53 protein-coding genes and 1 pseudogene (1 of these 54 only partly in view) are annotated in these 57,213 nt (G+C 67.5%); 25 read left to right on the plus strand and 29 right to left on the minus strand.

Going from position 1 to position 57,213, the window contains the following annotated elements:
- Window positions 1–203, plus strand: a pseudogene (locus IU452_RS38755) (acyl-CoA desaturase); the annotation flags it as partial.
- A 111-nt stretch (window positions 204–314) separates the two neighbouring features.
- Window positions 315–875 (plus strand): DUF5994 family protein, encoded by a 561-nt coding sequence (locus tag IU452_RS37025; protein ID WP_195113939.1) that lies wholly within the window; start codon window positions 315–317, stop codon window positions 873–875.
- A 201-nt stretch (window positions 876–1,076) separates the two neighbouring features.
- Here the strand turns inward: IU452_RS37025 and IU452_RS37030 are convergent, their stop codons facing one another.
- The 3 genes from IU452_RS37030 to IU452_RS38760 all read right to left on the minus strand — a co-directional run bounded on the left by IU452_RS37030 (window position 1,077) and on the right by IU452_RS38760 (window position 2,413).
- Entirely contained in the window at window positions 1,077–1,598 is a 522-nt protein-coding gene (locus tag IU452_RS37030) for a DUF5994 family protein (protein ID WP_195113940.1), read from the minus strand.
- A gap of 68 nt (window positions 1,599–1,666) precedes the next feature.
- On the minus strand, window positions 1,667–1,897 hold the full coding sequence (locus IU452_RS37035; protein ID WP_195113941.1) for a hypothetical protein: 231 nt from the start codon (window positions 1,895–1,897) through the stop codon (window positions 1,667–1,669).
- Between the two features lie 93 nt (window positions 1,898–1,990).
- The gene (locus IU452_RS38760) at window positions 1,991–2,413 is read right to left on the minus strand and encodes a hypothetical protein (protein WP_228819396.1); all 423 of its coding nucleotides are present in this window, start codon (window positions 2,411–2,413) and stop codon (window positions 1,991–1,993) included.
- Window positions 2,414–2,658: 245 nt separating this feature from the next.
- Here IU452_RS38760 and IU452_RS37045 point away from each other — a divergent pair, with 245 nt between their 5' ends.
- Both IU452_RS37045 and IU452_RS38765 read left to right on the plus strand, forming a co-directional pair.
- Window positions 2,659–2,850, plus strand: a complete 192-nt coding sequence (locus tag IU452_RS37045) for an RGCVC family protein (RefSeq protein WP_228819397.1) — start codon at window positions 2,659–2,661, stop codon at window positions 2,848–2,850.
- A gap of 17 nt (window positions 2,851–2,867) precedes the next feature.
- A complete protein-coding gene (locus tag IU452_RS38765) occupies window positions 2,868–3,008 on the plus strand; it encodes a DUF6307 family protein (protein WP_416382411.1) in 141 nt (46 codons plus the stop codon).
- Window positions 3,009–3,103: 95 nt separating this feature from the next.
- On the opposite strand, the gene IU452_RS37050 is transcribed toward IU452_RS38765, so the two are convergent.
- The 3 genes from IU452_RS37050 to IU452_RS37060 all read right to left on the minus strand — a co-directional run bounded on the left by IU452_RS37050 (window position 3,104) and on the right by IU452_RS37060 (window position 6,991).
- Window positions 3,104–3,304: a beta/gamma crystallin domain-containing protein gene (locus IU452_RS37050; protein WP_195113942.1), complete on the minus strand. Its 201-nt coding sequence runs from the start codon at window positions 3,302–3,304 to the stop codon at window positions 3,104–3,106.
- A gap of 239 nt (window positions 3,305–3,543) precedes the next feature.
- Window positions 3,544–4,866 carry a lipase family protein gene (locus tag IU452_RS37055; RefSeq protein ID WP_195113943.1) on the minus strand — a complete coding sequence of 441 codons (1,323 nt, stop codon included), beginning with the start codon at window positions 4,864–4,866 and terminating at the stop codon, window positions 3,544–3,546.
- 211 nt (window positions 4,867–5,077) lie between these two features.
- Window positions 5,078–6,991, minus strand: coding sequence for a CocE/NonD family hydrolase (locus IU452_RS37060; protein ID WP_195113944.1), 1,914 nt, complete (start codon window positions 6,989–6,991; stop codon window positions 5,078–5,080).
- A gap of 268 nt (window positions 6,992–7,259) precedes the next feature.
- On the opposite strand from IU452_RS37060, the gene IU452_RS37065 reads away from it, so the two are divergent.
- The 3 genes from IU452_RS37065 (at window position 7,260) to IU452_RS37075 (ending at window position 10,202) form a co-directional block, all read left to right on the plus strand.
- Window positions 7,260–7,823 carry a helix-turn-helix domain-containing protein gene (locus IU452_RS37065; RefSeq protein WP_324193032.1) on the plus strand — a complete coding sequence of 188 codons (564 nt, stop codon included), beginning with the start codon at window positions 7,260–7,262 and terminating at the stop codon, window positions 7,821–7,823.
- Between the two features lie 77 nt (window positions 7,824–7,900).
- Window positions 7,901–9,940, plus strand: a complete 2,040-nt coding sequence (locus tag IU452_RS37070) for a CocE/NonD family hydrolase (RefSeq protein ID WP_195113945.1) — start codon at window positions 7,901–7,903, stop codon at window positions 9,938–9,940.
- Between the two features lie 100 nt (window positions 9,941–10,040).
- On the plus strand, window positions 10,041–10,202 hold the full coding sequence (locus tag IU452_RS37075; protein WP_195113946.1) for a hypothetical protein: 162 nt from the start codon (window positions 10,041–10,043) through the stop codon (window positions 10,200–10,202).
- Window positions 10,203–10,273: 71 nt separating this feature from the next.
- Here IU452_RS37075 and IU452_RS37080 read toward each other — a convergent pair whose 3' ends face one another.
- Both IU452_RS37080 and IU452_RS37085 read right to left on the minus strand, forming a co-directional pair.
- Window positions 10,274–10,693, minus strand: a complete 420-nt coding sequence (locus IU452_RS37080; protein ID WP_228819404.1) for a winged helix-turn-helix transcriptional regulator — start codon at window positions 10,691–10,693, stop codon at window positions 10,274–10,276.
- 71 nt (window positions 10,694–10,764) lie between these two features.
- Window positions 10,765–11,145, minus strand: a complete 381-nt coding sequence (locus tag IU452_RS37085) for a nuclear transport factor 2 family protein (protein WP_195113947.1) — start codon at window positions 11,143–11,145, stop codon at window positions 10,765–10,767.
- Between the two features lie 244 nt (window positions 11,146–11,389).
- Between IU452_RS37085 and IU452_RS37090 the strand changes: the two genes are divergently transcribed.
- Complete coding sequence (locus tag IU452_RS37090; protein ID WP_195113948.1) at window positions 11,390–11,929, plus strand: PaaI family thioesterase; 540 nt, start codon at window positions 11,390–11,392, stop codon at window positions 11,927–11,929.
- 510 nt (window positions 11,930–12,439) lie between these two features.
- On the opposite strand, the gene IU452_RS37095 is transcribed toward IU452_RS37090, so the two are convergent.
- On the minus strand, window positions 12,440–13,024 hold the full coding sequence (locus IU452_RS37095; RefSeq protein ID WP_324193033.1) for a DUF4254 domain-containing protein: 585 nt from the start codon (window positions 13,022–13,024) through the stop codon (window positions 12,440–12,442).
- 56 nt (window positions 13,025–13,080) lie between these two features.
- Between IU452_RS37095 and IU452_RS37100 the strand changes: the two genes are divergently transcribed.
- The gene (locus IU452_RS37100) at window positions 13,081–13,965 is read left to right on the plus strand and encodes a helix-turn-helix domain-containing protein (RefSeq protein ID WP_195113949.1); all 885 of its coding nucleotides are present in this window, start codon (window positions 13,081–13,083) and stop codon (window positions 13,963–13,965) included.
- Window positions 13,962–14,168, plus strand: a complete 207-nt coding sequence (locus IU452_RS37105; RefSeq protein WP_195113950.1) for a DUF397 domain-containing protein — start codon at window positions 13,962–13,964, stop codon at window positions 14,166–14,168. The genes IU452_RS37100 and IU452_RS37105 overlap by 4 nt, the downstream gene beginning before the upstream one ends.
- A gap of 225 nt (window positions 14,169–14,393) precedes the next feature.
- On the opposite strand, the gene IU452_RS37110 is transcribed toward IU452_RS37105, so the two are convergent.
- Complete coding sequence (locus IU452_RS37110) at window positions 14,394–14,957, minus strand: hypothetical protein (protein ID WP_195113951.1); 564 nt, start codon at window positions 14,955–14,957, stop codon at window positions 14,394–14,396.
- A 514-nt stretch (window positions 14,958–15,471) separates the two neighbouring features.
- On the opposite strand from IU452_RS37110, the gene IU452_RS37115 reads away from it, so the two are divergent.
- From IU452_RS37115 to IU452_RS37135, 5 genes are all read left to right on the plus strand, one after another.
- Window positions 15,472–16,713, plus strand: a complete 1,242-nt coding sequence (locus IU452_RS37115) for an oxygenase MpaB family protein (RefSeq protein WP_195113952.1) — start codon at window positions 15,472–15,474, stop codon at window positions 16,711–16,713.
- Window positions 16,714–16,815: 102 nt separating this feature from the next.
- The gene (locus IU452_RS37120; protein WP_195113953.1) at window positions 16,816–19,293 is read left to right on the plus strand and encodes an excinuclease ABC subunit UvrA; all 2,478 of its coding nucleotides are present in this window, start codon (window positions 16,816–16,818) and stop codon (window positions 19,291–19,293) included.
- 103 nt (window positions 19,294–19,396) lie between these two features.
- A complete protein-coding gene (locus IU452_RS37125; protein WP_195113954.1) occupies window positions 19,397–19,972 on the plus strand; it encodes a carboxymuconolactone decarboxylase family protein in 576 nt (191 codons plus the stop codon).
- 121 nt (window positions 19,973–20,093) lie between these two features.
- Window positions 20,094–21,179, plus strand: a complete 1,086-nt coding sequence (locus tag IU452_RS37130; RefSeq protein ID WP_195113955.1) for an S-(hydroxymethyl)mycothiol dehydrogenase — start codon at window positions 20,094–20,096, stop codon at window positions 21,177–21,179.
- A complete protein-coding gene (locus tag IU452_RS37135; protein ID WP_195113956.1) occupies window positions 21,180–21,806 on the plus strand; it encodes an MBL fold metallo-hydrolase in 627 nt (208 codons plus the stop codon). It begins immediately after the preceding gene.
- A gap of 6 nt (window positions 21,807–21,812) precedes the next feature.
- On the opposite strand, the gene IU452_RS37140 is transcribed toward IU452_RS37135, so the two are convergent.
- The 3 genes from IU452_RS37140 to IU452_RS37150 form a co-directional block, all read right to left on the minus strand.
- On the minus strand, window positions 21,813–23,156 hold the full coding sequence (locus IU452_RS37140; protein WP_195114024.1) for an alkaline phosphatase family protein: 1,344 nt from the start codon (window positions 23,154–23,156) through the stop codon (window positions 21,813–21,815).
- Between the two features lie 160 nt (window positions 23,157–23,316).
- Window positions 23,317–23,919 (minus strand): metal-dependent phosphohydrolase, encoded by a 603-nt coding sequence (locus IU452_RS37145; RefSeq protein ID WP_195113957.1) that lies wholly within the window; start codon window positions 23,917–23,919, stop codon window positions 23,317–23,319.
- A gap of 92 nt (window positions 23,920–24,011) precedes the next feature.
- Entirely contained in the window at window positions 24,012–26,462 is a 2,451-nt protein-coding gene (locus tag IU452_RS37150) for a BTAD domain-containing putative transcriptional regulator (protein ID WP_195113958.1), read from the minus strand.
- A gap of 161 nt (window positions 26,463–26,623) precedes the next feature.
- Between IU452_RS37150 and IU452_RS37155 the strand changes: the two genes are divergently transcribed.
- From IU452_RS37155 to narI, 4 genes are read left to right on the plus strand one after another with little or no spacing between them, the layout of a single operon-like run.
- Window positions 26,624–30,316, plus strand: coding sequence for a nitrate reductase subunit alpha (locus IU452_RS37155; RefSeq protein ID WP_416382409.1), 3,693 nt, complete (start codon window positions 26,624–26,626; stop codon window positions 30,314–30,316).
- Window positions 30,313–31,869 (plus strand): nitrate reductase subunit beta, encoded by a 1,557-nt coding sequence (gene narH, locus IU452_RS37160; protein WP_195113959.1) that lies wholly within the window; start codon window positions 30,313–30,315, stop codon window positions 31,867–31,869. Before IU452_RS37155 ends, narH begins: the two co-directional genes overlap by 4 nt.
- On the plus strand, window positions 31,866–32,492 hold the full coding sequence (narJ, locus tag IU452_RS37165; RefSeq protein WP_195113960.1) for a nitrate reductase molybdenum cofactor assembly chaperone: 627 nt from the start codon (window positions 31,866–31,868) through the stop codon (window positions 32,490–32,492). Before narH ends, narJ begins: the two co-directional genes overlap by 4 nt.
- On the plus strand, window positions 32,489–33,232 hold the full coding sequence (narI, locus tag IU452_RS37170) for a respiratory nitrate reductase subunit gamma (protein ID WP_195113961.1): 744 nt from the start codon (window positions 32,489–32,491) through the stop codon (window positions 33,230–33,232). The genes narJ and narI overlap by 4 nt, the downstream gene beginning before the upstream one ends.
- A 249-nt stretch (window positions 33,233–33,481) precedes the next feature.
- On the opposite strand, the gene IU452_RS37175 is transcribed toward narI, so the two are convergent.
- Entirely contained in the window at window positions 33,482–33,826 is a 345-nt protein-coding gene (locus tag IU452_RS37175; RefSeq protein ID WP_195113962.1) for a hypothetical protein, read from the minus strand.
- A 658-nt stretch (window positions 33,827–34,484) separates the two neighbouring features.
- Between IU452_RS37175 and IU452_RS37180 the strand changes: the two genes are divergently transcribed.
- Entirely contained in the window at window positions 34,485–36,179 is a 1,695-nt protein-coding gene (locus IU452_RS37180; RefSeq protein ID WP_195113963.1) for a hydrogenase maturation protein, read from the plus strand.
- A 96-nt stretch (window positions 36,180–36,275) separates the two neighbouring features.
- Complete coding sequence (locus IU452_RS37185; RefSeq protein WP_324193034.1) at window positions 36,276–37,163, plus strand: MHYT domain-containing protein; 888 nt, start codon at window positions 36,276–36,278, stop codon at window positions 37,161–37,163.
- 5 nt (window positions 37,164–37,168) lie between these two features.
- On the opposite strand, the gene IU452_RS37190 is transcribed toward IU452_RS37185, so the two are convergent.
- The 7 genes from IU452_RS37190 to IU452_RS39375 form a co-directional block, all read right to left on the minus strand.
- A complete protein-coding gene (locus tag IU452_RS37190) occupies window positions 37,169–38,638 on the minus strand; it encodes an FAD-dependent monooxygenase (RefSeq protein WP_195113964.1) in 1,470 nt (489 codons plus the stop codon).
- Window positions 38,635–39,222, minus strand: coding sequence for a TetR/AcrR family transcriptional regulator (locus tag IU452_RS37195; RefSeq protein ID WP_195113965.1), 588 nt, complete (start codon window positions 39,220–39,222; stop codon window positions 38,635–38,637). Before IU452_RS37195 ends, IU452_RS37190 begins: the two co-directional genes overlap by 4 nt.
- Window positions 39,223–39,524: 302 nt before the next feature.
- Complete coding sequence (locus tag IU452_RS37200) at window positions 39,525–39,809, minus strand: hypothetical protein (protein WP_195113966.1); 285 nt, start codon at window positions 39,807–39,809, stop codon at window positions 39,525–39,527.
- Between the two features lie 271 nt (window positions 39,810–40,080).
- Window positions 40,081–40,518, minus strand: a complete 438-nt coding sequence (locus IU452_RS37205; protein WP_195114027.1) for a C40 family peptidase — start codon at window positions 40,516–40,518, stop codon at window positions 40,081–40,083.
- A 592-nt stretch (window positions 40,519–41,110) separates the two neighbouring features.
- Entirely contained in the window at window positions 41,111–41,914 is an 804-nt protein-coding gene (locus IU452_RS37210) for a hypothetical protein (RefSeq protein ID WP_195113967.1), read from the minus strand.
- 23 nt (window positions 41,915–41,937) lie between these two features.
- A complete protein-coding gene (locus IU452_RS37215; RefSeq protein WP_195113968.1) occupies window positions 41,938–42,669 on the minus strand; it encodes a ParA family protein in 732 nt (243 codons plus the stop codon).
- A 136-nt stretch (window positions 42,670–42,805) separates the two neighbouring features.
- Complete coding sequence (locus tag IU452_RS39375) at window positions 42,806–43,372, minus strand: TetR/AcrR family transcriptional regulator (RefSeq protein ID WP_195113969.1); 567 nt, start codon at window positions 43,370–43,372, stop codon at window positions 42,806–42,808.
- A gap of 108 nt (window positions 43,373–43,480) precedes the next feature.
- On the opposite strand from IU452_RS39375, the gene IU452_RS37225 reads away from it, so the two are divergent.
- On the plus strand, window positions 43,481–43,861 hold the full coding sequence (locus tag IU452_RS37225) for a nuclear transport factor 2 family protein (RefSeq protein ID WP_195113970.1): 381 nt from the start codon (window positions 43,481–43,483) through the stop codon (window positions 43,859–43,861).
- Window positions 43,862–44,061: 200 nt separating this feature from the next.
- Window positions 44,062–44,958, plus strand: coding sequence for a DMT family transporter (locus tag IU452_RS37230; protein WP_195113971.1), 897 nt, complete (start codon window positions 44,062–44,064; stop codon window positions 44,956–44,958).
- Window positions 44,959–45,397: 439 nt separating this feature from the next.
- Here IU452_RS37230 and IU452_RS37235 read toward each other — a convergent pair whose 3' ends face one another.
- Complete coding sequence (locus IU452_RS37235) at window positions 45,398–46,831, minus strand: amino acid permease (protein ID WP_195113972.1); 1,434 nt, start codon at window positions 46,829–46,831, stop codon at window positions 45,398–45,400.
- 190 nt (window positions 46,832–47,021) lie between these two features.
- On the opposite strand from IU452_RS37235, the gene IU452_RS37240 reads away from it, so the two are divergent.
- The gene (locus tag IU452_RS37240; protein WP_195113973.1) at window positions 47,022–47,660 is read left to right on the plus strand and encodes a DJ-1/PfpI family protein; all 639 of its coding nucleotides are present in this window, start codon (window positions 47,022–47,024) and stop codon (window positions 47,658–47,660) included.
- Between the two features lie 13 nt (window positions 47,661–47,673).
- Here IU452_RS37240 and IU452_RS37245 read toward each other — a convergent pair whose 3' ends face one another.
- From IU452_RS37245 to IU452_RS37275, 7 genes are read right to left on the minus strand one after another with little or no spacing between them, the layout of a single operon-like run.
- Window positions 47,674–48,333, minus strand: a complete 660-nt coding sequence (locus tag IU452_RS37245; RefSeq protein ID WP_195113974.1) for an FHA domain-containing protein — start codon at window positions 48,331–48,333, stop codon at window positions 47,674–47,676.
- Entirely contained in the window at window positions 48,330–49,619 is a 1,290-nt protein-coding gene (locus IU452_RS37250; RefSeq protein ID WP_324193035.1) for a VWA domain-containing protein, read from the minus strand. Before IU452_RS37250 ends, IU452_RS37245 begins: the two co-directional genes overlap by 4 nt.
- A 1-nt stretch (window position 49,620) precedes the next feature.
- A complete protein-coding gene (locus IU452_RS37255) occupies window positions 49,621–50,631 on the minus strand; it encodes a PP2C family serine/threonine-protein phosphatase (protein ID WP_324193036.1) in 1,011 nt (336 codons plus the stop codon).
- On the minus strand, window positions 50,628–52,862 hold the full coding sequence (locus tag IU452_RS37260) for a serine/threonine-protein kinase (protein ID WP_195113975.1): 2,235 nt from the start codon (window positions 52,860–52,862) through the stop codon (window positions 50,628–50,630). Before IU452_RS37260 ends, IU452_RS37255 begins: the two co-directional genes overlap by 4 nt.
- Window positions 52,859–54,106: a hypothetical protein gene (locus tag IU452_RS37265; RefSeq protein WP_195113976.1), complete on the minus strand. Its 1,248-nt coding sequence runs from the start codon at window positions 54,104–54,106 to the stop codon at window positions 52,859–52,861. Before IU452_RS37265 ends, IU452_RS37260 begins: the two co-directional genes overlap by 4 nt.
- A 7-nt stretch (window positions 54,107–54,113) precedes the next feature.
- Window positions 54,114–55,085 carry a glutamate ABC transporter substrate-binding protein gene (locus IU452_RS37270; RefSeq protein ID WP_324193037.1) on the minus strand — a complete coding sequence of 324 codons (972 nt, stop codon included), beginning with the start codon at window positions 55,083–55,085 and terminating at the stop codon, window positions 54,114–54,116.
- Window positions 55,082–56,353 carry a hypothetical protein gene (locus IU452_RS37275; RefSeq protein ID WP_324193038.1) on the minus strand — a complete coding sequence of 424 codons (1,272 nt, stop codon included), beginning with the start codon at window positions 56,351–56,353 and terminating at the stop codon, window positions 55,082–55,084. Before IU452_RS37275 ends, IU452_RS37270 begins: the two co-directional genes overlap by 4 nt.
- A 272-nt stretch (window positions 56,354–56,625) precedes the next feature.
- On the opposite strand from IU452_RS37275, the gene IU452_RS37280 reads away from it, so the two are divergent.
- On the plus strand, window positions 56,626–57,213 hold the 5' portion of the coding sequence (locus IU452_RS37280) for a phosphoribosyltransferase (protein ID WP_195113977.1). It continues 129 nt past the right edge of the window; only the first 588 of its 717 coding nucleotides appear in the window; its start codon is at window positions 56,626–56,628; the stop codon falls past the right edge of the window.

Below are 57,213 nucleotides of genomic sequence, written 5' to 3' on the forward strand. Positions count from 1 at the left end.
CGTTGCTGCACCAATACCTACTAACGATGCGCACCATCCACAAACTGGCCCTGCCGGACCGCTTCCTGACCGCCACCTCCGACGACGCCCCCGAAACCGCCTCGGAACGAAAATTCCACGACCGCAACACATTCGCCGCCGCAGATTCGAAACGGTCATCCGGACGTCACGGGCTGCGCTCAGCGCTCCGCGCAGCGGTGTGAGCAGCTATAATCAACATATCGGCGACATAACGCATACGACTACTCGGGGTTGTATCGTCGCTCGATTCGAATGAATCCGGCCGATTCGCGGTCGAGGCAGGAGCGTCGGCCATGACGCAACAGCGAAACCCAGCAGGAACCGGGCCGCACGGCCCACCCGGCGAACGCACACCGCGCTTGCTGTTGAAGACCAACGCGTCGAAGACCGGCTACGTCGACGGAGCATGGTGGCCCTACAGCGACAACCTGGCAACCGAACTCCCTGCCCTGCTCAGGGCCTCCGCGATCCGGCTCGACGGCATCCGTCGGGTGACATACCGTCTCGGCGAATGGGCAAGTATGCCTGGCGAACTCGTCGTCGACGGGCAGACGGTGCGGCTCGACGGATACCGGCACGGGACCGTGAACACGATCGAGGTGCTCGGCGCGAGAAACCACCGGCTGGTCCTCCTGGTCGTCCCGCCCTACACCGACGCGCATGATGCGTTCGCCGCGATGGCGTCGGCATCCGCCACCGACAACGCATCGACCGTGGACGAACTACTGATGATCGGTGCACGAGAACGCACCGACCGCACCGGCAGAGCCGCCGCCCTGCGACGATGGCGGCGCGGGCTCGAGATTCGCCACACCGGCTGGGTCGACGGCCGCCCGGGGGCCGCGCAGCGATGACCTCGCCGCCGAGTTCCCGGATCTGCCGGCGGCAGACCGACATGGACGAAGCCGTGCTGCCGTTCCCGCCCAGCGCCACGAACGCGGGCACCATGCTGCCGCCGCATCGATTCTTCGAGCCCGTCCCGGGGCTGCCATAGAACGCGGCGGCTTTCACCTACTCCAGTGACTGCTTGGTGCGGCACCTGTACGACGCGTGGCTCAGCTGAATGCGGCTCCGCCTTCGGAGTCCCAAGTGTGTTCCGCGGCCGTGCTTTCAGTGTGGTCGCGGTGTGCTCGGGCGGTGATGATGAGCAGTTCGTCGACTGTTGAAGGATTCGCGGAGTGGGTCGTGGCGTTCATGGTTGCGTCCGCGACATCCGGGGTGGTGTTCGGGGGGACGACGAGCAGCGCGATCCGGTCTCCGCTGACACCGAGGACATCGAGAGTGCGGGCCGGTTTGAGCCGGTATCCGTCGAGTCGGACTCGGCGCCCGGCGTCGGCGAATCGCCTTGGTGCCAGTGACCATTCGGTGAGGTGGTAGGTGACGCGATGGATGGGTCCGAGTCGCAGCCGCAGTAGTGCGAGCAGATCGGGCAGCCCTGCGGCGAGGTTGTCGCTGTGGGGCCACCATGCGCCGTCGATGTGGCCAGGGGTCGGGGTGTCGGCGCGCAGTCGTAACCGTGCACCGAATGCGGCAGGGGGATCTCGCCCAGTGTCGGGCAAGGTCGATTGAGTGGTCATGATGGGTAGGTCCTTCCAGGATCTCGGTGATTACCGGCTGAATCGATCATGTCGACGTGGCACTGCGGTTACTCGAGCCGGTCTCGCCAGCTCGGGTGAGTGCGGATATGTCGTGAGCCGCCGGCATGTTCGGCGCGGTCACGGCTCATCGCGGTTTCCTCGGAATGCGATCGGCGCAGCAGCCGCCGAGCTGCGCTGCCGGGGTTGAGTCGCTGAGTGTCGGCCGAGCGGCGGTTCAACACGACCATGACGAGGACACCGATCACGATGCCGGCGATCAGGACGGTGATGATGAGCATGACAACTCCTGAGTTGAGGGAACGCACGGCGGGTTGCGGCGTCGTCGATGTCGGGTGACCGACGACGATCGCCGCGTGGGAACCTCGGCCCGATCACCGACCGGCCGAGGTTTGACCGAACAGCTTGCCCAGGCCGCGTCCGCGGAATGCGCGCCGGCTGCCGGTCCCCTGCCCGACCACGTCGCCGGGCGCATCGGGTGCGACATCGGTGGTGCCGGTGTGGCTGTAATGGGTAGGGGCGCCTTGGTGGGTGGTGGTTTTGAGTTCCTTGCGGGCGGCGCGTCCGCGGCGGGCGGTGCGGCGGGCACCGGCCAGTAGCAGGCCCAGCCCGGCGATACCGATGCCGCCGACGACGATGCCGTAGAGGAACAGCACGCCGGTGGAGCCCGTGACGTGGTAGCCGAGCACCGCGAAGTTGTCGGTCAATGCGTGGTTCGCACCGCCGTTGGCGAACACTCCCGCGACGCCGACGAACACGGCGGCGATGAGGATGACGAGCCCGATGATGACGATCATGGCGATCCCTCGGATCTGTTGGTCCTTCCAGTACACGCCGACAATCGCCCAATGTCAACACTGTAGGTCTACAGCAAAGGAAGGCGATGGCCTTCCGGGGGTGCCGGCCAGCCGGGCCCGGGGCCGCCGCCGGTGCCGCGGAATCATCGCCGCATCAGGCCACACTCCTGTGGAGCGCAAAGGTGTAGCCTCAAAGGTGTCAGCATCGTAGGTCCACGATGTAGACGCACGAAAGGGTCGGGCAATTGTCTTCCAACAAATGCGTCACCCCCCTGCCTGCCGCACCGATCGAATTCTCTTGTGCGGCATGCCCTCACACCTGGGAAGCCCACGATCGGATAGGAATCAGGTATTGCACCGCGACGACGACGCGCGGGCTGGATCGAAAATGCGCCTGCGCCCGCCCGGTCGATCACGAGAAGACCTACTACCGATAGAAGGCAAGAGGATGGCAATGAAAACGCCCTACGAGCGTCGAGTGGCTCGTGTTCGAGATGTCGTGCGGAAGTACTCGGAGCTCGACGACAACGCCGCAACCGAGCTGGCAGTGCAGGTGCTGCACGCACTCGATACGATCCCCGAGAAAATACGCTGACGCCTGCTCTGCAGGACTCCATGGTTGCCCCCGCCGCCTCGGCGGTACGGCAGCGGAGGCAACGCGGCTGACGTCGGTAGATCTCAGCGATCGCGCTACCGGGTGGCTGTCAGATGGAAGGTGAACCGATTGTTTCCGGCCCGTTCGTGGGTCACCTTCACCAGCTCTCCTGTGCGAACGGACCGGAACTGGTCGTTGAGCTCACCGGGTAGTGACTCTTGCGTGCCGAGCTTGTAGGAATACGGCTCCCCTGCATAGTTGACGTTCCGGTAGAAGGTGGCTTCATCGACGCTCACGGTTTTCTCCCTGCAACTCAGTGGACAGCGCCGAACGAATCGGCCCAGGTTGCACCCATCGACGAGAAAGCCGACCGGCTGGATCGGAACTCGAAATCTCTTGGGCTCGTTGACATCTCGTCAGGCTACCCGTCCCAGTCTATGGGGATTCGGCGCATCCTACGGGCCGATTACTGCGACCCCCTAGTTCTGACAGCTTCCGCTCGTCGGCAATTCCGACCTGCGCTACCGCAGGTCGGTCACCCGATCGGCTGGCCGGTGAGCAGTCGGGCCGCGAGCCAGGCCTGGCGCAGGTGGCCGACCACGCCCTGTGGGGACAGGGCCATGGACCATACCGTTGTCGTAGTGTCGTTGTGGCACTGCGGTTTCGGTTCGGCGAGGTGCTCGGCCAACCAGTCACCGATCATCGGTGCCGCGATGAGCGCCAGCGACACGTGGCCGCTGAGTCGGTCACGGATGTATCGAACCTGTGTGCCTCCGGCTCGGTAGCGGGCAACGTGCTCATCGATGGCGTCGACGGGGACGATGAGGTCGTTGACCGGCTGCACGATGAGGATCGGGATATCGGGTGACCGGCTCCCGGGGCACACCTCGGCGAGGGCGGCGCGAACCGCCGGGTGCGTCATCAGGTCGGTCAGACCGGTACCGTTGTCGGCAACCTTGGTGCCGACACCGCGCAGCACGATCTGAATGGTGGCGCGCGATTCGGTGTAGGCGAGCAGGTCGAGGAATTCGGCGCTGAGCTGGGCGCGCACGCGGTCCAGATTCGGGTAGGCGCGGCGCAGCCCGGCCAGGCACAGGGCGACGAGACCGCTGGAGACCGTTCGGTTCAGTCGGGTCACGGCTTGGGTGGGATCGCCCACGGGCGATCCGGTGAATCCGGCGGTGATGTTGAGTTCTGGAGCGTATTCGGCGGCCGTCTCCGCGGCCCAGGCGGTGGCCAGCCCGCCCGCGGAGTAACCCCAGAGGCCGACCCGTGTGGTGGGGTCCAGACCCAGTTGGGGGAACGACAGTGCCGCACGGATTCCATCGAGGACGCGGTAGCCGGGTTCGCGCGGCACTGCGAAGCGTCCGGCGGTTCCGACGTGGTCGGGCACAGACACGGCCCAGCCGCGGGAGAGGGCGTTGGCGATGATGAGGATCTCGAACTGCGGAATGGAGCCGAAGGCACGGGCGCCGTGACGCAATGCGTAGGACGGCAGGCATTTGGTCGCGACGGCGTCGATGGCGCACTGGTAGGACACCAAGGGGCGGGTCATGGAGGAGTCGGCATCCCACGGCAGCATCACGGTCGTCACCGCGGCCTCGGGAGTGCCGTCGAGGTCGTTGGTGCGGTACAGAAGTTGCCACGCCCGCACCTTCTGCGGAATCCGCCCGAACAGTGCCAACCGAACCCGGCGCGATCGCAGGATGGTGCCGGGGCTGTAACTGTCGAGCGCCGCCGGCGGGAGGTAGAACGGGTCCACTTCGGGGCGTAGCGGGTGCGAGTCGGGTAGAGGGATCTGATCGGCGGCGGGCCGGAGCCCGTCGAAATCGGAGTCCGCGTCGGCGACAAGGCTCATGTGCGTATCCCTTCGAACGGAAGATCCCAACGGCATCGGCGACCGCCGATCCGACTTCGACGCCTGCCTCCAAGATAGAAGGTCCCGCCAACTAAATACATTGTGCTACAGCACAATTCAGAATAAGGGACAGACCCTACGGTCTTTCTGCAAACATGGACTACTTCGCCGAGTTCGGTGGCGCCAAATAAATTTGGGTGTCTCGCGAGATTCAGGACGGCGGATGGCCCGGCAGCCCCGTCGCCAGCAGGGTGAGATAGCTGGGGTGGGCGGGATCGAGGATGATGCTCTGCCCCTTGATCTTTCGTTTCAGTGCTGGTGTCAGGTAGTGCCGCGGGAAGCAGCTGGATGCGACGGTGAGCCGCAGGCGGTGGCCGGCACGCAGCAGCGCTTCGGTCGGATTGATCGCGATGTCGATGTCGAATGGTTCGCCCGGCACGACCGGCAGCACCATGTCGGCGCGCAAGGGATGCACGGGTGCCACCAGTTCGCCGTCGATTCGGGTGCTGCGCGAATCATCGATGGCGCGCAGCGACGACAGCAGCGCACCGCGGGTGAGCGGGACCGAAGCACCCGAGGGCTCGACGTCGGTGATCGTCACCGACCAGAAGGCCTCGGTGGCGTCGGCCTGGACGCGCAGGTGCAGGTTGAGCGGACCGGACAGGATCACGTCGGTGGGCAACGGTTCGGTGGTGAAGGTAACGGCGGTGGCTTCGGCCCGGCGATCGTCGGTGGCAAAGCTGCGTCCCAGCAGCGTTGTCACGCCGCAGGACATGATCGCGGTGTTGTTGGAGGCGAGGCTGCGCCGACCGGTCGGCAGTGGCAGCTGCCCACTATCGGCGCAGGGCGTGGTCCGCAGCGAGGCATCCACGGCGGCATGCGCGGCCGAACCGCTCGATTCGGCGGTGAGGTGCAGCCGGTGCACGGTGGCGGTGGGGCCGGGAAAATGCGGGCGCGCCACCCATGCGCCGTCGCCTTGGCGGCGGATGGTGATCGGTCCGTAGCGTTCGATGCCATTGTCGATGCCCTTGAGCCAGTGGTCGAACCACGCGCACTGCAGTTCGTCCACCGCCGGCGGATTACCCGGTTCACCGAAACCCGAACCGAGGCTCAGGTGATAGCCGTCGTCGACCAGGAGCTGCTTGACTCCCGCCTCGACGCCGAGGCGGTCGAACATCCGGAAATTGGAGCTGTTGTAGACGTCGTGCCAGGCCCCGAGGATCCAGGTGGCCGCGGTGATGTTCTCCAACTGCGACAGTCGCGCCGCCCACTGATCGTTGAGGAAGGCATCGGGGTGCCCTTCGGTGAACGCGATCTGCCCGGCAAGCCTCAGCCAGCTGATCGGTTCCCGCACGCGGTCGCGCAGATAGCGCCCGAGCACGCGATTCTCGACCAGGCCCCGCAGTGACGGCACCCATTTCCCGGCGTTGATCGCCGCCATCCACAGCACCATGCCCGGCGTGGGCACACCGCCGGTGAGACCGAGTTCGCGCACCGGGTCTTCGCCGGCCACGCCCACGAACACCGCGTCGAGTCCCTCGGGTCGCTGTCCCGCCGCGATCAGCGCCGCGATTCCCGCGTAGGACAGACCGCTCAGCGCCAGATGCCCATTGCACCAAGGCTGTTCACGGATCCATGCCAGTACCTCGACATAGTCCTGCTGGTCGCGGGGAGTGAAGAAATCCCAACTGCCGGTGGAGGATCCGGTGCCGCGCACATCCACCACCAGGGAGGCGTAGCCACGCGACACCAGCGTCCGATTGTCTGCCCAGATGTCCACGACACCACCCGCGGGGGTGTGTACCAGATCCCGGCCGCGGAAGCGCCGTCGATCCGACGGCTCCACCCGCCGACCCGCGCGCTGCGCCGATCTCGCGATCTTCGCGCCGTAGCGGTTGCCGATCCGGTTGTATGGCGTGAAGGTGACGACCACCGGCAGCGCTTCATCCACCGGCGTGGATCGGTGGTGCGCGGGACGGATCAGGTCGGCACACAGCACCGCGCCGTCGGACATCGGGATGGTGATCGTGGTGTCCACGCGGGCCGCCGGGTACATCGCCGGCCCGATGTCGAACCGAGCATCCGGCGGTAGCGGGCCACCAGCGGCGGAAAGCGGTGCGGCCATGGGAGATCCTTTCGAGGTCGTTGTGTCGAACCTGGTCAACGTCCGCGATTCGAGCAAGATGATGCGACAGGACGGGTCGATTCGCTTGACGCACTCGAGGATGCGCATCCGCACGGCCTCCCTGCCGCGCCACACGATGTTCACGGTAGCCCTAGATGAACACTGGTGTCTATATGTCCACGCATACGATCGGGGCGTGGATCAACGGGTATCGCCCAGGCCGCGTGCACCACTGCCGCGTGGAGTGCACGCACTGTCTCGTGCGGAGGTGGCCGCCTCGCAACAGGGCCGGTTGCTGCTCGCGATGGCGGAGGTGGTGGCCGAGAAGGGTTATGCCGCAACGACGGTCGCCGATGTGCTGAAACGGGCGCGGGTATCGCGGTTGACGTTCTACGAGCATTTCGCCAACAAACAGGCGTGTTTCGTCGCCGCCTACGACACCCTCGCCGAGGAAGTGGCCCGGCGGATCGGTGCGGCGTTGTCGGTGGGCGGGGAACCGATGGAGCGGGTTGAGCGGGCTCTCGGTGCCTACCTCGAAACATTGGCCGAGGAACCGGCGTTGGCCCGGATCTTTCTGGTCGATTCGCATGCGGCGGGCCCCGAACTGCTGGAGCGGCGTTTCACGATGCACCGCACGGTCGCGGACTCGATCGCGGCCCAGCTCGGCGCGTCGACCGACGGGCAGCGGATGGCGTGCGAGGCATTCGTCGGAGCGGTGCTGTCGATGGTGACCACTCGGATCGTGGCCGGGGAACTCGCCGCGGTCCGTGAACTACGCGGGCACATCATGAAGCTCGGACGAATCGTCTGGGACTCTTTTCCCGAACTGTAGACAGAGTTGTTTATTTGGCGTTAGGTTCTGGATACCTGGTCGCCCGCGACCGAATACGCTTGCAACCGATTGCTGAGATGACAACCAACACAACAGGTATCGGCCTGCTTACACGCTGTGTCCCATTACTCGCCGCCGCGCTGATCTCGGTGACCGTGATCGCTCCCGTCGCGTCGGCCCTCCCCGCCGACGGCGGCGGCCTGGGTGCGCAGTGGACCGCTACCCACGAGGCGCCGCCCGAATATCCGGCCGTGCACATCGACTGGGACGTACCGATCACCATGAGTGATGGAACAGTGTTGAAGGCCAACATCTATCGGCCGATGGATGCCGCCGGTCATGTCGTCACGGAGCCGACACCGACGATCCTCAACATGACCCCGTACACGAAGCTGATAACGATGATCATCGACTCGCTGCAGTCGATCCCCGGACTGTCGGAGCCGTTGATGAACGGGATCGGCAGTCTCAACGCCGACGGTACCGCGCTCGAGGGCATCACCGATATCACCCAGGCGCTGTCCGGAGGCGGCGCCCGTGCCTTCGGGGTCGACCGCGAACTCATCCGGAGCGGCTACACCCAGGTTGTCGTGGACGTGCGCGGAACCGGCTTCTCTCAAGGGATCTGGCAGGTATTCGGGGCGCGCGAACAGCAGGACAACGCGGAAGTGATCGACTGGATCAGTCGCCAACCGTGGAACGACGGCAAGGTCGGCATGAACGGAGTCTCCTACTCCGCCATCAACCAGTTCCACGCCGCCGAAGCCAACCCTCCGGCGTTGAAGGCGATCTTCCCGATCGAAGCCGGCACCGACCTGATGCGCGGCTACGCGGCCCAGGGTGGCGGTCTCGGTCCCGTGGTCTGGGGGCTCCCGCTGATCGTGAACGTGGCCAAGTTCATTCCCGATCTGCAGTCCATTCTGCAGGGCCGGTTCGACATGAAATGGCTGACCGACCGATTGGCGAGCCCGATGGCGTTCGAGGATTACGCGATCGCACTACTCACCACCCCATCCATGGACCAGCTGCCGCCGCGTGTGCGGCAGACATTCGAATCCGCCAGCCCGTTCCGCCAGGACTGGACCAACGATCTGAGCTCCATCCGGGTGCCGACCTTCGTCGTCGGCGGCTGGCACGACGTCTGGAACATGTCCGCGCCGCGTCAGTACAACGGCCTGCGACTACCGACAGCCCAGAAAAAGCTCCTGATGGGCGACACCTATCACCTCAACCCAGGATCGGGCTTCGGCCGCCCCGGCACCCCGCCGCGGCTGGACGTGCTGCAACGCGCCTGGTTCGACAAGTGGCTGAAGGGAATCGACAACGGCATCGACGAATACGGCCCGGTCGTCAGCCAGCGGCAGGGCGGTGGGTGGAGCATCGCCCCGGCCTTCCCCCACCCCGACACGACCCATGAACGGGTATATCTTTCCGCCGCACCCAGCGGCACCACCAGCAGCAGCATCCATGACGGCACTCTCACCTTCACCCCACCGGCGGACAACACCCGTCTCACCGTGGCCCCGGGCATCATGAGCATCTGTTCCCGCGATACCGCCGAAACATCCATGGGCATCACCTCGATCGTGGTGGGCTGCACCACCGACGCCCGCCCACAGGAACTCAACGGACTCACCTTCACCAGCGCCCCGGTGACCGAACCGACCCTCGTCTCCGGACCGATCAACCTGCACCTCAACACCGTTCTCGACGCCACCGACGGCTACTGGACCGCCACCGTCAACGACGTCGCCCCCGACGGCCGCTCCACCATGCTCACCACCGGCCAACTCGTCGCCTCGCTTCGAGCGATCGATGACAGCAGAACCGAGCGCTCCGCCGACGGCGACATCGTCGCCCCCTACTACACGCTCGACCTCGCCACCCGCCAACCGGTCGTCCCCGGCCAACCCACCACCGTCGACATCGGCTTCAACCCCACCGAAGCCGTCCTGCAACCGGGCCACCGCCTCCGCGTCGACATCTACGCCTCCAACTTCCCCAAAGGCGTGCCGGCCCTCCCCATGCTGATCGACAGCGGCCTCAAACCCCAGCACATCCAGCTCGATCCCACCGCGCCCAGCTACGTCACCATCCCCCTCAGCCGCACTTGGTAGGCCGCTGACCTGGATCCCTCGGGCGGGCCCCCAGCGCCCGACCTCCCCTCGCCGAGCCGCCGATTCGCCGTTTGCCATGCGATGAGTGGAGAATTCAAGAATGAATCGAGAACATCGGCCGTCACCAGGCCTGTTCAGCCACCGCACCGAACCCGAGGACTCCGCCGCACCCACCTCCGACCCGGTCCCCCCGCCCACCTTCAGCAGCGCCGATGCCGACCGTCCGGTGACGCCGCAGGACGCGCCGGGCCGCGACGGCTGATCCGACGACCACGCCGCTCGGCCGACACGGCCGGGATCGGCGTGTCGATCCGATTCCGGTGGGCGCGGGGATTACGAATCGGCGCGCGACAGCTTCATCCGCTCGAGGTGCTGAAGGCGCTCCTCGGAAGGTTGGATCCATGTCAGCGCCCAGCGGTTGATGTCCAACAGCACCTCGCTCAGGGACTCGCCCTTTTCGGTGAGGCGGTACTCGACGCGCACCGGAGTGGTGGGGTGCACGATCCGCTCGACCAGGCCGTCGGCCTCGAGATCCTTGAGCCGCTGCGACAGCAGTTTGTCGGTCATCTCCGGAACAGCCGAGGAGATGTCGCTGAAGCGGGTGGCCCCGGCGCGCAGGGCACGCAGGACCACCGCGGCCCAGCGGCGGCCGATGATCTCCATCGCCGTCGTGTAGTACGGGCAGTACAGGTACATCACCTCGTCGTCGACGTCGGCGACCCGCACCGGATCGGTGTTCTGGCGGTGCTCCATGGTGCTCACTCTTCTTCTCATCATTTTGGAAGCGACTATCTTCATGATAGCTCAGGACTCCCGCCCGAATTTCAGCGCGATACTCCCGGAACGGCGCCCCACAGCTTCTCCATCACACGCATGTCGAAGTACGGCTGCACGTGCACGATCCGGCCGTCACGGAAGCGGAAATAGTCGGCCAGCGCCAGATGCGTGCCGTCGGCGAAGTCGATATCGAGCAGAAGACAGCCCTCGTCGCCATCGATCAGCCGGGCATGCTCGCGCACCCGCGCACCCTTCGAGACCTCCGCGACCTTGACGAGGATCGGAAGCACGGCGTCCCTGCCGGACGTGAGAGGGATGGCGGGCCCCTCGAAGGTGATGTCGTCCGCGAGCGGCGCGGCCTCCATGTTCTGGTTCAGCATGCAGTCGAAGTACAGGTCGAGAACCTTGTCGATCTCCGCGCGTTCCATGGCTGACCTCCTCGGATGAATGTGGAGCAATCCTCATTGACTATCTAAGGTATAGAGCCTATCTTGAATCATGGCAACCCAGTAGCTATCGCTGGCGGCGGGCGCAGCATCGTAGCGAGACCTCCAGAGCGGAGGAAAACGATGGCGATCCTCGAGAACCGGACCCCTGCCCGGAAGTCCACTTCGATGCGGTGGGTTACCGCAATCTGCCGACTGTCCTCGATCCGGAAAGGTGAGCAGTGAAATGACCGACGACACAGCACTTTCCGCTTCCGCATCGTGGGGAGAACCACGCAGCAAGACCGTCACCTGGTACGACCCGGTCGCCACCGCACAAGCCGGAGCGAGGATGTCGGGCCTGGAGTACCTGCGCGCCATTGTGAACGGCGAGCTTCCCGAAGCCCCGATGGGCAAGCTCTTCGGCGGCACGAGCGATGGCAAGGTGTCGGAGGGGCGCATCGAATTCTCTTGTCTGCCGGACGAATCGACCTACAACCCGATCGGCATCGTCCACGGCGGCCTGGTCTGTTTCCTCCTGGATTCGGCCGCGGGTTCGGCCGTGCACACCACGCTGCCCGCGGGCGTCGGCTACACCTCCATCGAAATCAAGGTCAACTACCTGCGGTCCATCCACGCCGACACCGGCCGGATCTACGCCCGGGGCTGGGTCACCAAGCCGGGACGACGAGTTGCCTTCGCCGAAGCCGATGTTCGCGACAGCGCGGGCAAGGTGCTGGCCACCGCATCGAGCTCACTGCTGATCCTGTCCCCTTCCGCCGCGTAGAGGGGGCGAGGCCTATCCGGCGACAGGGCTCATCGACAAGCAGGTGCTGATTCGTATGCGCGCCGAGCCGAGCGGGATCATGAGTTGTGCCTCAATCTTTTTCGCCTGTTTGGGCAAATTGCCAAGTTGCCGGGAGTGCTTGGCGGTTGATTTCAACTGGAAACACTATCTTCACAGGCAGTAACCGGGCCGAAATCATGTGGGCTGTAACGTGTTTCACCGGAGAGGGAAAGTCGCCTTCTCCGGATGAGATCGAAGGAGAGAACCATGGGATTGGTCGCCGGTTTGATCGAAATTGTCGGGAACGTGCTGCATCTGCTGCTCGGTGGGCTCTAGTCGACTGTCTGAAACAATGAGGTGGTGACGGCCACCTGAGACGACGTATCTGGCTGTCCGGCGACTGCAGCGCCGGGCAGTCCACGTGCGATCTATTCCAATTGCGTTCTCGGGGAAGAAGCTCGACCGTGAGCTGAGTCCTTTCTCACCCGTCGACCTCCCCGATGATAATGCTCACGGGCCGCCCGGCAATCGGCGGCGGCCCGCATGGACCTCCTCGATCAGGTCCTCGTATCCCACGGCCAATTCGGCCAGCTTCTCCCAGGCGTCGCCCAAGGGGCAGTCGCAGCAACCGGCCAGGGCGGCGAACGCGATCGCGGTGAATCGCGCCATGCGGTCGACGACCGCGCCGATGGTTTCGGTGTGGACGCGCGCCGCGCCGTGTGAAGGCGGCAGTGAGCGCTGGACGCACTGGTCGATCTCGGCGATCAGCCCGGCACGTTCGTCTTCCAGTTCAGAATCTGCAATCTGCAGTGTTCCCAAACATTTTTCGTGAATCCCGGCGAGGGTGTGGGCAGCCGCCAGGATGGGGTGGCGCTGGTAATCGATACCCCGGCAGGCGTGCAGCAGTTGGCTTTTCGTTGGCAGTGGATTCATGAGCAGCACGAGTTCCCCCGGTCCTGTTGAACGGTTGACCTGAAATGTCTTGTGGCGGAGTGCAAATGGTGTCTTGTTCACGGTTATCGGCGTGTCAACAGTGATACTCTTTGCGCGAGCGGGGTGGAAGTTCTCACACGGCCTGTCGGCGTGATCGGCCACAGATTCCAAAAAGACCTATTCCATGTTGACACCCAAATGGATAGCGAGGCTAAGCAATGAGCGGTCCAACGGTCTCGAGCAGGGCACTTGGTAAGCAGTTGCAGAAGTATCGGAAGCGCGCAGGGCTCTCCGAGTACGCGGTTTCCAAAGCGGCAGAAACCTCCGCGCAGACGTACGGTCGGCTCGAGGACGGGCTGAAGCACAACGTCACCAACATGATGATCAACGCCATCTGCGACAGGTTGCAAGTAAGCAATGACGAACGCCGCCTACTGTTGGTGCTGGCCGAGGAGGTCAGGCGGGAGCGGGCGTCCTCGGGCAAGTGGTGGCGTGCACAGGCCGATGAGATCTCGCCCGAGTTCAACCGCTACTTGCACTTGGAGGAATCTGCTCGGCGTCTGACCATGTGGAACCTCGCCCTAATGCCAGGGCTGCTGCAAACGACAGAGTATCGGCGAGAGATCGCATGGGCTGAGAAGCCTTCCTGGACGCCCGAAGAGGTCGAGCGGAGCATTGCACTGATGATCCGGCGGCAAGAGCGCCTGTCAGACCCCGACTTCGAAGTCGAAGCGATACTGTCCGAGGCGCTGCTTCGATACAGGATCGGCAATAACAGCATCATGACGGACCAGCTGCTGCACCTACTGGAGGTGGGAGAGCTGCCGAACGTGTCGATCCGTGTGGTTCCGTTCGCCGTCCCCAACACCATCGGTCCGGTCGCCGACTCCTTCGTCTGGATGGACTTCCCGCAGCTCGAATCCACCAAGCTCCAACAGCCTCCGGTGGTGTATGTGGAGGAGCTTGTAGGTGGCCTGTATCTGGAGAGAGAAGTCGAGATTGCCCAATATCGGGATGCGCTGCCTCGAATCCGGCGTATAGCGTTGGGTGAGAACGAGACCAGGAATCTGATCTTGGCAACCGCAAGGGAGTATTCCGAGTGAGCATCGACCTATCCAGGGCTGCCTGGTTCAAATCCAGTCGAAGCAATCCCGATCGAGCCTGCGTCGAGATCGCCCACCTCGACGGCGGCATGGTTGGCGTCCGCGACTCCAAGAATCCAACCGGTCCCGCCCTCGTCTTCACCCCCGCCGAGTGGGACACCTTCACCTCCGGCGTCACCAGCGGAAAGTTCGACCAGATCTAAGTTCCGCACACCTGCGCCATGTAGGGTCTCGAAAGCCGTGGCCGAATCTTAGAATGATTGGCCATTCAGTGGCCAGTTGGCCGCGATTTGAGATTCGACTCCCTCCGTCAGCCGTTTGGTGAGTGATTTCGCCAGTTGCGGTCGGTGGCAGGGCGACTCGGGTGGCGAGTGCCCCAGGGTCGAGCGGCGCGCCGGAGGAGCTATGCCAACGCGCCCCTGTGGCTCTCAGCCGACGGGGGCCAGGGTCCACATATTGACCGCCGGGAGCAGATCGCCCTTGATCGAGTCGCACTCGGAGTTCCGTCGGATACCACCGACGAGGCCGTCACCGCTCGATCCACCCCCGGTGAACGCCTGCCAGCAGCTGAGGGGGCCGCGTCCGGACTGACGCTGGTGAATCACGCCCCTGTCCGCATACCCCTTCATAAGGACGTACCGCCACCTCTGCACACTCAGCCTGCTGTCGCTGCAATCGACGCCCTGAAAATCCCAGGACAGCACGCACTGACCGGTCGCGGCGTTCCGCAGCCGTGATGCATACGTGCCGTCGATCGCCACCCACGTCTGGTCGGCGCCGACCGGCTGGGCGCACGATTTCAGACCCACCACGCCGCCCACCGCGCTCACGCACGTACCGGAAACCCCCACGCTGGCAATGCTGAAACCCTGCTGGGGCGCGGGCCAATCCGCCGCCGCCGGACCGGCTGTCACAACACTGCCCAGCGCGGCCGCCGCGGCAGCGGACAACAACAGTCGGCGACGTGAGACACCACGAGACGAACAGTTCACGACAACGACCTCCAACTCTCGGTGGCGGACGAGCTGATCTCCCCAGTGATTCGGAGCGCACCCCCGGCAAGACGGCTTGCCCCGGTACGACATTCGATCACCTGCCGAACCCACCGGTAGCTCAGGATGCGCCAGAAATTGCCGGGGAACGCCTGGCCGCCATCGGAACCCCGGGCCTTCCGCAGCCCTACACGCCAACACACGAGCACTCGCACCGAGTCGCGCTGCCGAGGCGCGTCACCGAGGTGCCGCCCGCCCACGCGCTATGTTACTGAAAATTTCCTCCACATTCGGAGGAGCAAGGCACCGACGCCGCCGCCGGACCGTACGGCAGAGACGACTGGTTACATCTGTCCCCCAAGCAGGTCGGATCAGTTCCCGGAAAGCTCGGACACCACCGCCCAGGCACTGTTAAGTTAGTCACAGTTCTTTCTTGATTAGCGCACCGCGGGCGCTAGCGGTGTTCTCGGACCATCACGGTGGCGCTCGGGGCTCACTGAGGGATGGCGAAGAGATGGACGGACTCAGCAGGCGCAACGCATTGAAGACCGGCGGGGCGTTGGGCGCGTTAGGTGCACTGGTTGCGATGAGCCCGGCGCGGGCGCAGCCGTGGACATGGTCGCCGGAGGGGTCGGTGGCAGGCGGCGGGGACGGTGCCGATCCGCTCACCGTGTGGGATCCGGAGGCCGACGAGGTGGTCGCCGCGGCGCTCGACCGCGGTGAGGTGCCCAGGATCAACGAGATGCTGCGGACCTGGACCAGGAATGGCCAGCCCTTGCCCGCCGGTCTGCCTTCGGACCTGCGGGATTTCATGGAGTACGCGCGCCGGCTGCCGCCCTGGGCCGATCAGGGCAAGTTGGCCACCGCGGTCGAGTTCAACAAGAAGCGGGGGCTCTACCTCGGCGTCCTGTACGGGCTCGCCAGCGGCATGATGAGCACCGTCATTCCCAAAGAGGCGCGCGCGGTCTACTACTCCAAGGGCGGGCACGACCTGAAGGACCGCATCTCCAAGACCGCCAAGCTCGGCTACGACATCGGCACGCACAACGCCTACGCCCCCGATGGCGAGATGATCGTGACCTGCGTCAAGACCCGCCTGGTGCATGCCGCGGTGCGCCACCTGCTGCCACAATCGCCGCATTGGGCGCAGGTCGCCGATGAGGATGTTCCGATCAGTCAGAACGACATCATGGTCACCTGGCACAGCCTGCCCACGACCGTCATGAAGCATCTGACCGCCTGGCGGGTGCCCATCCCCGCACACGAATCCGAGGCGTTCCTGCATTCCTGGCAGCTGGCCGCGCACATGCTCGGCGTTCGCGACGAATACATCCCCAACTCGTGGGCCGAGGCCAATTCCCAAGCCGCGCAGGTCCTCGATCCGATCCTCGCGGTGACACCCGAGGGCATCAAACTGGCCGATCGGCTCCTGCGGCTCGGTACCCAGCTCGATCTCGCCCTGCTCACCAAGCCGGTGCTCGGTGCGTTCACCCGATTCCTGCTCGGTGACCGAATCGCCGACGGGCTGTACATCCCCAGGGAACCGGTGTGGGATCCGATGCTGCGGCTGAGCTGGGGGCCGTTCATCGCCGTCCGCGAGGGCCTGCTCCCCGTCGTCCCGCTCGCGCCGGACATCTACTGGCTCTTCGACGAATTCCTCCGCCAATCGGCCCTCATCTACCTGGCCGAACTACGAATGCCGATCAGCATCGAACTCCCGACGATGAACCGGGACATGGCTCAACCACCGCGCTGACTCCGGCACCGGAACCGGCGTGTCGATCTTGGTTTCGCAGGAGGCTGGCGCATGCTTCCAGCGGCGGGTCGAGGCGGGTTCACGCGGTGAACAGGGGTCTGGATGACAGGTCTGCGGTTGCCCCGGGCGATCGAGGTGGTCGGGGCGCGCACCCATAATCTGCGCGACGTCGACGTGCGGGTGCCGCTGTGGTCGCTGGTCATGTTGACCGGGTTATCGGGGTCGGGGAAATCGTCGCTGGCCATGGGGGTGCTGTACGGGGAGGGGTCGCGGCGGTATCTCGATGGGTTGTCGGCCTATACGCGGCGGCGGATCGGGCAGGCGGCGCGGCCGGATGTGGATCGCGTGGATTTTCTGCCGCCGGCGTTGGCGCTGCGGCAGCGTCCGCCGGTGCCGGGGCCGCGCAGCACGGTCGGCACGATGACCGAGGTTCTCAATATCGTCCGGTTGATGTTCTCGCGGCTCGGGTCGCATGTCTGTCCGAACGGTCACCGTCTCGAGCCGTCCCTCGCGACCAGCGACCGGCTGTGGCTGGATTGTCCTGTGTGCGGGGCGCATTTCGAGCACCCGAGCGCGGAGTCGTTCTCGTTCAACACCCTCGGCCGCTGTCCGGCCTGCGATGGGCTCGGCATCCGGGACGAGATCGATCCCGCCACCCTGCTCGACGAGAGCCGATCGGTCGCCGAGGGCGCGGTGCTGCCCTGGAATCTGGCCGGGCGCTGTTATATGCCGGAGGTGGCCGCCGAACTGGGCGTGCGGACCGATGTTCCGGTGCGCAAACTGACTGCGCGCGAACGCAAGATCCTGCTCGATGGTCCCCCGGTGCGGCGCGAGGTCCACCTCACCAGCAAGGCGGGGCGTACCGTCAGCCCGGTCATGACCTACGAAAGTGCCCGCCGCACAATCGAAAACGCCTTGGCGAAAACCACCAGCGAGGTGACGCGGCGGCGGTTGAGCCGGTTCTTCCGCACCGGCCCGTGCCCGCAGTGTCACGGCAGCAGGTTGCGTCCCGAAGCGCTGGCGACGACGCTCGCCGATCTGGATCTCGCCCAGGTGAGCGCCTATCGGCTCGATCAGCTCGACGATTTCGCCGAGACGGTCGGCACCTCGCTTCCGGCTCAGCTGAAACCGCTGTCGGACCGGTTGACCGGCGAGCTGCGTACGGCGGCGGAGCCGTTGTGCCGCTTGGGGATCGGCTATCTCGAGCTGAACCGCGCGGGCTCGACCCTGTCGACCGGTGAGCGTCAGCGCATCGGCCTCACCGACACCTTGCAGGCGAGGTCGACCGGGATGCTCTACGTCCTGGACGAACCCTCGGTGGGGCTGCATCCGGAGAATGTGGACGGGCTGCGGTCGGTGTTGCGCAGCCTGGTCGATGCGGGCAATACCGTGGTGGCGGTCGACCACGATATCGCGCTGCTGCGCGATGCCGATCATCTGATCGAAATGGGGCCGGGCGCCGGACAGGCCGGTGGCACCGTCGTCGCCCAGGGCAGCGTCGCACAGCTGGCGCGCAACCGTCGTTCGGTCACCGGGCCGTATCTGTCCGGCCGGGCCGAGACTCTGTTCCGCACGCGCCGGGCGGTTCAATGGCGCGGTCCCGCACTGCGATTCACGGTCGACGGGTGGTACACCCTGCATCGGGTGACGGCACGGATTCCGGTGGGCCGCCTGACGGCGGTGACCGGGGTCTCGGGGTCCGGCAAGACCTCGCTGATCCTCGACAGCCTCGTCCCCGCCCTCACCGCCGATACCCCACCGGGCCATGTGCGCCTGCTCGACAAGGCGGGCATCCGGCGTGCCGTTCACGTCGACGCGACGCCGATCGGCAACAACTCGCGATCCACTCCCGCCACCTACAGCGGCGCCTTGGACCCGATCCGCTCCTGGTATGCCGCCGAATCCGGGCTCAGCGCAACGCATTTCTCCTACAACACCGCGGCCGGGCAGTGCCCGACCTGCCTAGGGCTGGGCGAGTTGAACCTCGATATCCAATACCTGCCCGACCTGACCGTCTCCTGCCCGGACTGCCACGGCGCCCGCTACAACCCCGAGACCCTCGCGGTGCGGGTCGGCGGCAAGACCATCGCGCAGGTGCTGGCCATGACGGTCACCGAGGCCGTCACGCATTTCGCCGACCACCCGAAGATCACCGCGCCGCTGCGCGCCCTGGACGAGGTCGGGCTCGGCTACCTGAGCCTCGGCGAACCCACGGCCGCCCTGTCCGGCGGCGAAGCCCAGCGCATGCGGCTGGCCACCGCCCTGGGCACCGACCAGCACGACATCCTCTACGTCTTCGACGAGCCGTCGATCGGCTTGCACCCCACCGATGTTCGCACTCTCGTCGGGGTCCTGGACCGCCTCCTCGACGCGGGCGCAACCGTCGTCGTCATCGACCACGACCTCGACCTGATCGCCAACGCCGACCACATCATCGACATGGGCCCCGGCGGCGGCCCCGACGGCGGCCGCATCATCGCCACCGGCACCCCGGACCAGATCACCGCCGATCCGCACAGTCGCACGGGGTATTGGCTGCATCGCCACCTATCAGCGGCGACCGCCGGAAGGCCGACATGATTCCGACCACCCCGTAGCGTGTCGGCTCGGTACGCCGACATCGCCGGGTAGCGTCCCTCGCAACATTGTGCAGAGGGTTGCGACGATCGAACGGGAGGACGCAATGGCCGGTATCACCTTGCCCGACGATTCCTGTTTGGACGACGTACTGTCGCGCGTGCCCGCGGCCATCCGCCCGGCTATGAGCATCAATCTGGTGCGGGCCTTGTCGCGGTCACCCGAGTTGGCGATCGAGTTCACCCGAGTGGGGTCGGTGCTGTTCGCCGCCGGAGCATTGAGCCCGGTCGATCGGGAATTGGTGATTCTGGCGTGCGGGGCTTGCTACGAGGCTCCCTATGAGACCGCGCAGCACGAGCCGATCTCGCGCTCGGTCGGGGTGAGCGAAGCCCAGCAGGCCGCGGCGGCGGCACGACGGTGGGACGACCCGGCCTTCAGCGTGGCGCAGCAGGCCCTGCTGCGGTTTGCCGCAGCGGTTGCCGCCGCGCCCACGGTACCGGCCGATGTGTTCGACGAGGTGTCACGTCATTACGACGACCGGCAGGTCGTCGAGGCCGTCTTCGTGACCGGCTACTACTTTCTCGTCGCCCGGCTCACCACGGTGCTGGACGTCCCGCTCGATCCCCCGGCCGACGATCGGGTTCTGCAGGCCATGCTGAACGCGCACAACAGCGGCCACTGACCAGGCATCGGCCCCGAACCGTAACCCCGCCTTGGCAATCCGTGCAAAGGATGGCGTTGTCGTGTGCACATATGCGACTGTGTGAAAGTTGGTTCCGCGGTGAGGAAAGGGGATCGGTCCCATGGCGCAGACGGTTCGGGGTGTGGTCGCACGGTCCAAGCAGGCTCCGGTGGAGGTTGTCGAGGTGGTGATCCCGGATCCGGGACCGGGCGAGGCCGTGGTGCGGGTGCAGGCGTGCGGCGTCTGTCACACCGACCTGCACTACCGAGAGGGCGGGATCAACGATAATTTCCCGTTCCTGCTCGGTCACGAGGCCGCGGGCGTCGTGGAGACGGTCGGCGCGGGGGTGACCGAGGTGGAACCGGGTGATTTCGTCATTCTGAACTGGCGGGCCGTGTGCGGGACGTGCCGGGCCTGCCGCAAGGGCAAGCCGTGGTACTGCTTCTCCACATTCAATGCGGCACAACCGATGACGCTCAGCGACGGCACCCCGTTGACACCGGCGCTCGGCATCGGCGCCTTCGCCGAGAAGACTCTCGTCCACGCCGGGCAGTGCACCAAGGTGAATCCGGCGGCCGCTCCCACCGCCGCGGGTCTGCTGGGGTGCGGGGTCATGGCCGGTCTGGGCGCGGCCCTCAACACCGGCGGGGTGACCCGCGGTGACAGCGTGGCCGTGATCGGCTGCGGCGGTGTCGGCAATGCGGCCATCGCGGGCGCGCGGCTGGCCGGGGCGACCACCATTATCGGCATCGACCTGGACGAGCGAAAACTGAAGTGGGCCGAGCAATTCGGCGCCACCCACACCATCAACGCCGCCGACGGCGACCCGGTCGCCCGAGTGCAGGAGCTGACCGACGGATTCGGCGCCGACGTGGTGATCGATGCGGTCGGCCGGCCCGAGACCTGGAAGCAGGCGTTCTACGCCCGCGATCTGGCCGGGACCGTCGTCCTGGTGGGAGTGCCCACTCCGGACATGCGCCTCGAGATGCCGCTGCTGGACTTCTTCTCCCACGGCGGTGCCCTGAAATCGTCGTGGTACGGCGACTGCCTGCCCTCGCGTGACTTCCCGTATCTGATCGACCTGTACCGGCAGGGGCGGCTGGACCTGGATGCCTTTGTCACCGAGACGATTTCACTCGCCGAGGTGGAGCAGGCGTTCGCGAAGATGCATCGCGGCGAGGTACTGCGCTCGGTGGTGGTGCTGTAGATGGCCCGCATCGACCACACCGTCACCTCGGGAACCTTCAGCCTCGACGGCCAGAGCTTCGACGTCGACAACAACGTCTGGGTCGTCGGTGACGACAGCGAATGCGTGGTCCTCGACGCACCGCACGACGTCTCGGCGATCCTCGGCCTGATCGGCGGCCGCACGGTGCGCGCCATCCTGGCCACCCACGCCCACGACGACCACATCCGCGTCGCGCCCGAATTGTCCCGCGCGACAGGCGCTCCCGTCCTGCTGCACCCCGACGATCTCGTGCTGTGGCGACTGACCCATCCGGACCTCGATCCGGACGGCGAGCTGGCCGACGGGCAGCTCATCGGGGTCGCCGATACCGCCCTGCGCGTGCTGCACACCCCCGGGCACGCCCCCGGCGCCTGCAGCTTCCACGCTCCCGATCTCGGTGTGGTCTTCACCGGCGACACCCTCTTCCAGGGCGGCCCGGGAGCCACGGGGCGCTCGTATTCGGATTTCGGCACCATCGTCGACTCGATCGCACGGCGGCTGCTCACGCTGCCCCCGGAGACGACGGTCCACACCGGCCACGGCGATTCGACCACCATCGGCGCGGAGGCCCCGCACCTGGACGAATGGCGTCGCAGGGGGCACTGACACCTATCAGGGCAGGTGCGGTTTGGTGCCGGGCTCCTGGGTGGGCTCGGTCTGCGGGCTGGCCGGGACGACCGGTTTCGGCAGTCGATCGGTGGCGTTCGCGCGGGCGACCTCCATATCCACGCCCGGGAATTGCACCGGGGTGGTGGCCGGGGGCTTGTCCAGCCGCAGCGCCGAAGTCAAGTCGCCGAAGGTGCGACGGCGCCACTCGGAGATATTGGGTTCGCGCACCCCGGTGAACCACTCCAGAAAACGCAGGCAGGAGGTGTGGTCGAAGGGTTCGGTGGCCACCCAGCCGCCCGCCGTCCACGGGGACACGATGATGGTCGGCACCCGATAGCCGCCGCCGATCGGCTCGCCGCGGACGAATTCACCCGGTTCGCCCGCGGGCGGCAGGGGCGGCACGACGTGGTCGAACAGGCCGTCATTCTCGTCGTAGGTGACGATGAACACCGTCTTGGCCCACAGCTGCGGGTTCGCGGCGAGGGCGTTGATCCGGTCGGCGATGAACTTCGCTCCGTCGGCGGGCCGATAGTCGGGGTGCTCGCAGGCGGCGGCGTTCGGCAGGATCCAGGACACCGCGGGCAGCTTGCCCTCGCGCGCATCGCGTTCGAACTGTCCGATCGGCGAGGTCGCAATGCCCTTGCGGTGCAATGCGGAATCCTTCGGGGCCTGGCGGAACCGGCGGAACTGCTCCAGCAGGTTCAGGCCGTAGTCGTCGATCTCGTTGTAGACCTTCCAGCTCACCCCGGCCTGTTCCAGCCGTTCGGGATAGGTGGTCCAGCCGTAGCCGCCCGGCGGTGCGGTGTTGCGGGTGATCGGCCCGCCGCCCCGGCCGTCCGGATCGATGGTCCCGGTCATCCACATCATGCGGTTGGGCCAGGTCGGGCCGAGCACCGAGCAGTGGTAGGCGTCGCACACGGTGAACGCGTCGGCCCGGGCAAAGTGGAACGGGATGTCGGCGCGCTCGTAGTAGCCCATCACGTAGGGGCCGTTGGCGCCGTCGGCCTTGCGATGCGCGGGCAGCCAGCGGTCCATCTTCCCGCCGTTGAGCGCCTCGTGCTGCACCGCCCAGGCGTGCGAGGTGGACGGGATCTTCTGCACGCTGTTGCGGTAGGTGTCCAGGTGGAACGGCAGCGTGTAGCCGTCCGGGTTCTCCGGATCGGGCTGCCGGAACACCGGCGACCCGTCGGGCAGCCGCGCCGCGTCCGGATCGCCGAACCCGCGCACGCCCGGCATGGTGCCGAAGTAATGGTCGAACGAGCGGTTCTCCTGCATCAGCAGCACCACATGCTCGATCGGCTGCGGCGCCACCGGTTCGGCCAGCACCCGCCGGACATTCGGCGGCATCGCCGCGAATGCCACCGCCAGCGCCGCCCCGCCCAGGAAACGCCGCCGCGTCAAACCGCTCCCGGGCGTGTGCAATTCACTCACCGCGGTCACGCTACGGCGAGACCGTGAACGGACTGTTTCCACGCGGTAGCTTCTCGCGCGAACTCGGACGTATCGCCTATTCGGTGAAGTGCGGAGAGCCCATGTCCTCCGGCATCATGCCGGAACGGACCCACCAGGCGACCTTGGACTCCGGTTTGCGCCGGGCCTGCTCGCAACACTTCTCGCGTAACCAGTGCCGGAATCCGAGACGGGGCCAGGCGTCCAGCACCGCATCCAGGAACGAGCGGTCGAGAGCGTCCACGCGGAGGGCGTGGGTGTCCAGGCCACTGCCCATTGCCGTCAGGTCGATCTCCGGCACGAGACCGCGGTCTCGATTCGCGTCCAGGTGCACGGCGATGGCATCGCTGACTATTGCGACCCGGTCGGCGGGACAACCCTGCTCGCGCAGGAATTCCGCCGCTGCGGCGGCACCTTCCAGCTCGAAACCGGCTGGGCCGTCGAATCTTTCGGTCAGGCCCAGATCGTGCAGTACAGCGCAGATGTACAGCAGCTCTGGATCCACCGTCCACCCGTGCACCTCCCCCAGCGCCCACCCGAATTGATACGCCCGCTGGCAATGGTTCACCAGGACCGGGGGCGCGCACGCCACCAGGAGCCCGGTGGCGGTCCGTGCCAAGGGGGAGTCCGGGCACTCCACCGGGGCGGCCCGATAACGCATCGATCATCTCCTTCTCACCGATGCGGTGAGAGTCCACATCGGCAATTCCAAGATCGTCGCTACCGGGTGGGTTACGCAACCACCTGGTACGTCTAATTTCGCGAAGAATGCGCCAATTCCGCGCACGGGACGACTCGTCGGCGCACCGGGCCGTGCGCGAGTTCCGCCAGGCGCGGAACGAGGGCCAGATGACCGGCGGCACACGCGGTATCGAGTGCGCTGCGCGCGAGCTGCGATGCCCTGCTGTCGGCGCGGGCGTGCGACAGTTCCGCGTAGGCCCACCGCCCTTCGTGGCGAACCAGGGGGATGCTGTGGTGCACAGCGGTTTCCACCATCGGCTCGGCCTCGTCCAATCGACCCTGATGCACCAGGACCACTCCCAGCCGGGCCGCCGCCCAGCCGGAGAACAGCGGTACGGACTCCGCCGCCGCCAGCGATCGCCGGAAGGCCGATTCCGCGCGGCCGAGGTCACCGTGCGCCTGCGCGGCCACGCCGATACCGCGCCAGGCCGCGGCCGTCTCCTCGGCATGGTTCACGCCGCTCGCGATCGACAACGCCGATTCTGCGTCGTCGAGGGCCTGGTCGATTTCCCCCAGCGCGGCCAGAGCCTCGCTGCGCTGCCACAGACAGCGACACTGCACCACGGGGTGGTCGACGCCACGCGCCCAGGACAGCACCGCGTCGATATCGGTCAGCGCCGCCCGCGGCTGGCACAGGAACAAGCGGGTGTAGCCGCGCAACGTCTGCGGATTCCACAGCCGCAGGAGCTCATCCGGAGTCAGCGGGAGGCGGACGAGCTGGTCCAGCTCCCGCTCGGCTCGGGCGATGTGCCCGGTCAGGAAGCTGGCCATCGACCGCCAATACACCAGGCGCGTGGCGCCCTGCGGATCGCCGGAGAGCTCGAGCAGCCGGCGTGCCTGGCGGAAGCGTCGGCGTGCGCGGTCGAAGCGCGGCAGGGTCAGGTCGATGATCGCCGCCGCGGCCAGCGCCTGGCCCCGGGCCGCCGGATCGTCACCGGCCTCGGCAATCGCCAACTCCGCCAGCTCATTTCCCAATATCGTATCGCGGGCGCGGGTCTCCAGGATGGCCAGCCGGGACAGCACACGCGAGCGGTCGGATCCGGTGGTCTCGCCGAGCGCCTGTTCGAGGTCGGTGCGCGCGGCCTCCAGCGCGCCGCGCCGCCGACGCACCTCGGCCCGCACGGTGAGCAGGGCCGCCCGCTGCCGACCGCCCACCGGCAGGGCGAGACCGGCCTCGGCGCAGCGCAATGCCGCATCGTCGGCGATCCGCCGCAGCCGGTCCTCGGCCGCCGCGGCGTAGGCGGTGGCCGCCTGGGACACGTCACCGGCGGCAGCGAGATGCGCGGCGATCTCCGCGAGGTCACCGCCGCGCCGACGCAGCTCCGCGGCCAACAGCAGATGCAACCGCGCCCGCCGCCCGGCATCCAGCACCGAGTCGAGCACCCCGGCGACCTCCGGCCCGGCGAGCACCCATCCGCCGGAATCATGGGGGTGGGCCAGTGCGTGATCCGTCGCGGCGCTCACCAGGCCGGTTCGGCGCAGCGACTCCACATCATCGAGGGCGGCCCGCAGGTCACCGCCGACGATCGAGGTCAGCAGCGCCGACGAGACCGGCCGCCCGGCAATCGCGATCAACGCCAGTAAGTCCGTCCGCGTGGGCTCGAGGTCCGAAATGCGCTGTCGCAGCGCGCGGTCCGCGTCCGCTTCTGCGGGACGGGTGATCTGGTCGAGCAGCACCTGCTGGCGCAGTGCCAGGGCGGCGGTGGAGGGATCGACGCCGAGTTCGTCGGCCAACCGGGCGCGGAACTCGTCGAAGGCGCCCAGTGCGGCGGCCCGGTCGCCGCCCAGCGCCAAGGCGCGCACCAGGAGCAGGGTCGACGCCTCGCGCAGGGGCTGGCGCTCGCAGGCCAGCCGGGCCCACTGCGCGGCGGTCACCGGGTCGCCGACGGCCAGCGCGGCGGTCGCGGCACCTTCGAGAGCCTGGAGATAGGTGTCGCACAACCGGTTTCGAGGGTCCTGCGCCCAGTCGGCATAGGCGTCCTCGGTCAACGGCTCACCGCCCCACACGGTCAGCGCCTGCGTGAACGCCGTCAGGGCCGTGGCCGGGTCGGTCGCCAGCGCGCCTCGGCCGCGGGCGGTATCGGCCAGGAGGGCCTCGGTATCGATCCAGATCCGCTCGTCGATGACCAGCATGTATCCGGCCGGGCCGGTTTCGACCAGCGACCGGTCGCCGAGCGCGCTGCGGATGCGGCTGATCAGGACCTCGACATTGCCCGCCGGATCGGCGGGCTGCCGCTGCGGCCACAGCGCCTCGGCGGCCGCATCTTTGGACAGCAGCGTGCCCGGCCGCAGGGCCAGTAACCGCAGCAGCCGTCGCGCCTGCAGCCCGCCGAACTCCCGCGGTGCCACCCGCACGCCCGCGCGCCGCACGATGAACCGGCCGAGCATTCGAATCTCGACGGCCGGGAATTCACGAGAATTGTCCGAATCCGATTTGCCGTTTTTTTGCGCAATTGTCGTCATCGACGGCCCGCCGTGTTTCGTCCGACCCCCGACGTCGTACGACCACACGGACGAACCGCAGGGAATTCGCAAGCAACAGTCACAACACTGACGTTAGCTCCGCAGTAATTGGCTCGCCCATGTGCGTTTACGCACTTTTTCCAGACGGAGGAATACCACCCATGAGCAGCGATGCCTCGACCCGCCCCGACGGCACGTCCGCCCGGGACGCGGCGCAGCGGCTGATGCGCTCGGCGCAGTACTTCTTCCCGGGCATCCAGTCCGAGGACGGGCGGGTGCTGTACCGCGAGGGCGGCCGGGCGGCCGACGAGTTCTACCGCGAGCGCTGGCGCCACGATCGGGAGATCCGCTCCACGCACGGGGTGAACTGCACCGGGTCGTGCTCGTGGAAAGTGCATGTCAAGGACGGCATCATCACCTGGGAGACCCAGGCGACGGACTATCCGTCGGTGGGGCCCGACGCGCCGGAGTACGAACCGCGCGGCTGCCCGCGCGGGGCCTCGTTCTCCTGGTACACCTACTCCCCCGCCCGCATCCGCTACCCGTATGTGCGCGGGCGGCTGCTGGAACTGTGGCGCGCCGCCCGCGCCCGTCACGCCGATCCGGTGCGCGCGTGGGCGTCCATCGTGGAGGACCCGGAGGCCGCGCGCAGTTATAAACGGATCCGCGGCAAGGGCGGATTCGTGCGGGCGAGCTGGTCCGAGGTGATGGAGCTGATGGCCGCCGCGCATGTGCACACCATCGCGCGCTGGGGTCCGGACCGAATTGTCGGATTCTCCCCCATTCCGGCCATGTCGATGGCGTCGTATGCCGCGGGCACCCGCTTTCTGTCGCTGATCGGCGCGACCCTCTCCTCGTTCTACGACTGGTATTCCGATCTGCCGATCGCCTCGCCGCAGGTGTTCGGCGACCAGACCGATGTTCCCGAATCCGGGGACTGGTGGAATGCGGGTTATCTCATTCTGTGGGGCACGAATCTGCCGATCACCCGGACGCCGGACGCGCATTTCATGACCGAGGCGCGATATCGCGGGCAGAAGGTGGTCGTGGTCTCCCCCGACTACTCCGATCACACCAAATTCGCCGATGATTGGCTGCCCGCGGCGCCGGGCACCGACGGCGCGCTGGCGATGGCGATGGGGCATGTGATCCTCACCGAGTTCTACCGCGATCGGCAGGTGCCGCGCTTCGTCGAATACGCCACCACCTACACCGATATGCCGTTCCTGGTGACTCTGGTCGAGCGCGGGGACGCCTACGTGGCGGACAAGTTCCTCACCGCCGCCGACCTGGGGCACGACATCGCCAATGCCGAATTCAAAACCGTCGTGCTGGACGAGGTTTCGGGCGAGCCGCGGGTGCCGCAGGGATCGATCGGATTCCGCTGGGGCGACGAACCGGGCCGGTGGAACCTGCACCTGGGCGAGATCGATCCGGCACTGACCCTGTACGGGCGGCCCGAAACCCGGCCCGTGCCCGTCGATCTGCCGCGCTTCGACCGGGGCGGGGAGGTGCTGCGCCGCGGCGTGCCCGCCCTGCGCATCGGAAACCAGGTGGTGACAACGGTTTTCGATCTGGTCATGGCGCAATACGGCGTCGCCCGGCCCGAGTTGCCGGGTGACTGGCCGCGCGATTACGACGACGCCGAGGCTCCCTACACCCCGGCCTGGCAGGAGGCGATCACGTCGGTACCGGCGGCCGCGGCCACCCGAGTCGCGCGGGAATTCGCGCGCAATGCCGAACGCAGCGGCGGCCGTTCGATGATCGCCATGGGCGCAGGCACCAATCACTGGTTCCACTCCGATCAGATCTATCGCACCTTCCTGGCGCTGGTGCAGTTGTGCGGCTGCCAGGGTGTGAACGGCGGCGGCTGGGCGCATTACGTGGGTCAGGAGAAGGTGCGGCCGCTGACCGGCTGGTCGCATCTGGCCTTCGGCTTCGATTGGCAGCGCCCGACGCGGCATATGGCCGGGACGCCACTGTGGTGGCTGGCCACCGATCAGTGGCGCTACGAAGGCTTTTCGGCCGATGTCTTCACCAGCCCGCTGGCCTCCGGGCAGCTGGCCGGGCGCAGCGTGCCCGACTGCAATGCCCTGGCGGCCCGGCTGGGGTGGATGCCGTCGCATCCGGCGTTCGACCGCAATCCGCTGGATCTGTGCGACGAGGCCGAGCGGGCGGGGGTGTCCGTGCCGGACTACGTTGTCGAGCAGTTGAAAAGCGGCGCACTGCGATTCGCGGCCGAGGATCCGGATGCTCCGGAGAACTTCCCCCGCATCCTCACCGTGTGGCGAGCCAACCTGTTCGCCTCCTCGATGAAGGGGCACGAATACCTGCTGCGGCATCTGCTGGGCACCGACGATGCGGTCACGGCCGCCGAAACCCCGCCGCACCTGCGTCCGGCCGAGGTGACGTGGCGCGACCCCGCGCCGGTCGGCAAGCTGGATCTGTCGGTGGCCATCGACTTCCGGATGACCAGCACGTGCCTGTTCTCCGATGTCGTCCTGCCCGCCGCGACCTGGTACGAGAAGCACGATCTGTCCAGCACGGATATGCATCCGTTCGTGCACTCGTTCACCCCGGCCATCGCGCCGCCGTGGGAGACACGCACCGATTTCGACATCTTCCACACGCTGGCCGCCGAATTCTCGAGACAGGCCGCCACCCGTCTCGGCGTGCGCCGCGATGTCATCGCGGCGCCCCTCGCCCACGACACCTCCGATGAACTCGCGCAGGCGGGCGGTCGCGTCCGTGACTGGCGGCGCGGCGAATGCGAGCCGGTGCCGGGTAAGACCCTGCCGAAACTGGTTGTGGTCGAACGGGATTACGGGGCCGTGGCGGAGAAGATGGCCGCCGTCGGCCCGCTGCTGGACACGCAGGGGACGACGACCAAGGGCCTGACCTGGCTGCCGGACAAGGAGATCGACTACCTGCGGCGCAAGAACGGCACCGTCCGCCACGGCGTCGCGCGGGGCCGCCCGTCGATCGCCCGCGACGAGCAGTTCTGCGAGGCGGTGCTGGCGCTGTCCGGCACCACGAACGGGCGGCTGGCCGTGGCAGGTTTCCATGCACTCGAGCGGCAGACCGGGGTCGAACTCGCCGATCTGGCCGAGGAGCGCAGCGGCGATCGAATCACCTTCGCCGACACCCAGATTCAACCGCGCGTGGTGATCACCTCGCCGGAGTGGTCGGGCAGCGAGACCGGCGGGCGCCGATACTCGGCCTTCACCATCAATGTGGAGCGGCGCAAACCGTGGCACACCCTCACCGGCCGCCAGCATTTCTTCCTCGATCACGACTGGCTGGCCGAATTCGGTGAGCAGCTGCCGACCTACCGGCCGCCGCTGAACATGGTGGCGCACTTCGGGAAACCCGCCGTCGGCGACGACGATCGCCCGGAGGTGGTGGTGCGCTATCTGACCCCGCATTCGAAGTGGTCGATCCACTCCACCTATCAGGACAACCTGCACATGCTGACGCTGTTCCGGGGCGGGCCGGTGATCTGGATGAGTCCGGCCGACGCCGCGGCTATCGGTGTCGCCGACAACGACTGGATCGAGGCCTACAACCGCAACGGCGTCGTCGTCTGCCGGGCGGTGGTCTCCCACCGCATGCCGCAGGGCACGGTGTTCATGTACCACACCACCGATCGCCAGGTGAACGTGCCGCGCGCCGAGATCACCGGCCGCCGCGGCGGCAACGACAACTCGCTGACCCGGGTGCTGATCAAGCCGACCCATCTGATCGGCGGATACGCCCAATTCACCTACGGCTTCAACTACATCGGTCCGACGGGACCGCAACGCGACGAGATCACCGTCATCCGGCGGCGCGCTCAGGAGGTCGACTACCGATGAGAATCATGGCGCAGGTGGCGATGGTGATGAACCTGGACAAATGCCTGGGCTGTCACACCTGCTCTGTCACCTGTAAGCAGACCTGGACCAACCGGCCGGGCACCGAATACGCCTGGTTCAACAATGTCGAGACCAAACCGGGTTCCGGATACCCGTACCGGTACGAGGATCAGCAGCACTGGCACGGCGGCTGGACGCTGGGTCGCCGCGGCAAGCTGAAACTGAAGGCGGGCGGACGAATCCAGAAGCTGCTCAACCTTTTCCACAATCCGGATCTGCCCGCGCTGGACGATTACTACGAGCCGTGGACCTACGACTACGAGCAGCTGATCAGCGCGCCGCTGTCGGACGCGATCCCCACCGCCGCGCCGAAATCCCGGCTCACCGGGGCGCCGATGGTGCCGCGGCGCGGACCCAACTGGGACGACGACCTGGCCGGTACCGCCGATCACGCCGCCGCCGATCCGAATCTGGATTCCATCGCCGAGCGCGTGCGCCTGGATTTCGAGAACGCCTTCATGTTCTATCTGCCGCGGATCTGCGAGCACTGCCTCAATCCGTCGTGTGTGGCGTCGTGTCCGTCCGGGGCGATGTACAAGCGCGTCGAGGACGGGATCGTGCTGGTCGATCAGGACCGCTGCCGGGGCTGGCGGTTCTGCGTGTCCGGATGTCCTTACAAGAAGGTGTATTTCAATCACCAGAGCGGCAAGGCCGAGAAGTGCACGTTCTGCTATCCGCGGGTCGAGAACGGGCAGCCGACGATCTGTTCGGAGACCTGTGTCGGCCGGTTGCGTCATCTCGGCGTGGTCCTCTACGACGCCGACGCCGTGACGGCCGCCGCCTCGGTGCCCGAGGAGACCGAGCTGTACCCGGCGCAGCTGTCGGTCCTGCTCGACCCCCACGATCCGCAGGTGATCGCGCAGGCCGAGCGCGACGGCATCACCCGTGACTGGGTGCTGGCGGCCCAACGGTCGCCGGTCTATGCCCTGATCAAGAAGTACCGTGTGGCGCTGCCGCTGCATCCGGAGTACCGGACGTTGCCGATGGTGTGGTACGTCCCGCCGTTGTCGCCGGTCATCGATGCGGCGCGGGCCACGGGCCGCTCCGAGGATCCGGATGATGTGTTCGCCACCATCGACGAATTACGCATCCCGGTCGGCTATTTGGCGAATCTGTTCACCGCTGGGGATCCGGCTCCGGTGGAGCGGTCGCTGCGCACGCTGACCGTGTTGCGGAACTACATGCGCGGCCAGCAGTTCGGTGAGACCAGTGATGAAAGAGCCCTTGCGGCAGTCGGATTGAGTGCCGAAGATATCGAGGACCTGTACCGCATCCTGGCGATCGCCAAATACGACGAGCGCTACGTCATACCCCGCGCGCACGCCGAGCACAGCGGTGACCACCTCGCCCAGCACTGCCCGGTCGGCTACGAGAAGCCCGACGGCAAGGGCGGTCAGTTCCGCGACAGCGACGGGCAGGTGCGCTTCAACCTGCTGGGCTGGAACGGATCGGCACCGGCCCCGAACCTGTTCGGCGAGGGAGCAGGCCGGTGAACCGCTCGCAACGGTCCGCACTGTTCCATGCCGTGCTGTCTCTGCTGCTGAGCTATCCCGACCAGCGGGTGTACGCGGAATTGGAGACGATCACCGCCGCGCTGCCCATGTTCGGAGCGGCCGAACGCGGGCCGGTGGCCGAATTCGTCGCCTGGCTGCGCGAGCGGCCCTCGATCGAGGCGTCCGAAAACTATGTCCGCACCTTCGATCACACGCGTCGGCGCAGCTTGCATCTGACCTACTACCGCTACGGCGACACCAGGGCCCGCGGCATGGCGTTGCTGACCCTCAAACACAGGTATCGGCAGGCGGGTTACCCGATTCCCGAGGCCGAGCTGCCCGACTTCCTGCCGCTGGTCCTGGAATTCGCCGCGCACGCACCCGAGGCCGGGCAAGGTCTGTTGTCGCACTGCCGAGACGGGCTCGAACTGCTCGGCGAGGCGCTGCGCGAGATGAACAGTCCCTACGCGCCGCTGATCGATGCGCTGCGCGCACACCTTCCGGCGCTGCGGTCGTCGGAACGAAAACGACTGCGCGCCTTGGCGCTTGCCGGGCCGCCGCGGGAAGAGGTGGGACTCGAACCGTTCGCACCGCCGGAATACCTGACGGGAGTGGCGCGATGAGCAGCTGGCAACTGTGGTGGTGGGTCATCCTGCCGTACCTGGCGATCGCGACCTTCGTCGTCGGTCACATCTGGCGGTGGCGCCACGATCAGTTCGGGTGGACCAGCCGGTCGACGCAATTGCAGGAGCGCAGGCTGTTGCGTTGGGGCAGCCCGATGTTCCACTACGCGACCTTCGCGGCCATCGCCGGACATGTGATCGGCATCCTGATCCCGGAATCGCTCACCCGGGCCCTCGGCATTCCGGAACCGGTGTACCGCTGGTTCTCCGCCGGTGCGGGCACCGTCGCGATCATCGGCCTGCTCGGCGGCATGGGCATTCTGGCGGTGCGCCGGCTCACCACCGCCCGCGTGCGGGCCGCGACCACCCCGCTGGACTGGGTGGCCTTCGCCCTGCTCACCATCGTCGTCGTGCTCGGCGTGATTCCGACCGTCGGTGTCAATCTGCTCGGCCCCGGCTACGACTACCGCCAGAGTGTGGCGCTGTGGTTCCGCGGTCTGCTGGTCGGTTCACCCGATGTCGCGGCCATCGCGCACGCACCGCTCGTGTACCAGGTCCACGCCACGGCCGCCTGGGCCATCCTCGCGGTCTGGCCGTTCACCCGGCTGGTGCACGCCTGGAGCTATCCGCTCTGGTACCTGTGGCGCCCCTACATCGTCTACCGCAGCCGGGCCGCCACCCGTCCCGCCGAACCCGGCACCGGCGGCCGACGCTGGCAGCGCATCGGCGCGCGCAACTGACCCTCCGCACCCCTTACGGGCCTCCACAACGAGTGCGGAGAGCCGCAAGGGGTGCGGCTGCGGGGTCGCGCGCGGTCGTGCCGCCGGTTGCTCCGGTGGCGCCGACCCGTATCCGAGGGCGGTACACCCCTCAGGATGAGATGCACCGAAAGGTATTCGATACCCGGGCGCTTCCGGCTGGGACCGATTTGACTCCGCCGCCACATTTCCTCGGTATCAGCAGGTCGGCGGCTGGGGCGAATTCTGTGATCAGCACCAGTTGGCGTGGGGGCGACACAGGGTGCGGCCACCGTCGTCGGAGCGGGCGCCGCGGACGGAGGCGTTGTCGGTCAGGTCCGCGTTGCGCTGACGGTGATATTCGCGCAGGTTCTCGCGATGCTGGTTGCGAGCCATAGGACCCGAGTCGGCGTGGTGGAAGCCGTAGGGGTCGATGTGGTCTGCGGCGGTTGCGCCGGGGATGGTCGTGCGGGTGCTGGAGGAATTGCCACTGCCGTGCGAAAGCCCGTCGCGCGCACCGGATTCGGCCGCCACCGTCGTCGCCGACACCGTGATCGCCGCCGCGGCGGCCGCGAGGACCAGCACGAACGATCGCATCCTGCCGATCCGCCTCGTGATTGCTGCGGGTGAACGACGGACTCCGTGGTCGCCGGTCGCCGACGTCGTGTTCAGAACACTCTGCGTCATGGCCGCACTGCCTTTCTGCTCTCGTGTGCCCTGGTCACCGCCGGCACAGTGACCCATCTACGTAGTCGGATAGTAGATCGCGAACCTGAGACGACCCTTAGATGCCGAGGAGTAGCCGGTCGCCGCCCTCTGCGATCGACGACATGTCAACAGGCCAGAGCCTTTATGCCCCAATCCGTTTCATCGTCGTCGCCACTTCCGTTCGCGCACACCGTTTCCGACGCGGCGGCCGATCGACCGTTCCTCTGTCGCGGCCGCACGCAAAAGAACAACGATGTGACGACTCGGGCATTCCGGGCGCGCATGTGTCGAACGTCACGCCGCGAAAGATGTTGCCGCACAGAAGGAATCTCACACTCCGAGACGTGGTTGCATGTGGCGCAACAAGGTGCGTCGAAACGGATTCGGGACTAACTTCTCCATGATCCCGGCAAAAAGCACGCCGGGAAGACGGGGTGGTTGATGCACGCCGGGAAGACGGGGTGGTTGATGCACGCCGGGAAGACGGGGTGGTTGATGCACGCCGGGATGAGGGGTGAGATGCACGCCGGGATGATGGAGGAAGCACGTGCGCATTCTGCTGGTCGCCAGCGCATTCAACAGTCTCACGCAGCGGGTCCACGCCGAGCTGCGTGACTCAGGGCACCGGGTCGGTGTCGAGCTGGCGCTGGGAGACGACCTGCTGCGCGCACGGGTGGCACAGTTCCGGCCGGAGCTGATCCTGGCACCGATGCTGACCACGGCGATCCCGGAGGACATCTGGTCCACCCACACCGTGTTGATCGTGCATCCCGGGCCGAAGGGCGACCGCGGCCCCTCGTCGCTGGACTGGGCCATCAGCGAGGGCGCGCAGGAGTGGGGCGTGACGGTGCTGCAGGCGGTCGCCGAGATGGACGCCGGGCCGATCTGGGCCTCGGAACCTTTCCCGGTCACTCCCTGCGGCAAGAGCGAGCTCTACCGCAACGAAGTCGCCGATGCCGCGGTCCGGGCGGTGCTGCTGGCCGTGGAACGGTTCGCCGCAGGCGGATTCGACCCCGAGCCGCTCGACTACGGCCGCCCCGATGTGCAAGGACGGCTACGCCCGTACCACACCCAGGAGTTCCGCCGCATCGACTGGACCGCCGACGACACCGCCACCGTGCTGCGCACACTGCGCGCCGCCGACTCCCAGCCCGGCGTCCTCGACGAACTGTACGGGCGGGAGTTCTTCCTGCACGGCGGCCATCACGAGGACCGGTTGCGCGGCATCCCCGGCACCGTCATCGCGACTCGCGACGGCGCGATCTGCCGGGCCACCGTCGACGGCGCCGTCTGGCTGCCGCAGCTGCGGCCCCGCCGGACACCGGGCGGCCCGGCGACCTTCAAACAGCCCGCGACCGATGTGCTCGACCCGGAATTGCTCGCCGGTGTGCCGGAGGTGCCGATCACCCCGGCCGAGGCCGCCGCCCGCGATACCTGGTCGGAGCTGCGTTACCGCGAGCACGGCGAGGTCGGCTACCTGGAATTCTCCTTCGCCGGCGGCGCCATGAGCACCGGCCAGTGCCGCCGCCTGCTGGCCGCCTATCGACAGGCCTGCGCGCGACCGGTCGACGTCTTGGTGCTCGGCCCGGCCCGCGACTTCTTCTCCAATGGCATCCACCTCAATGTGATCGAGGCAGCCGCCGACCCGGCCGAGGAATCCTGGCACAACATCAATGCCATGAACGATCTGGTGGAGGCGATTCTCACCACCACCGACAAAGTGGTGATCTCCGCACTGGCCGGAAATGCCGCGGCCGGTGGGGTGATGCTCGCACTGGCCGCCGACGAGGTGTGGTGCCGCGAATCGGTGGTGCTGAATCCGCATTACCGGCTGATGGGCCTGCACGGTTCCGAGTATTGGACCTACACCCTGCCGCGCCGGGTCGGCGCCGCCGAGGCCGACCGCCTGACCCGGGAGGCGCTGCCGGTCGGCGCCGCGGCAGCGGGAAGGCTGGGCCTGGTCGACCGGGTCGTGCCCGGTAGCGCGGCCGAATTCCGGTCGTGGGTGCGGCAGCAGGCCCAGGCGCTGGCCGCCGCCCCGGAACTGCAGGACCGGCTGGTGACCAAGAAGCGGCGGCGAGCCGCCGACGAGGCCGCCAAACCGCTGTCCGCCTATCGCGCCGAAGAATTGGCGCAAATGCGCCAGAACTTCCACGGCGAGGGTGAGACATACCACCAATTGCGCCGAAACTTCGTGCACAAGGTGCGTCCGGCCGCCACGCCCGCACATCTGCTCGGCTGAAAACGAGAGAAAACTTCCGTTAGGAAATATCCCGCGAAGCCGACGTGAACTATTGTCCGGCCACAAATTTATAACGTCGAAGCCAACGGAGTACGCGTGCTGCAACTCGATCACTTCAGTCACGGATGGCTGACCCCGGTCATGGCCTACCTGATGTCCGTCATCGGTTCGGTGCTCGGCCTGCGGTGCGCCTTTCACGCCCGGTCGGCGCGCTGGCCCGCGGGCTGGCTCGTCGCGGCGGCCGTGGCGCTCGGCGGCGCGGGCATCTGGGTCATGCACTTCACGGCGATGCTGGGTTTCTCCATCGTCGGCGTCACCATCCGCTACGACATGCCGAAGACCCTGCTCAGCGCGGCCATCGCGATCCTGGTGGTGTGGATCGGGCTCTCGATCGCTGTGCGCGGGCGACGGGAGGTGCTGGCGCTGCCGGTGGGCGGTGCCGTCACCGGGCTCGGCGTGGCGGCCATGCATTACCTGGGCATGTACGCCATGCACTCGCAGGCCGAGATCGGATATCGGCTCGGGCTGGTGACGCTGTCGATCGTGATCGCGGTGGTCGCCGCGACCGCGGCCCTGTGGTTCATGCTCCACGTGCACGGTTTCCTGGCCACCATCGGCGCGGCGCTGATCATGGGCCTGGCGGTGTGCGGAATGCATTACACCGGAATGGCATCGATGCAAGCCCACCACGGCACCCACGGAACCCCGCCCGGCGGCGCCGAGCCCATGCAGCTGCTCACGCCGCTGATCGTGACCGTCACGCTGGTGACCATGATGCTGATCGTGCTGGTCGGTTTGGCCGAGATCGACGAGCGCTATTCGGCGGACCGGCTCGCCGACCGGCGCGAATCGGGCACGGCGGCAACGGTCGTCGACGGCGGGAAGCAATGGCCCCGGGCGCTGCCCGAGGACCACGACTCCGAGGGGTCGTCGGTCAGCCTTGCGGCACTCAGCAAGGCAGGCCGGTCGAAGTCTCGGCGATAAGCACCTCAGGCAATGCGCCGCAGATAGTCCGCGAGCGGCTCCGGTTCGGTGGCGATCGCGCCGATATAGCCGTCGGGGCGGACCAGCACCAGCGTGCCGGGGGCGACGTCGTAGTTGCGGCGAGCCTCGGCGGAGTTGTCGATCCGATACGCCCTGACCCGGTCGCCGAACGGGCGGGCCAGGTCGGCAGGGTCGGTGCCGAATCCGAGCAGGGTGACGTGCGGGCCGCGGAACAGGTCGAACAGTCGCACGTCGCCGCAGCGCGCATCGGGTGCCCGGTCGCCCGCCCGCAGGGCGCCCGGATGGTCCCGGACGTCCACGGCGAGCGGTCCACCGCGATAGTTCAGCCGCAGCTGGAAGATGTCGGGCTCCTGTTCCTCGGCCGGTGCCTCGCGAAAGTTGCGGTGGTGCAGGCGGGTCGAGACACCCAGCACCTCCGCCGCCACGGGAAACCGTTCGGCCTCATAGGTGTCCAGCAGTTCGCCGGGTGCGCCACCGAGGACGGCGGCCAGTTTCCAGCCCAGGTTGTAGGCGTCCTGGACGCTGGTGTTGAGGCCCTGGCCGCTGGCCGAGGAATGTGCGTGTGCGGCATCTCCCGCCAGGAATACCCGGCCGACGCGGAAGCGATCGACCATTCGCACGTTGACGCGGTACAGCGAGATCCAGCGCAGATCCGACAGCACGATGTCGGACCGCCCGGATCTCTCGTCCAGCAGCTTCTGCACCGCCGCGAGCTCCAGGTCCGGGACCTCGTCGGCGGCGACGGTCGCGACGAACTGGTAGTAGTCGGTCCCCGGCAGCGACCAGAGCGAGAATCGATCGGTGACGTCTCCGGTGGTCAGTATGTGGCAGTAGGTGCCGGTCAGCCCGTCGGCACGGACATCGCCGATCAGGGTTCGCTCGGTTTCGAAGGTCTCGCCCTCGAAGCCGACCCCGAGCGTCTTGCGGACGGTACTGCGACCGCCGTCGGCGCCGACCAGATACCGCGCCCGGACCCGCTCGATCGTGCCGCCATGGCTCAGGGTGGCGGTGACGCCCCTGTCGTCCTGGCCGACATCGACCAGTTCGGTGGCGAATTCGATGCGCCCGCCGAGCTCGACGAAGCGGTCGCGCAGGATCTCGTCGGTGCGCCACTGCGGGAGCAGCCACACGTCCGGGTAGGGCACGCCCTGCTCGGGGTCCGGCCGAGCGACGCCCAGCATTTGCTGAACCGTGCGAGTCCACTGCACGCTCGTGCCGCGGTACATGCGGAACTCGGGAAACGGCGCACCCGATGCCAGTACCGCGTCGATCACGCCGAGGTCGTCGAACACCTCGAGGGTGCGCGGCTGCAACCCTTTTCCGCGGGAACCGGGGAACAGCGCGGGTGCCTTGTCCACGAGGCGGACGGAGATTCCGCGGCGGGCCAGCTCGCAGGCCAAGGTCAGACCGGTCGGTCCGGCACCGGCGATCAGCACGGGGAGGTCGGGGGTCATGCTCTGTCGTCCTTATCGGGGAAGCTGCGGGTGAGCAGCGGAATAAGCAGTTCGTCCACCAGATCGGCGAGGAATTCCCGGTCCACCGGTTCGCCGAGACACATGCGGCGCATGATTTGACCCTCGGAAACCTGGTGGGCGCGTTCGATTTCGGTGTCGGCGGGCAGTTCGCCGCGGGCGATCGCGCGGTCCACGACGGTGCGGAACGGACCCAGATCCTCGTCGGCCACATGGGATTTCAGCTCCCGAGCCAGCTCGGGATCCACCCGCATGGCATGCATGAGACCGGTCAGCATGGTGACGTACCGGTCGTCGACCTGAGCGCACAGCGCGGTGAGGGCCGCGAGCAGATCCCCGCGCAGCGTGCCGGTATCGGGAATCGCGGCGACGTACTGGGCATCGTGCGCATCCATCGCCGCCTTGACCAGCGCCGGTTTCCCGGGCCAGCGCCGATAGATGGTGGCCTTGCTGGCCTGCGCCCGCGCCGCCACCGCATCCATGGTCAGCCCCCCGTACCCGACCTCGCCGAGCAACTCGTAGGTCGCCGCGAGAATGGCCTGCTCGCGTTCGAGACCACGGGCCATGACACCTCCAAGTGAACGGTACTGTTTCGTACACTTCGATGGTAGCGTACTCCCGGCGAAAAGCACGCCGGGAAATCGGGGATGGGGCACGCCGGGAAATCGGGGATGGGGGCACGCCGGGATATGCGGGATGGGGCACACCGGGATATGCGGGGTGGGGCACGCCGGATACGGAGGTGAGGCACGCCGGAATACGAGGGGTGAGGCACACCCGGAATACGAGGGATGGGGACGCCGGGTCGGCGAGGCCGTCGGCGATGGAGTTCAGTTTCTGCAGAACCGCCGCGGCCCGGCGGGCGATATCAGCCGGTGTAGCTGGCGCGCTGGACCCAGGCGTCCGCCGCGGCCTTCGCCTCGGCCACGGACGGGGCCGAGGCCTCGCTCACCAGACTTCCGTCCTGGCGGCCGATGCGCCAGGCGCAGGTGGTTCGGCTCGTCGCCTTCACTCGCCCGCGGTACTCGCCGAAGTCCTTGGTGAGCCACCACTCCGCGGGGCCGCCGGCCAGCTCCCAGCCGTCGGTCGCATGCTCCGGTCGGATCGGCCCGAACGGGCGCTCCTCCGAGTTCGCGCGGTCCTGGTCGGCCACCTGCTTCCCCTCTACTTCCCCGCCGCTCGATACCAGTATCCTCGCCTGCCTTGTGCCGCAACGCTATTTCGGCATCGAATAGATCGTCGCAGTAGTCGGCGGTTCGGGCCAGTCCCTCGATTCGAGCAATGCCGAATTCCCTCAGCAGTACGGTGCGACGTTGCGCACGCAATATTGCGACTCGCCAAAACCCTTGCGGCCCTGTGGAGTTGAAGGTCGTTGTCACGAGAACGCCGGTGGCCGAAATACGACTCGCGGCGGTATCGGTTCCTCAGAAGCGGCGGGCCCCACTGACCGGCATCTCCGAGATCGGCGACATCACCACACCGCTGCCGCTGGTGGCCGCGTGGATGACCTTGCCGTCCCCGGCGTAGAGGGCGGAATGTTGACCCCCATAGAACGACACCAGATCGCCGGGCTCCAACTCGTCCAGCGACACCGGGGTGCCCGCGTCGAGCTGTTCGTAGCTGGTGCGCGGCAGGTCCACACCGGCCTGCTCATACGACCACTGCACCAGGCCCGAGCAGTCGAAGGAGTCGGGGCCCGCCGAACCGTAGGAGTAGGCGGCGCCGAGCTTGGATTCGGCGGCCTCCACGGCGCGTTCCCCCTGGGTCTTCTCCGGCGCGGCGGGTTCCGGCCAGGCGAGACCGGGAATCGGTGGCAGTGAACGGAAGTCGAAACCCGGGGCGAGGGACTGCAGGGCCGACATCACTCCGGCGGCCGCCGCCTCGACCGGCGACTGCGGAGCGGTCGGCGTTTCGATCGGTCGCTGCGCGTCGATCGCCTGCGCCTCGATCACAGTCGTCGCGGGGGCCGGCGCCGGGGCGTCGTCGACGATGGCGATGAGTTCGTCCGGAATCCCAGCGGGAGTCGGTACTTCGCCGGGAATTTCGACGGTTCCGACGCCTGGAATGGTCACCGGCTGCGCGGTGGCCTGCCCGGTGGTGAGCAACAGGGCGCCGATCGCGCCGAGGACGACCACCGCGGCCGCCATCATCCACCAGAGCAGCTGCCGCACGTAACGGGAATATCGACCTTCGCTGTTTCCTGCCATGCTGCGGTCCTCCGATCCTTTCATCGAAGGCCGGTCCGACCGGCCCTCGAACAGTTTCGAAAAACATCGCGCTGTGCTGTCGGTTCAGCGGATCCGAGGAGCCATGATTCGCCCGAAACAATTGAATTACAAATATGAACACGCCATTTAATGATAACATCGCGATAAACAATCGAAAACCAACAGATCACGAAGAAATGCCCCGCATTGGATTGTTTTCCACTGCGGGGCATTCTCCCGGCTGGACTCAGGCGCTGATCTGCTGCTCTATTCGAGTCGCCAGGTCCCTCAATTTGGCAGCGAATTCTCGGACCGCCTCCGGGTCGTCGTTCGAGCTCTTGACGACCCGGCGAGTCAGTGCCACCAGGCGAGATTCGACTGTGCTGAACAAATCCACCGGGCGTTCCGCCGGACGTTCCCGGAATTCTCCACGCAACCAGGATTGCAAACGCTGCACTACCTGGTCCCGGTCGAATTTATCGGGTAATACTGAAATCGCCTCGCGGATTTTTCCGGCGGTGACCTTCTCCTTACCCGCGGCGAGCGTGGCATAGACCGTGACGGCGGCCTCCTCGCCGTATTCGGCGGCCACCGGCAGCAGCTCGCGGATCTGGCCCTCGTTGATGCCCGGTGCCATGGGATGCAGGCGGGCGGCCAGCGGCCAGGCGCGAATCAGCTTGTGGGCGTAGGAGCGCTGCATATCCCATCGCTGCTCGACATAATCGTCGAAGGTCGCGTAGGCGTCGCGATACAGTCGCCCGTCCCGGACGATCTGCAAGGCGCGCCCGGCCGCCCAGAAGGCCAGCCGCAGGGTGCCGATCGAGGATTCACAGGCCGACAGCTGGGCCTGCTCCCGCTCGCTCAGCGGCCCGTCCCCGGCCGTCGGCAAAGGCATGGTCAGCACATTCGAGGCGGGGCCGGGCTCGGACGGCACCACCGTCAGGGCGGCCCCCGAGCGGCGCCATTCGGCATCGCGCAGCGGCGAGACCGGTGGCGTGTGCTCGGCCGTGTCGGCCAGCGGATTGGCGGCGGCGGCCGCCCCGCCGATCATCGATTTCCTGCGTTGCGGAGGCATCAGGCAGGCACCCCCAGCGCGACGCGGTAGGGCGCGACCAACTCGTCGCCCACCTGGCGGTATTCACCCAGATCCACGAGTGGATTCTCGGCTCCCTCGCCGACTTCCCCATCGGCGGCTTCCCGATACCACTTCCATGCACTCAAATAGGATTCGAATACCTCATAGCCGGCGTCTTCCAGATGCGCCCGTTGGGTGCGGTATTCGGTGGACACATTGGTGCCGTTCTTCATTGTGACCGGCACCTTCGTCATCAGCACTCGGACCCGTATTTCACGGGCCGCGTCGGCGGCCGCCTCCTCGGCGGCCCGATATGTACTCGGCACTCTTTTCACCTCCGATGGACTCACACTCGTCAACAGCACGAGCTCGTCGGTCGAGGGAATGGCGGCCTTGAAAATATCCGCCGATTCACCTCCGGCATCCACGATCACCACGTCGTAGTCCGCGGAATTATCGGCGATGCAATCGTCGACGTGCCGGGACGGAAACGCGATGAGCGTGAAGGGCACCTCGATCTCACCCTTGAGCAACCTCCGGTACCAGGAATATCCGGTCTGGCTCAGCGGATCGGCGTCGATCACCAGCACGCGCAGCTCGTGCACCTGCGCGAAGTAGCCGGCGAGAAAAAAGGCGGAAGTGGTCTTCCCGACGCCGCCCTTCAGATTCCCCAGTGTCACCACCAGAGGTTTGGGCAGATCGAGCGGTGCAACAGATTTCGCCATGAACATCCTCCTGTAATGAGGAGCGCATTACTGTGCCGATCCAGTCTTACACGCATGTAACTCGAACCCGTTTCATTTCCCGGCGTGTCCGGCCGCGACTCTCCCTCACACGGGCGACTGTGTCCAATTGGACACAGACAAATCAGCGTGGGGCGTCGAGCAATTCCTCTGCCAGGCGGCGGGCGTAGGGCTCGTCGGTGCCGGGGATCGAGAAGACGACGCGGAAGTAGAGGGGGGCCACGATTCGATCGAGCACGGCCTCGAGAGAGGGTGGGTGATCGCCACGGGAGCGGGCGGCGGCGAGAACGGCCTCGAAACGGTCGCTCACCCGCCGCAGGCATTCGCGCAGTCCGGCGCGGCGGTCGTCCACATCGGCGGCCACCTCGGCGCGGAAGAATGCGATGCCTCCGGGGCGGGACAGTTCGGCCAACGTCCACGCCGCGTGGTCGGCGAGATCGCCTCGCAGATCACCCGACGGGTCGGGCGCCTGTCCGATGCGATCGGCGGCGATATCGGCGAACAGCGCCGACAGCGTTCCCCATCGGCGATAGATCGTGCTGGCGGTGACTCCGGCCCGGGCCGCCACGGCAGGAACGGTCACCTGATCGGCGCCGACCTCGGCCACCAGCTCGGTCGCCGCCGCGAAGACCGCGTCGCGCACCCGCGCACTGCGTCCGCCGGGACGCTTGGCGCGGGTCTCGATAGGCACCCCGACATGCTAACGCAACAACATTTGCGTTAGACCAGCCCGCGCCGTATCGTCTCCTAACGCAAACATCTTTGCTTTTATGTGCCAGATCTCTCGGAAGGACCCGCCGTGACCGACTCCGCCTACGCCATCGGCGCACAGCTCTACGCGACACTCACCGCCGCCGACTGGGACGGCCTGCGGGCCCTGCTGCACAACGACGCCACCTGGACGCTGCCGGGCGACAACGCCATCTCCGGCACCGCGGTCGGTGCGGACGCGGTGGTGCAGCGCGCCCGCACGATCGCCGGCTACGGGCTGCGCTTCGATCTGCGCCACATCCTGACCAGCCGGGAGAACGTGGCACTGGCGCTGCACAACACGGCCCGGCGTGCGGATGCGGTGCTCGACGAGCACCTGGCGACGGTGTGCCGCCTGCGCGACGGCAAGATCGCCGAGATCGAAAGCTTCCTGTCGGATGTGCCGGGGATGAACGCCTTCTTCGTCTGATCCGACCGCCCCCGCTAGAGTGTTCGCGTGCACCGAATCTACAAAGTCACTCCGCCCCCCGCCGCCTGAGCGGGGTGGTCTCCGAGCCGAGGGTCGCGTGCCGCTCGGCTGATTCGTAGTACCGGCTCACGGTACGAGCATCGGTAGCACCTGCCCCGCGTCGTCGATCTTCCATTCCTTCGACGCAGGAGCACTCCTTCATGTCCATCGACGTCGTCGCGCCCGCGCGCGACCGCGCTGCGCTGACCCTCATCGCCGCCGGAATCCTGTGGGGAACGGGCGGTCTCGCCGGTTCCCTGCTCGGCCGGCTGGCCGATCTCCATCCGCTGTCCGTCGCCACCTACCGGCTGCTGCTCGGCGGCGGTCTGGCCATCGCATGGCTGGCCGTCACGGGCGGACTGCGCGGGGTGCCGCGGAATCCGGTGGCACTGCGCCGGATAGCGGTGACCGGCATCCTGCTGGGTTGCTACCAGGCTTGCTACTTCGTTGCGGTGCAATGGACTTCGGTCAGCATCGCGACGATGGCGACCATCGGGATGCTGCCCGTCTTCGTCGCCATGGGTGCCGCCGTCCGCGAGCGCCGCATGCCGAATCGCACGACACTGCTGTCCATCGGCGCCGCGGTGACGGGGCTCGTCTTGCTCACCTGGTCCCCCCGCGACGCGGGAACCGGCTGGGCGACGGTCGCCGGGGTGAGCTTCGCCCTGCTCTCCGCCGCCGGATTCGCGGTGATGACCTTGCTGACCGGCACTCCCGTACCGGGCCTGGATCCCTTGCGCACCACGGCATTCGGCATGTTCACCGGCGGCCTGCTGCTCACCCCGGCGGCCCTCGCCTTCGGCATGAGCCTGCCTCTGAATACTGAGGTCCTGGCCACCGCGGCCTATTTCGGGGCCATTCCCACCGCTCTGGCCTACACGGCCTACTTCCACGGCTTGCGCACGGCCGCACCAATTTTCGCCGCCCTCGCCGCCCTGCTGGAACCCCTGACCGCAACCTTGCTGTCGGTCCTGCTGTTCCGCGAACACCTCCCCACCCAGGGCTGGTGCGGCGCCGCCCTCCTGATCACCGCCCTCGCCGTGAGCTCCCGCAGATGAGGTGAGGCCCCGGCCATAAGCACGCCGACCCCGCATCCGGCGCTGGGGCGCCGGATGCGGGGAACAAAACGCCAGCGCCCACGCGGGGAACAAAACGCCAGCGCCCACGCGGGGAACAAAACGCCAGCGCCCACGCGAGGAACAAGAACACCAACCCCGCGCGGGGAACAAGAACACCAACGCCCACGCGGGGAACAAGAACACCAACGCCCACGCGGCGAACAAGAACACCAACGCCCACGCGGCGAACAAGAACACCAACGCCCACGCGGCGAACAAGAACACCAACGCCCACGCGAGGAACAAACACCAACGCCCGCGCGGGGAACAAGAACGCCAGCGCCCACGTAGCGGCATCCAGCCAGCTGCGCGGCCGTCCTCTTCGACGGCCGCGCAGCGGTACCTGGTTCCCTGCCCGGACGAAGTCCGGGCAGGGGCGTCACTTGACCGGGGTGGTTTTCGAGGTGGGATCGCCGCCGGTGGCGAGGAGGGAGTGGCGGCGGCTGTAGGCGAAATAGATGACCGTGCCGAGGGCGAACCAGGCGGCGAAGCGCAACCAGGTCATCGGGTCCAAGTAGGTGATCAGCCAGATCGAGAAGGCGATGCCGATCAGCGGGACGAACGGCATGAACGGGGTGCGGAAGGTGCGGGGCAGGTCGGGCCTGGTGTAGCGCAGCACGATCACCGCGATGCACACCACCACGAACGCCAGCAGGATGCCGATATTGGTGAGCTCGGCCGCCTGCCCGATCGGCAGCAGACCGGCGATCACCGCGGAGACGACACCGGCGATCCAGGTGATGCGGGTCGGCACATGGCGCGTCGGATGGGTCTTGGCGAACCACCGCGGCAGCAGACCGTCGCGGCTCATCGAATACCAGACGCGGGTGACCCCGAGCATGAAGGTGAACATCACCGTCAGGATGCCCACAATGGCACCCGCCGCGATCAGACTGCCGAGCCCCGGCAGCCCCACATGCTCGAATGCCGAGGACAGACCGCTCTTCGGGTTGATCTCCGTGTACTTCTGCATACCGGTCAGCACCAGGCAGACCAGCACGTACAGCACCATGGAGATGACCAGCGAGTAGATGATCGCCTTGGGCAGATGCCGTTTGGCGTCGATCGATTCCTCCGCCGCCGTCGACATCGCGTCATAGCCGAACACCGCGAAGAACACCGTGGCCGCACCCGTCACCGCGCCGCCGAAACCGAACGGGAAGTACGGGGAGTAGTTGCCGCTCTTGATGTAGAAGGCGCCCGCCACGATCACGATCAGCACGACCACGACCTTGATGCCGACCACGATGGTCTCGAACCGCGCGGCGGCCTTGATACCCCTGTTGAGCAGGAACGCGATCAGCAGACACAGCAGCGCCGCGAACAGATCCACCTTGTGCCCGGCACCGGTACCGGGCGCGCCCAGCATCCAGAGAGGCAGAGCAATGTCCAACTGCTCCAACAGGAACGAGATGTAGCCGGAGATTCCGATGGCCACCACCGCCACGATCGCGGTGTACTCCAGCAGCAGATCCCATCCGATGAACCAGCCGACCGGTTCACCGAGCACCGCATAGCCGTAGGTGTAGGCCGATCCCGCCCTCGGGATCAGCCCGGCGAATTCCGCATACGACAGCGCGGCCGCGGCACTGGCCACACCGGCGATCAGGAACGAGATCAGCACGGCGGGACCGGCTTTGTCGTGGGCGACCGCACCGGCCAGGGCGAAGATTCCGGCGCCGATGATGCCACCCACACCGATGGCGGTCAGCTGCCCGAGGCCCAGGGCCCGCTGCAGGCCACTGGACTCCTCCTCGATCTGATCGATGGGTTTGCGCCGGAACAGGTCGCGCATCGCTGGACTAGCTGGCATGTGGAGCTCTCCTTGTACAACCGGGTCGGGGCAGTGTAAATGTGAGCGCCAACACCCTGATTGTCCAGGTCCATGAATGCCGCTGTCGGATTTCATCCGCAAGAACAAACCCAGAGCCCGCTGGATATGCTGCAAGCGGACCCCGAGCCGGTTTCACGGCCTGTGATGCCGGGTGAAGGAAAGGCAGGTCATGCAGATCGCGATCGTTCTCTACGACCGGTTCACCGCCCTCGATGCGGTCGGTCCGTACGAGGTCTTGAGCCGACTCCCCAACGCGGAGACCGTCTTCGTCGCCGAACAGGCGGGACCGGTGCGCAACGACAATCACGGCAGCCTCGCGCTGGTCGCCGACCGCACCCTCGACGAGGTGACCCGCCCGGACATCGTGATCGTCCCCGGCGGCCCCGGGCAGACGCCCCAGATGGACAATCGGCGGCTGCTGGATTGGCTGCGCGCCGTCGATGCCACCACCACCTGGACGACCTCGGTGTGCACCGGCTCCCTGCTGCTTGCCGCCGCAGGCCTGCTGCGGGGTCGGCGCGCGACCTCGCACTGGCTGGCGCTGGACGAACTGGCCCGTCTCGGCGCGGAGCCGACACTCGATCGCGTGGTCGTGGACGGAAAATATGTCACGGCGGCAGGAGTCTCCTCCGGCATCGATATGGGCCTCACCCTGCTCGGCACGATCGCCGGTGACGACCACGCCAAGGCGATTCAACTGATGACCGAATACGATCCGCAACCCCCCTATGATGTGGGCTCCCCGTCGAAGGCTCCCGCCGATCTGGTCGAAAAACTCCGGGCCACAAGCCGCTTCACCCGCCACTGACCGCACGCTCCGATCAATCGGCGGGTTCGGCGGTGACGGTGATGGTGGTCCAGCCGCCGACATGGATGCGGTCGCCGTCGTGGAGGGGGACCGGGGTCTTGGCGGGGATGAGGTCGTCGCTGCCGTTGAGGCTGGTGCCGTTGGTGGAGCCGAGGTCGGTGATGGTGAGGCCACCGGGGTCGACGTGGATGCGGGCGTGTGAGCGGGAGACCCCGATGTCGACGGGGGCGATGCCCAGATCGATTTCGGGCAGCACGCCCTGGGAGACGCTGCGCTTACCGATCAGGAAATCGTTGCCCCGCAGAGTGATCCGGCGCGGCGGATAGTAGGCCGGGAATTCGACGCGGTCGGCATCCGGGCCCTTGCGTGCCAGGACGCGCTCGTAGAACTCCCGATCCGCGGTTACCGTGGCCACCCAGACCCGCTGGCCCGCAGAAGATTCCGAGACCGCCCCGGCACCGTCGGTTCCCGCGCTCACCCGGACGGTCTCGTCCGGCGCGGGCAATGCCGAATCGTGGCCGCACGCCTCGCAGAAGCGGCCCGCGATGGGTGCTCCGCACACCGGGCACTGCGCCGCCACGTCTATCGGCGGCGCCACCACCCCGATCGGGGAACCGCAGACGTCGCAGTAGTCGGTGGCCGCCGACGGATGCCCCTCGGGACAGGTGATCATGACGGATCCTTCCGCACCCGAGCCGTTTTCGTCGATCGGGCGTCGAGGGCCCGCTCGTCGAAGGCGTCGACGGTGCGCCGCAACCGCACCGTGCCGGTGCCCTCCTCCACCTCGACGACCTTGCGTAACAGCTTGGCAGTGTTGTCGTTTCCGGATTCGTTCGCGAGCACCACCGCGCGCTGGAGCTTCGCCGTCGCGGTATCCAGGTCGCCCTGTTCGCGCGCCGCCAACCCTTCCTGCACGACCTGCGCCAATTCGGCCTGGCCGGTGTAGTGGGCGACCCGGCGGCTGATGCGTGCCGACAGCTCGGTGTCGGTGGTCCACTCGGCCTTCACCAAGCCCTGGCCCACCACCTCCGCACCGGCGACCACACTGATCCGGGCGGCCAGCTTCTCGCGCCCGGCCGCGGCCGGTTCCACCCGCACCTGCAGGTGATAGTCGCGGTCCTCCGCACCCCAGGCACCCAGCGGATACTCCCCCACCTGCGGACCGACCTCGACGCGCCGATCGGTGAGATCCTCGATGGTCGGGGCCACCTGCTTCACGAACCGCACCGTGGCCCCGGCCGGTGTCCACACCCGCAGCGTCAGCTCCGGAATGGTCTTGGCCAGCGAGCTCTGCATCATCGCCCGGAAGTCGGCGGCCAGCTGCTCCCCCTCCTTCACCACATCCAGCGAGCCGTGCAGGGCCGAGGCAATCGAGCGCAGCTCGGCGACAACATAATCCGTCCCCACGCCGCGGCAGTCGCAGGTGAAATGTCCCTGGGACCTATTGATCTCCTCCGCCAGCCGCTCCGGCGACTCGTGCTCGTTCTTGCCGTCGGTGAGCAGAATGGCGTGCGCCATCGCCTGCGGGTGCTGCATCGCGACCTGCCGCGCCAGACCCAGCCACGTGCCCATCGCGGTGCCGCCGTAGGGGCGCAGCTTGTCCAGCTCGTGCCGGGCGGCCGTGCGGGACCGGCGGCTCGCGCGCTGCAGTGGACCGCGGCGCGGGTGCACCACCTTCGCCTCCGACGTGCCCTGCACGATGGCGAACAGTGTCCCGTCGGGCAGTTCGTCGAGCGCGGCCAGCGTGGCGCGGCGGGCCCCGGAGAACCGGTCGCCTGCGCCCATCGACCCAGAGCAGTCGATGATGATCATCTCCAGGCGTTCCGGCGGCGGCTCGGCGACCGCGAAATCGGCGCCCGCCTCCACGGTGACCACCGCATCGACGGTATCCGCGCCCTCGGCCAGATACCGATTCTGGTCCACGGCCACCGAAATGCCCTTGTTTGCTTGCGAACTCACCCTACTTCTCCTGCATGATCGGATACACCGGCGCGAGGGCCACGGTGATGTTGTCGCTCCCGCCGCCGCGCAGCGCGTAGTCGACGAGGTCGCGGGCGGCCTGCTCCGGCGGCGCGGCGGTGGCGACGGCGGCCAGCCCGGCCGGATCGGACAGGTAGTTCCACAACCCGTCGCTGCACAGCAGCAGCACACCCGGCCCGCGCACGCGCAGCGAGTGCACTCCGGTCTCGGCGGCGGTGTGGTCGGAGTCGGCGCCGAGCCAGCGCACCAGCGCATGGGCGCGCGGATCCCGCATCGCCGCGGCCTCGTCCATCGCCCCGGCGTCGACCAGCGCCTGCGCCCACGAGTCGTCGGAGGTGAGCCGGTGGGAGGGCGGGTCGCAGGCACCGGCACACAGCCAATACGCCCTGCTGTCACCGACATTCGCGACAGTGATCTCGAATTCGCCGGTACCGCAGGAACGCAGCACGGCCGAGACGTAGGTGCACGAGGGAGAGTGCCCGTCGGCGGTGGACACCTCGCGCACCGCCTGGAAGGCCGCCTCCAGCCCGCTCATGACCGCCTCGGTGGCGGTGCGGTCGGCCGCCAGCGCGGTCAGGCAGGCGTCCACGCCGCTGCGGGCCGCCGCGCCGGAGGCCGCCTGCGGATCCTCGGAGGTGGACACCCCGTCACAGACGGCGATCACAACCGCGGGGGCGTCGGCGTCGTCGAGCACCGCCGCGGCGACGGCGTCCTCGTTGCGGGCGTGCGCCTTGCCGCGATCGGTGACCAACTGCACCGCGCCGAGGTCGGCACTGCAGCGATCGGGCGGACGGCGCAGCGCGCCGCAGGCCACGCAGTAGCCGTCGGCATCGAATTCGGTTGCGCCGCAGCCGTCGCACGGCGCGGCCGGATCGATCGCGAGTTCGGGCAGGGCGGCACGGCGGATCGCCAACTCCCGCCCACATCCCTCGCAGAAGCGGTCCGATACGCGGATCGCGCCTCCGCAGCCCGGGCACGCCGCGGCGCTCACAGCGTCGTCCTCGGGCGCACCGCGTTGGCGCGGTCCACCAACTCGAAGCGGGCCCACATGTCATCGGTCTCGTGGGCGAGGTCGCGATAACAACGCTCCAATCCGGTACGCACGCCCTCGGTGTCGAAATCACGGCCCAGCAGCGGCTCGCGACGAGCGGCGGTGTGTCCCGCCGACAACCAGTCCAGCGCGGCCGCCAGCACGCGCAGGCGTACCTGGGCCGCACGATGTTTCGATTCGATGGTGAGCCTTTCGATCCGGCCGCCGCACTCCCGCAGCAGCTCTTCGGTGAGATCGGCCGTATCCCGCTCGCCGAGCAGGGTTTCCACGGCCGCGATGCCGGCCTCGGTGTAGAGCGCCGACGACGACTGCACCTGGTCGAGGATGGCGACGGCGCCGTCCCGCTCGCCCGCGGCCCGGCGCAGCCGAGCCAGGCCGAAGGCGGCGCTCACCCAGGCGCGATCGGTGCGCCAGACGATGCGGTAATACCGTGCCGCCCTGGCCTTCTCGACGGCCGGGTCGATGCCGCCGCGGCCGTCGTGTGCGGCCAGTTCCGCGGCCACCGCCACCGCGAGCTTCGGCGCGGCCTCACCGGGCATGGCGCTGTATACGGCCTCGAATTCCGCGGCGGCGGAGCCGTATTCGCCGTCCAGCAATCGCGCCTGGGCGCCGTACCAGGCCAGTCGCCAGTCCTCGCCGAGGGTCGTGGACAGTTCGTCGATGCGGTGCTGTGCCTCCCCCGCGTCCCCGGCCTCCAAGGCCGCGCGGATCAGGCGCAGCGGGATCTCCACCGACTCGGCGGAGCCGGTCACCACCGCGGTCCCGGCCGCGAAGGCGGGTTCCAGTTCGGCGACCGTCGTGCCGCCCGTCGTGGCCAGTAGAGCGGCGCCGCTGTCGGTGGGATCGACGAGTGGGACCGGAAGCGCGGCGAGCACGCGGCGGGGATCGCCGGTCCAGTCGTCGTCCACGCCGAACACCCCGCGTGGCGGCCCGAAGGCGATCGACAGTCCCGGCCGCGGCGCGTCGTCCTCGGCGGCGAGCACCTCGCGCAGCACGCCGGTCAGCTGGTCGGCCATCTCCTCCATCGACGTGAAACGCGCCTTCGGGTCGGCGGCGGTGGCGCGCAACAGGAACCGGTGCAGCGAGTCGTGCGTGGCCAGCAGCGGTTCGGCGGCCGGGCCCGGCAGTTCGGCGAAATGGCCCTCGCGCTGCGGCACGTTCATCATCAGCACCGCCAGCGTGCGGCCGACCGTGTACACCTCGCTCGCGACCGTCGGCCCGGTATCGGCGATTTCGGGCGCCTGATATCCGACGGTGCCGTAGATGGCACTGTCCTGATCGTCCATCGCCATGACCGCGCCCAGGTCGATCAACTTCAGTTGCTCGTCGGTCTGCATCACATTGTCGGGCTTGAAGTCACAGTAGGCCAGGCCGAGCGAATGCAGATATCCCAGGGCGGGCAGCATCTCCAGCACGTAGGCGATGGCCTGGGCGGGCGGCAGATACGAGCCGTCGGCTTCGCGGCGGCGCCGCAACAGCTGCTTGAGCGAGACGCCCCCGACGTACTCCATCACGATGTAGTCGACCGGGACGCCATCGGATCCGACGTGCTCGACGAAGTTGAAGATCTTGACGATATTCGGGTGCTCGACCTGAGCCAGGAAGCGCCGCTCGGTGATCGCGGCCGCCTTCGCCTCCGCATCGGCGGCATTCAACAGGCCCTTGAGCACCACCCAGCGGTCGTCGACCTTGGTATCGGTGGCCAGGTAGATCCAGCCGAGGCCGCCGTGGGCCAGCGGACCCACCACGCGGTACTGTCCGCCGACCAGATCGCCCGCGGTGAGTTTGGGCGAGAACGAGAATCGGGTGCCGCAGTGCGGGCAGAACCCCTCGGTGCGACCGGGCTTCCCCTCGCGCGGGCGCCCGACCGGGCGGTCGCACTTCGCGCAGAAGCGCTTGTGCTCCGCGACCTCTGGATCGGCGAGGACGGCCGATGCGGGATCCATGCGCGGCACGCGTGGCACCTCGACCATTCCCGCCCCGAGGCGGCCCCGGCGGGAGCGACCGGTCGTGGATCGAGTGCGCACCGATCTGGTCGTGCCCGTTGCGGCGGACTGGGTCGTGGCCGTGCGAGCGGATGAGCCCGCCGTGCTAGGGGCGGGCGCGGTGCCGCAGATGTCGCAGTACCCGTCGACAATGGTGCCCGCACAACCCGGCTCGGCGCAGTTCATCCCCGCCTCCCCGTCTTCTCCGCAATGGCCTGCTGATAATCGGCCACCGCGCGGGTGACCGCCGCCAGATCACACGGCCGCCGCGACAGCAGCCCCGTCGCGATCCTGTTGGACGACAGCACCTCTTGATCCTCACCGACCCCCAACCTCGCCGCCTTCGCCTGATACGCCGCCAACCGCCCCCGCAACTCCGTCCACCGATCCAACAGTCCCTGCGCCAACTGTTCGTCGGCCGTCGCGACCTCGATGGCCGCCGCAATGCGCAGTCTGAGATCCAGCAGCGCCATGGCGTCGGCCATCGACACGGATTGCTGCACGCTCGGTTCCGCCTGTGCCCGGGCCTCGGGTGCGGCCTTCGTGTCGGGGACGCTGGGTGGATGCGCCGCAAGGCTTTCCAGGCCGGCGCGCAGCGTCGGGCCGGGGTCCGGGTGGACGGGCAGCGGGGCTGTGAGGATCTTCCGTTCGGCCTCGGCGCGGGCCCGTTCGGCCCGTTCACGGATGGTACGCAGGTGGGTCAGGCGGACCCGGGTTTCCGCGATGGCCGTAGGCCAATCCGCGAGGAGGGTATGCAGTTCGGCGAGATTGTCGGATTCGCGGCGGATCCGGTCGGTCAGATCCGCAATGCGCGTGTCGATCTCGGCCGGGGTCAGGGCGAGCGGGTCGGTGGCCGAGCGGCTGAGCAGCTCGGCCACGGCGTCGGCGATGGCGCGCAATCCGGCTGTGGTGACGCCGAATTGATCGAGCTGGGCCTGCACGGGCGCCAGCCCGGACAAGACTCGGGTGTTGATCGCGTCGACCGCGTCGAGGAATTCGGCGATCCGCGGAAAGCTGGTGCGCATGCGGTCCAGGGTGTCGGCGATGCCGACGAACAGCACCCGCTCCTGCGGACCGGTGAGCGTACGCTCGGCCAGCGGGATCGGCACCCGCGACAGCTCGTGCGGCCGGTCGCGCAGCAGCCGGGTGAGTTCGGCCCGGTCGGCATCGGTCGGTTTCTGGCGGCGCGCACGGATCGCGCGCGCCTGCTCCAGGATGGACTGCAATCGTCCGAAGTCCTCCCACATCAGATCGAGCAACTGCCGCACCGGGCGCCACCGGCCCGCGGTGACACCCGCGGGCGGATAGCCGCGCAGCAGCGTCAGGCCCGGATGTTTGTCCAGTTCGAGCAGGGTGGCGGTGATCGCGTCGATTTCCCGGCCACGCAGCGCCAGTTCGTTGTCGATCTCGACGACCGTCAGGACGTGCATGGGCGGCTCACTCGCTGTAGCGCGGGGGCGGCGGCCCCGAGGCGGGGCCGAGCGCGGCGAGATGGGTGTTGTAGAGGCGTTGCCAGGTGCCGTCCGCACGGATCCGTTCCAGCACCCCATTGACGAAGCGCACCAGTTCCGGTGCGCCCTTGGGCACCCCGACCGCATACGATTCGCGGCCGAGCGGCGTGCCGACCACGTGGAGGTTGCGGTCCTGTGCGGCCAGGCCGATGAGGATCGGCTCGTCGGTGCTGATCGCATCGACCTGCCCCTGCTGCAGTTGGACCAGGCAATCGGTCCAGTTGGTGACCCCGTGCACGGTCGGTCGATCGGGCAGCGCGAACAGGCGCGCCGCCGAGGTGGCGCCGAAGGTGACACACACCCGTTTGCCGCGCAGGTCGGCTTTGTCATTGATCCCGGAGTTGCGAAGTGCCAGGATGCGTTGGGCCGCATGGTAATACACGGCGGAGAAGTCGACGTCGCGGCGGCGCTCACAGGTGACGGAGAAGGTGCGGACCACCAGATCCACCTGATTCTTCTGCAGGGCGGGCACCCGCTCGGCGGTGGAAACCGAGCGCAGTTCGATCAGGTTCGAATCCCCCAGCAGATCGCGGGCGATCTCCCGCGCGAGATCGATGTCGAACCCCTCCAGCTGCCCGGTGGCGGGATTGCGGAACCCGAACAGATAGGTGTTCTGATCGACACCGACCGTGACCCGGCCCTTCTGCTGGATGCGGGCCATCGCCGAGCCCGCGGGCATGGCGCCGGGCCCGGGTTGCGGCCCCGGGCGCAGGCTCGCCTCGGCATCGCAGTCGCCCTGCGGCGCGGGTGCCTCGGTGATCTCGGCGGCCTTCGGGGGCACGGGCTGCACCGCCGTCACGGGAGACACCGCCGGAACCCGCGCATCGGCACCACAGCCGGTCACCGATGCGACCATCGCGATCGCCGCGACCACCCACCGTGCCCGCCCGACAGTCACAGGAACTCCTTCAGTCGCGGCCACAGCCCGGCGACGACCCCGGCGGCCGCGAGCACCATCAGCACCAGTGTGCCCGCGGCCGCGCCGATCCAACTGTCCCCGGCCGCATCGATCTGCTCGCGCAGGTCCGTGCGGGCGGTGAGCAGGCCGTCGCGTAACGATTCGTCCAGTACGGCGAAGTGCCGCGCCGAGGAGTCGGGCCCGGCGCCGATCGCCTGTTCCACGGCAGCCCGATAGTCCGCCGCGTTGTATGCCTCGAGTTGTCTGCGGTGGCCATCGGCCCACTGGGAGAACTGCTGCCGCACGGAAGAATTGGGCGGCGCCACGGCCTCCAGCCGGGTATTCAACTGCCGGAGTTTGTCGTTGAAGTCGTTCTCGCTGTCGGTGGTGTCGCCGCGGGTGATCAGCTGCAGCGTCTCGTTCGTGCGGGCCTGCTGGGCGAAAATCCGTGCCTGAGCGACATTCTCGCTACGCGCGGTCGGTCCGCGCGGGCCGGTGTCGATCGCACCGCGGGCGACGACCGTCGCGACCAGGATCCACAGCAAGGCCAGCACCGCGGCGGACGCGGCGAACACTACTCCCGGATTGAACCGGCGATTGGTGCGCTGCAACAGGATCCGCGAGGCACCGACCGCCACGGCGATCACGAGAAAAAGCAACGCCGACGCAAACCAGGGCGGCCGGGTGATGGCCCGCTGATCGTCGCGCACGGCGGCGAGCCGCTCGGCCGTCAGCCGGGCCGCGTTCGGCAGCAACGAATCCTGCATCACCCCGGACGCCTCGCGCAGATACGCCGAGCCGACGGGGAGACCCTGCCTGTTGTTTGCCCGCGCCGACTCCACCAGGCCGGTGTAGGCGGGCAGCTCGGCGGCGATGCGCGCAACGATGGTGCGGGTCTGCGCATCCCCGGCACCGGCCGTCGCGGTGGCCAGCGCATCGGCGGCATCCGCGAGAGCCTGCTGGTATTGCGCTCGCATCTGCGGCGATTCGATACCGCCGGACAGGAATGCGGCGGCGGCGGAGGCGTCGGCGGTCGACAGCGCGACGTACAGTCGCTGCGCCGCGTCGGCCAGCGGTTCGGACCGCTGCAGTGCCGCATCGCGGCGAGCGGTCTTGCCGCTCAACTCGTTCGCGCAGACCAGAGCCGAGATCAGGCACAGCGCAACGGCCGTGACGGCGAGCGCGACCAGCACACCGGGCGTCGTCGCGGCGAAGCGCCGCACCCACTCCGCCCCGTCGCGGGTCGCCGCCGGTGCGCGAACTCCCACGCTCCCTCCCCCTCCTCGACCAACCGCGAGGCACCCGCACCACGGGGGCGTGCCGGAGCCTCGAACGCGATCGTACGGGAGCGGAATTCGGTTTGCGCTGCGATGACGGACGCGGATGCGATCGAGTTCTGTGTGCACGAAACCGAGACCGAAAGGGTAGGCGTTCGCGATCAATTCGGCCCCGGCCGTCGCGGATGCGGCGTGGAGTTTCGAGCTGTCTTCTCGAGTCCAGAATCGCGGCTCGCCCTCCATCCACGAGTGCCTGGTGAACGATGCCTTTCCTCGACCGCCGTGAAGCCGGCCGCCGGCTCGTCGAACGTCTACGGGCGTTCAGCGGCCCGGATACGGTCGTGCTCGGCCTGCCGTGCGGCGGCGTGCCGGTGGCCTATGAGGTGGCCACTGCGCTGCGTGCGCCGCTGGATGTGGCGGTGGTGTGCAAGCTGGAGGTACCCGGCCGTCCCCGGATGGTGTACGGCGCGGTCGCCGAATGCGGCGTGCGGGTGGTCGACGACGATCTGGTGGTGCGGGCGTTCATCACACCGCCGGAACGGGCACGGCTGGAGCGCGACGCCCGAGAAGCCGTGCTGCGCAGGGCCGCTCGCTTCCGGAGCACCCAGGCGCGGCTGCCGGTGGCCGGGCGCACCGTGATACTGGTCGACGACGGTGTCGCCAGCGGCGCCACCGCCCGGGCGGCCTGCATGCTGGCGCAGGCCCGGGGCGCGGCGCGGGTGGTGTTCGCCGTGCCGGTCGGATCGTGCCGGCCGATCCGGGCCCTCGCGGCCGACGCCGACAACGTCGTCTGCCTGGAGACACCGGCGCTGTTCCACACCATCGGCCAGTGGTATCGCAGCTTCGATCCG

This window comes from Nocardia transvalensis (assembly GCF_015477765.1).
Lineage (GTDB): Bacteria > Actinomycetota > Actinomycetes > Mycobacteriales > Mycobacteriaceae > Nocardia > Nocardia transvalensis_A.

What these genes read in the sequence shown, in the direction of transcription:
- IU452_RS37025 (WP_195113939.1), top strand. Translation starts at nt 315, where the DNA reads ATGACGCAACAGCGAAACCCAGCAGGAACCGGGCCGCACGGCCCACCC.
- IU452_RS37030 (WP_195113940.1), bottom strand. Translation starts at nt 1,598, where the DNA reads ATGACCACTCAATCGACCTTGCCCGACACTGGGCGAGATCCCCCTGCC.
- IU452_RS37035 (WP_195113941.1), bottom strand. Translation starts at nt 1,897, where the DNA reads ATGCTCATCATCACCGTCCTGATCGCCGGCATCGTGATCGGTGTCCTC.
- IU452_RS38760 (WP_228819396.1), bottom strand. Translation starts at nt 2,413, where the DNA reads ATGATCGTCATCATCGGGCTCGTCATCCTCATCGCCGCCGTGTTCGTC.
- IU452_RS38765 (WP_416382411.1), top strand. Translation starts at nt 2,868, where the DNA reads ATGAAAACGCCCTACGAGCGTCGAGTGGCTCGTGTTCGAGATGTCGTG.
- IU452_RS37055 (WP_195113943.1), bottom strand. Translation starts at nt 4,866, where the DNA reads ATGAGCCTTGTCGCCGACGCGGACTCCGATTTCGACGGGCTCCGGCCC.
- IU452_RS37060 (WP_195113944.1), bottom strand. Translation starts at nt 6,991, where the DNA reads ATGGCCGCACCGCTTTCCGCCGCTGGTGGCCCGCTACCGCCGGATGCT.
- IU452_RS37070 (WP_195113945.1), top strand. Translation starts at nt 7,901, where the DNA reads ATGACAACCAACACAACAGGTATCGGCCTGCTTACACGCTGTGTCCCA.
- IU452_RS37075 (WP_195113946.1), top strand. Translation starts at nt 10,041, where the DNA reads ATGAATCGAGAACATCGGCCGTCACCAGGCCTGTTCAGCCACCGCACC.
- IU452_RS37080 (WP_228819404.1), bottom strand. Translation starts at nt 10,693, where the DNA reads ATGGAGCACCGCCAGAACACCGATCCGGTGCGGGTCGCCGACGTCGAC.
- IU452_RS37085 (WP_195113947.1), bottom strand. Translation starts at nt 11,145, where the DNA reads ATGGAACGCGCGGAGATCGACAAGGTTCTCGACCTGTACTTCGACTGC.
- IU452_RS37090 (WP_195113948.1), top strand. Translation starts at nt 11,390, where the DNA reads ATGACCGACGACACAGCACTTTCCGCTTCCGCATCGTGGGGAGAACCA.
- IU452_RS37100 (WP_195113949.1), top strand. Translation starts at nt 13,081, where the DNA reads ATGAGCGGTCCAACGGTCTCGAGCAGGGCACTTGGTAAGCAGTTGCAG.
- IU452_RS37115 (WP_195113952.1), top strand. Translation starts at nt 15,472, where the DNA reads ATGGACGGACTCAGCAGGCGCAACGCATTGAAGACCGGCGGGGCGTTG.
- IU452_RS37120 (WP_195113953.1), top strand. Translation starts at nt 16,816, where the DNA reads ATGACAGGTCTGCGGTTGCCCCGGGCGATCGAGGTGGTCGGGGCGCGC.
- IU452_RS37125 (WP_195113954.1), top strand. Translation starts at nt 19,397, where the DNA reads ATGGCCGGTATCACCTTGCCCGACGATTCCTGTTTGGACGACGTACTG.
- IU452_RS37130 (WP_195113955.1), top strand. Translation starts at nt 20,094, where the DNA reads ATGGCGCAGACGGTTCGGGGTGTGGTCGCACGGTCCAAGCAGGCTCCG.
- IU452_RS37135 (WP_195113956.1), top strand. Translation starts at nt 21,180, where the DNA reads ATGGCCCGCATCGACCACACCGTCACCTCGGGAACCTTCAGCCTCGAC.
- IU452_RS37140 (WP_195114024.1), bottom strand. Translation starts at nt 23,156, where the DNA reads ATGCCGCCGAATGTCCGGCGGGTGCTGGCCGAACCGGTGGCGCCGCAG.
- IU452_RS37145 (WP_195113957.1), bottom strand. Translation starts at nt 23,919, where the DNA reads ATGCGTTATCGGGCCGCCCCGGTGGAGTGCCCGGACTCCCCCTTGGCA.
- IU452_RS37150 (WP_195113958.1), bottom strand. Translation starts at nt 26,462, where the DNA reads ATGACGACAATTGCGCAAAAAAACGGCAAATCGGATTCGGACAATTCT.
- IU452_RS37155 (WP_416382409.1), top strand. Translation starts at nt 26,624, where the DNA reads ATGAGCAGCGATGCCTCGACCCGCCCCGACGGCACGTCCGCCCGGGAC.
- narH (WP_195113959.1), top strand. Translation starts at nt 30,313, where the DNA reads ATGAGAATCATGGCGCAGGTGGCGATGGTGATGAACCTGGACAAATGC.
- narI (WP_195113961.1), top strand. Translation starts at nt 32,489, where the DNA reads ATGAGCAGCTGGCAACTGTGGTGGTGGGTCATCCTGCCGTACCTGGCG.
- IU452_RS37175 (WP_195113962.1), bottom strand. Translation starts at nt 33,826, where the DNA reads ATGCGATCGTTCGTGCTGGTCCTCGCGGCCGCCGCGGCGGCGATCACG.
- IU452_RS37190 (WP_195113964.1), bottom strand. Translation starts at nt 38,638, where the DNA reads ATGACCCCCGACCTCCCCGTGCTGATCGCCGGTGCCGGACCGACCGGT.
- IU452_RS37195 (WP_195113965.1), bottom strand. Translation starts at nt 39,222, where the DNA reads ATGGCCCGTGGTCTCGAACGCGAGCAGGCCATTCTCGCGGCGACCTAC.
- IU452_RS37205 (WP_195114027.1), bottom strand. Translation starts at nt 40,518, where the DNA reads ATGTCGGCCCTGCAGTCCCTCGCCCCGGGTTTCGACTTCCGTTCACTG.
- IU452_RS37210 (WP_195113967.1), bottom strand. Translation starts at nt 41,914, where the DNA reads ATGATCGGCGGGGCGGCCGCCGCCGCCAATCCGCTGGCCGACACGGCC.
- IU452_RS37215 (WP_195113968.1), bottom strand. Translation starts at nt 42,669, where the DNA reads ATGTTCATGGCGAAATCTGTTGCACCGCTCGATCTGCCCAAACCTCTG.
- IU452_RS37230 (WP_195113971.1), top strand. Translation starts at nt 44,062, where the DNA reads ATGTCCATCGACGTCGTCGCGCCCGCGCGCGACCGCGCTGCGCTGACC.
- IU452_RS37235 (WP_195113972.1), bottom strand. Translation starts at nt 46,831, where the DNA reads ATGCCAGCTAGTCCAGCGATGCGCGACCTGTTCCGGCGCAAACCCATC.
- IU452_RS37240 (WP_195113973.1), top strand. Translation starts at nt 47,022, where the DNA reads ATGCAGATCGCGATCGTTCTCTACGACCGGTTCACCGCCCTCGATGCG.
- IU452_RS37245 (WP_195113974.1), bottom strand. Translation starts at nt 48,333, where the DNA reads ATGATCACCTGTCCCGAGGGGCATCCGTCGGCGGCCACCGACTACTGC.
- IU452_RS37260 (WP_195113975.1), bottom strand. Translation starts at nt 52,862, where the DNA reads ATGAACTGCGCCGAGCCGGGTTGTGCGGGCACCATTGTCGACGGGTAC.
- IU452_RS37265 (WP_195113976.1), bottom strand. Translation starts at nt 54,106, where the DNA reads ATGCACGTCCTGACGGTCGTCGAGATCGACAACGAACTGGCGCTGCGT.